The organism is Pandoraea cepalis (assembly GCF_902459665.1).
Lineage (GTDB): Bacteria > Pseudomonadota > Gammaproteobacteria > Burkholderiales > Burkholderiaceae > Pandoraea > Pandoraea cepalis.
Window position 1 is genome coordinate 57,672 of the sequence record NZ_CABPSL010000012.1, and the last position, 57,671, is coordinate 115,342.

Consider the following 57,671-nt stretch of genomic DNA (forward strand, 5'->3'; position numbering starts at 1 on the left):
AGCCGCGCCGCTCCGTATCTTCAGCAACTCGCGGCGGAAACCGAGGAGGCGACGAACCTGACGGTGCGGCTCGACACGGACATTGTGTTCGTGCTGCGTATTGTGAGCCGCAGCGTGTTCAATGCGAACGTCATCGTCGGCTCGCGCCTGCCGGCCTATTGCACGGCACCCGGGCTGGCGTTGCTGGCTACGCTCGACGATGCCGAGGTCGACGACATTCTCGCGCGCACGAATCTCGTGCAGTTCACGCCGGCGACCGTGGCGCAGCCTCGCAAGATCAAGGAACGGCTTGCGCGCATTCGCAAGCAGGGATACGCGCACACCGAAGACGAATTCTTCATGGGCGACATTTCGACGGCGGCGGCCGTGGTGAACCAGGACGGCCGGGCCATCGGGGCGATCAACATTGCCGTGCCGCGCGTGCGGTGGAACGCCGAACGCGACGAACGGCGCTTCGCCGACCTCGTGATCCAGACGGCTGGCGCGTTGTCGGCGCGGCGGCGCCAGGAGAGCTGACGTCGCGTCAGTCGGCCGCCACGTGCACGATCTCGTCGTGCTTGTCGATCTCGCCGGGGGCGCGTTTTTTCAGCCGAATGAAGAGCAGCAGCGGCATGACGGCGATCGTGAGTGCCATCATGAGCCGGAAGTCGTCCAGGTAAGCGATCATCGCCGCCTGTCGCGTGACTTCCGCATTCAGGGCGGCCATCGCCGCGGCACCGTACGTCTGCACGTAAGCCTCCACCCCTTGTGTAAACGGCGTAATGCGCTCCGAGAGCACCGCGTGGTTGACCTGCGTGTTCTGGGTGAGCAGCGTCTGCACGACCGAGATACCGATACTGCTGCCGATGTTGCGCGACAGGCTGTAGATGGCGGCGCCGTCCGCGCGTAGCGTGCCGGCGAGCGTGGCAAACGTGACCGTGGTGAGCGGCACGAAGACGAAGCCGAGACCGAAGCCCTGAATGACCCCCGGCCAGACGATGTCCGACGGCCGCAGCGTGAGCGAGTAACCGGCCATCAGATACAGCGAATAGGCGGTCAGTGCGAAGCCGAAACCCAGCAGGTAGCGAACGTCGACCTTGCCGACCAGGCGTCCGACGATCAGCATGGCGGCCATGGTCCCCGCGCCGGAGGGCGCCGTCACCAGCCCGGTGAGAATCGCAGGGTAGCCGAACAGACTTTGCAGCATCGGCGGGAGCAGGGCGCGCGTGGCGTAAAGAATGATGCCGACGACGAAGATGTAGACGACGCCCGTGTTGAAGTTTCGGTCACGCAGCAACGCGCGGTCGAAGAACGAATGCTCGCCGGCCGTCCACGTGTGGACGACGAAGTACGCAAAGCAGATGATGGCGCCGAGCATCTCCAGCCAGATCTCGGTGGCGTTCAGCCAATCCTGCTGTTCCCCGCGATCGAGCAGCAGTTGCAGCAGGCCGATGGCCAGACTGAGGGTGACGAAACCGAGCACATCGAATTTCCCGGCCTTCTGCTCCGGCGGCTCTCTGAGATAAGCGGCAATACCGAGGAACGCGATCAACCCGATGGGCAGGTTGATGTAGAACACCCAGCGCCAGTTGTAGCTGTCGGTAAGCCAGCCGCCGAGTGACGGGCCGAGAATTGGCCCGACCATCACGCCCATGCCGAACACCGCCATCGCCGAGCCGTGCTTGTGCGGCGGGTTGATGTCGAGCATGGTCGCCTGCGACAGCGGCACGAGCGCCGCGCCGCAAATCCCCTGGAACAGCCGTGCGGCCACGATTTCCGTGAGCGAATGCGCCATGCCGCACAAGGCCGAGGCGATCGTGAAGCCGGCGACGGACCACAGGAAGACGCGCCGGCGACCGAAGCGCGCGCAGAGCGTGCCGGTGAGCGGCGTGGCGATGGCGGCCGCCACGATATAGGACGTCAATACCCAGGTGATGGAGTCCTGCGAGGCGGAAAGACTGCCCTGCATGTGGGGGAGTGCCACGTTGGCGATGGTGCTGTCGAGTGTCTGCAACACCGTCGCGAGCATGACGGACAGGCTGACGAGCGCGCGATGCTTGCCCGGATCGTCAGCTGTTTGGGGGGATGCCACGGTCATTCTTTTATTGGATCGTGAGGGTTATCGCGACGCGCCGGTGACGGGCATTCGGCTTCGGCGCGCGTCAGGTTCGTCAGCACCTTGCCCAGTAAGCGCGACAGTTCGGTCCGTTCAGCCGGGGTGAGGTCGGCCAGCGCTTCGCGTTCGGTCGCGTTGGCGAATGCGACGATCATGTCGATCTTGGCCTCCGAGGCCTCCGTCAGATAGAGCAGGTGCGCGCGTTTGTCGTTCGGATCCCGTTCGCGCCGCACGAGTCCCTTGTCCCTGAGCCGGTCCAGCAGTCTCACCAGCGCCATCGGCGTCAACTCCATGCGTTCGGCCAATTCGGCCTGTGTCTGGACCCCATAGCGATGCAACATGACCAGCACGCGGCATTGCGCGCGCGTGAGGTCGAAGTTGCCGCGGGCACGCCGGTCGAACAGGCGCGAATGAACGCGCGCGACGTCATGTACCAGCGTGCCGAAACGGGAAGACCAATCGATTTTCGGCATATCGGAAGGTGCGCCGGGGTCGCCTTCGGGGAGTCCCGGCAAGGTCAATTAGTAAACAGGTTTATCATTTTGCCAGACACTTTCTTCGGACTGCAACTGTCGCAAATAGGTGACACCCATACTCGACGGCCGAAGGCGCTGAAATGTGGTCGGCCGGTTTCGCCCGGTGTGACGAGGGTTCGCGGGCGGTGGGCACAATCCCCGGACAGACGCTGTTGCGCCGCCCGTGAAAATCTGAAAAAGCCAAGAAAAATAAGCACTTGACACTTCGCCTTGGCGGATCAAGAAAGGATATGTGCGATGTATCGGCGAGCACGCCTGTGCATGGCACTCATCCTCTATTGACCTTAAGGAGTATCAATCATGTTTGACCTCGCCCAAGCCTCGGATGTCCTGTCCATCACCCCGACCGACCTGTCGTCCGGTCAGCGCCGTCCCACGTCGTTGCCGGCTGCGGTGCGCGCCCCGGCGGCCGATCTCGATACGATGCGAGAAGAGCGTCTGCCCTTCATCGTCACCATCGCGAGCGACGACGCAGCGTTGCGCGACGCCGTCGCCATGCGTCAGGCCGCCTACGGCCGCCACCTTCCCGATCTGGCCGCCACGTTGAGCGAGCCGGAGCCCAGCGACCGCGAGCCGGGGGCCATCGTGCTCGTGGCGCGCGCGCGGCTCGACGGCGCGGTTCTTGGCACAATGCGTATCCAGACCAACCGTTACCAGCCGTTGCATCTCGAGGATTCGGCGCCGTTGCCCCAGTGGCTGGACAGCGCCGCGTTGGCCGAGGCGACGCGTCTGGGCGTGGTGGCTGGGCCGGCCGGACGTGTCGTCAAGACGGCGCTGTTCAAGGCCTTCTATCAGTATTGCCTGCTGTCCGCGGTCGACTGGATGGTGATTACGGCGCGTCCGCCGCTGCATCGGCAGTATGAAGCCCTGATGTTTATCGACGTGTTCCCGTCGCAAGCCCTGATCCCGATGGCACACGTCGGCGGCATCGGACACCGCGTGCTGGCGCTGGACGTGGCGCAGGCACGCACGCGTTGGCAGGCGGCGGAGCATCCTTTGTTCGCCTATATGTGCCTCACCCATCATCCCGACCTGCGGCTGGGGGTGCCCGGAATGCAGGACGTTGTGCGGGCGTCATCGGGCGAAGCCAGTGTTGGCGCGCATTTGCGGGATTTATCTTTTGGCGGCGACGCGGTACGATGCGGTGCATCAGGCTTCAGCTTGTCGGTGTAATGCCGTTATTCGAACTAACGTTATCCCGTCGCCTGCCGCATTCGGTCTTTTGGGCGATGGCGATAACGCGCAAGGCGGGCAAAAGAGACCTGCCCGTGTCGGCCTGCATCGGGGTCGCACGGGCCAGGGCCGGCCCGGCCGGCAGGGCGTGCCGAGGGGTACGCCCTGCCCGGCGAAGCTCGCGGGGGCGACCAATAAGATAAGGGCTTAAGATTTCTATGGCGGGGGAACTCGGCAACGAGCGTGACGATTACAGCCGCAATTCGACCGATTTCGCCGACGAGTGGGCGGAACGCTCCGGTTCGCGGCGCCGTTGGCGCGTGAGCGCGCGGCTCGACGAGCTTTTTCGTACGATTTCGCTGTACGCCGTTCCCGCCGCCATCATGCTGCTCTCGGGCCTGGTGCTGATGTTCCAGGAGAGCCAGTACGCCGTGCGGGGTGAAACATCGTTGACCTTTCAGGCGAAAGGCGATGTACCCGCGACGTTCGGCCCGCCGATGGTGCAGGGCGTCCTTGAGCGCGCGCCCGCCGTTCGGCAGTTCAGCACGCATCTGTCCGAGGCGCCCGTGTGGTTCCGGGTCACCGTGCCGCCCGTGGGCGCTGCCCAACATACGGTCATCGAATTTCCCTCGCGCCATGCGCAAACGCTGATCTGCTGGCGCAACCCCGACGCCCCGGCCATCGGACGCGCGGACCGCAGCGCCGTGCGCGGGGCGATCCGAATGTCGAAAGCGGGCTTTGCGATCGATCTCGGGCAACTCGTCGCGCCGGTGACACTCCTGTGCGAGGGCACATTCTCCGGGCCGGCGCATCTCACGCTGGTCGCCTGGCCGGCGTCCGAACTGAATGTCTCCGAACGCGAGTTCCATCGCAGCAACGGCTTGCTCGAAGGCGGTCTGTTGACGCTTTCGGCATTCGTGCTCGTCACCGCCATCATCAACAAGGAATGGCTCTACGTCCTGTTCGCGGCGTGGCTGATCGGCAACTTGCGGCTCGCGGCGAACTCGCTCGGGGCCGACACGCAATGGCTGGAACGCGCCATTCCGACCGACCTTGACGCTCTGGTGCGCAAGGCGACATTCGCCATCTACTACGTGCTGACGTATTCACTGTTCACGCAGCTCTTCAAGCGGGAGTTGCGCCGCATCGGCTGGCGGTGGATGGTGATGGTGCTGCAATGGGCCGGCGTGGTGCTCTGCTGCGCGGCCATCGCATTGCCGTATGCGCATTTCATCCCCGTGCTGTGGGTTGTGGCCGCCCTGGGCATCGCCATCGTCCTGGTGCTGCTGACCCGCATTCTCGTGCTGACGCGCTCGCGGGTCGCGATGTGGTACAGCGCGTCGCTGTCGATCGTCCTGTTTGCCACGTTTTCCGAAGTGATCGCCGCCGCGTTCAATGCGCGCGCGTTGGCGACGGCGTTCAACAGCGTGACCGCGGCGCTGTTCTCGAGCCTCATGGCGGCGCTGGCCATTGCCGAGCAGATGCGGGCCGAGCACCAGGGCAAGCTCGAAGCCCAGACCGAACTGCGCAACGCCTACGACGTGACGCCTGTCGGCCTGTTCACCCTCGACGATCAGGGTGTTTTCGTTCGTGGCAACGCGGCGTTGCACACCATGCTGGGCATTCCCAATACCGAAGGGCGAACGTTCCGCTGGGACCAGTACTTCGGCCAGAGCACCTGGCGCATGCTGCTCGATGTCGCGCAGCACAGCGAGGAATCGGAACTCGAAATTCTCTCGCTGCCCCGCGACGACGGCCGCACCAGCCGCTATCTCGTCAAGGCGATTTTCTCCGCAGGACGCATCGAAGGCTCGTTGCAGGACATCACCGAACGGGCTCGCACGATGGAGCAATTGCGCTATCTGGCGGAGAACGACCCGCTCACCGGCGTCTCGAACCGGCGCGGCATCGAAAAGGCGCTGGCCGAGGCCATCCGTACCTTATCCGACGCCAGGCCGGCGGCATTGGCCTATCTGGATCTGGATCGGTTCAAGCTAGTCAACGATCTCTTCGGCCATGCGGCGGGCGATGAGGTGTTGCGCCAGGCATGCGATCGGATGCGAGCACGCTTGTCGACGGATCAGAGCGTGGGGCGCACCGGCGGCGACGAGTTCATCGTGGTGTTTCGCGATGCGACGATCAAGGAGGCGGCCGCCGTGGCGCGCCGTCTGGTCGACGCGATTTGCGGCGAGCCTTATCAGATTGGGGAGCGCGCCTTTCAGGTGCGCGCGTCGGCCGGGGTCATCGAGCTGACCGCCGATATGCGGGTGCCCGACGCGATTTCATCGGCCGACCGCGCCTGTCGCGAGGCCAAGAAGAGTCGCCGGGAGTTGGTGGTCTATGAGCGCGGGGCGGCGGCATTTCGTGAGCGCCTCGCCGAATTGCGGTTGATCGATGCGCTCGACGCCGGACTCACGCCCAACACGCTGTTTCTCGAAATGCAGCCGATCATGGAGATGGCGTCGCCCGGCGAGTCGCTCAACTTCGAGGTGTTGCTGCGCATGCGCGATTCCGACGGCAACATCGTACCGGCCTCGCGTGTCATCAGCGCGGCCGAGGAGAACGGCAGCATCGGCATGATCGATAAATGGGTACTGACGAACACGCTCGCCTGGATCGACCTGAACCGCGACCGTCTCGCAAAAACACGGTTTGTGTGTGTCAATCTGTCGGGGGCGTCGCTCAACGACGAACATTTCATTCGGGACATCTTCACCACGCTGGCGGCCCATGAGCGTGCCGTCGGGTTGCTGTGCATCGAGATCACGGAAACCGTGGCGCTGCACGATCTCGACAATACGCGTCGCTTTGTCGATCGGATTCACCAACTGGGCGGACGCATCGCGCTGGACGACTTCGGTGCGGGCTTCAGTTCTTTCTCATACCTGAAGGATCTGGCGGTCGACGCCATCAAGATCGACGGCGCGTTCGTGAAAAGCATGGCGGCGCATCCGGCCAATCTGGCGATCGTCGAAGCGATTGTGGCGCTGGCGAAGAATCTCGGGATTCGCAGCGTCGCGGAGTGGGTGGAAGACACCGCAACGCTCGAAGCCTTGTCGGAACTGGGGGTCGACTATGTTCAGGGCTTTCTGATTGCGCGCCCGCAAACGCCCGAGGCTATCCTGGCCGCCGACTCGGCCGTCAGTTTCGTTCGCGATCCCCAACTGGCATCTTTGCTGCTCGAGTTGGGGGATGCGTTCTACCCGCGTCATCGCAGCAACTCGGCATTGCACTGATTCGATTCTCCCGACGCGACGCTTCGACAGTCCGTCGGCGAGGTGCGTCCGTTAGCCGATAAAAGTCGCATCAGTCGACGATTTGTCATGCGAATTATCGGTATTTTTCGCAATACTGTATTGCCCACGCGATTCCCGCCCGGCACTCGATCCGCAGTGCCCAATATGCCGGAAACCCCCATGAATCGGGCGTTTCCGCGTCAAGTCATTTTTTTCGGGGCGTCATCAAAACGTAACCCGAAGTAAGAATTCCAATTGGAATAAATCTTGTCCCCGGTAAAGGCCGGGTGGCAGAATCAACGCATCGACGTGGTGGAGCGCATCCTCCATGCGCCGGTGAACCGTATCCGTGGGTGGGGCATGACGCGGAATGCAATGCGGCGCATCGGCGTCCGGCAAATGACAGGCACGCGATATGCAACGGGGTTAGGAACGCGCACATTCACGAGATGCGCGCGGCGCAACCGTAGGACCTAGCCAGAACAACGACAATGATCTCGACGCTTCTCAAACTCGTCTACCGCTACAGCCATACAGCGAAGTGGCGGCACAACGAACGCCTCTGGCCGCACGCGCGCATCGAGCGCGATGCCATGGGAGCCATCGAGCGCTTTACGTGGCGCTCGCGCCGGGTGCCACTCGTTCGGCGCGCCGAATTGCAGCGCCTGCGCCGCTTGCCATGCCACATTATCGCCAGCGGACCGTCGGTTGCCGAAATCGATTACGAAGCGCTGCCGATGCATCACGTCATGGGCGTGAATGGGGCTATCGCGCTGACCGACCACGCGCCGGTCAAATTCAATTTCTACTGCATTCTCGACGCCGGTTTCGTGCGTCAGCGTCCGGACCTGGCGCGCCGCGTCGTGGCGCGCGATCTGGTGTTGTTCGTCACGCCGGTCGTGCTCGCCCGTTTGCTGGACACGTTCCCGGCGTCGGCGTTCGGGTGCCGTTTCTATCTTGTAGACGATATTTTCAAGCGCGGGATGGAGGCGGCTAGGACGCCCGAAGCGCTGCGCGCGAACCCGCAGGTTGGGGCAAGCGCGGCGTTCCAGGGCGAGCAGGGCCGCCTCGGGTACAGCTTCGATCTCGACCATGGCTTCTTCCACGGTGGCACCGTCGCGTATTTTGCACTCCAGGTGGCGACGTGGCTGGGCTTCACCGAGGTGTACCTGCATGGGGTCGACTTGCGCGACGCCGCGCAGACGCCACGGTTCTACGAGACCCTGCAAACGCGTGCGCCGACGCGGTTGGACGTGGAGTTCTCCAGCCTGATCGAGCCGTCGTTCCGCCACGCGTCGGCGGTCTTGCGCGCACGCGGTGTGCGCGTCGAGAACCTGTCGCAAGCGAGCGCGCTGGGGGACGACATCTTCGCCAAAGTCGACTGGCGCGCGCTGCGTCGCCGGAACCTGAGTCTGGTCGTACCGGACGCGAGCGGCGAGAGCGCCGGTCTCGGCAGCATGCCGACGTGGCGCTCGACCGGCACGCACGGTCGGCCGTAACGTCTGCCACGCGCGGCACCCAGGTCAGCCGATGCGCGAAAGTCCTTGCCGAGAGGGCCTCCGCACGGTGGTCTACCTGCTACAATCGCACTCCGGGTTTTCCTGAAGCACGAGCGATTATGGGGTTTGGCTGGTTCGGACTGTCGACGTTTTGGTTGCTGGCGTTGTGCTGGCCTGGCGTGCGGGGTCTGCTTGGCGGTGAGATACGAATCTTCGGCCCCGGCACGCTGCGCATGCTGCTCGGTATACCGCTCGCGATCGGATCGAGTGCCACGCTCGCCGCGCTGACGGGCGGGGAGGGCAACACCGCGGGGGGCAGCGTCGGCCAATCCCTGTCTCACGGCTTGCACGTCGCGTTGGGCGGTACGCTCGCGATGGGCGTGGCGAGCTTCGTCCTGCTCTTTTCCCTTCCGCTGGTCTTCGGCACCACTTGGTGGGGCATGTTCGCGCGCGGCAAATCGTCCGACGACGATATCGAGGCGCCCGGCTACGAATCGCGCTTCGATGGGGCCGCCCGCGAGCCGGCGCGGGGTCTTTCACACATGTCGTTCGACACGAGTGAGCGTGGTGAGCGCGGCGAGCGATTTACGCCCACGCTCGGACAAGGGCATCACGATGTCGGTAGCCTGAGGGAAGACGCGGTGCCGCGCCGCCGTGGTCTGGCGGCACAGCCGCGCTGGAAGTTGTCCGACGAGGAGCGCGCGCGGCTCGACGCCATGCGACCGCCGCCGTTGAGGGTGCCGGGTGCGCCGCGCACCGAGCCGTCGTTTGCGAATGGCGTGCGACTTCGTCCGACAGGCAAGGGCGCCTCCGTGGGACGTGCAGGGACCGCCGTGGCTGCCACCGTCGCCTCCGCAGCGACCACGAGGGCGAGCGGGGCTTCCGTATCTGCGGCTTCGGTCAGGACCGCGACATCCGTTGCGTCGACCGCTCCCTCTAGTGTTGCTGCGCCGCTCACGGCAACCAAGGCAGGCATGCCCGCGAAGCCGCCTATGCCCGCCGATCCGCTGAATTCGACGTCGATTTCTGGGGCGACGGGATATCGCCGCCCCGTGGGCGTCGCGCCCGCCCATCTGCGCGGCACGATCGTGCATAGCCCGTTCCGCAAGCCGCAGCTCGGGCTTGAAGAAATGCCGCCACGGGGGGCGCCGCGTGTCGCGTCGTCCCCGGCGGATGCCGGGACGCCGGCGATCGCCGACACGTCAGCCAACGTTGCGGCGTCGGGCGCTGTCGCGCCTCGCCCGGCGGCGCCTGCGATGCGGGGGGCCGCGTCCTGGTCCGCGACCGATGCCGCCTCACCGCTTTGCGCGGCCGTCTCCGCATTTTCGCCCGTCGATTTGTCGGCAAAGGACGTTGACGCACCCGTCTTCGAAGCCTTGCCGCCCGCACCCACCTCGGAGGTGCTGGCCCAACAAGCGGCCGCGCGTGCCGCCGAACAGGCGCGCGTGCAGGCCTTGGCCGTGCTGCGCGACGAGGCGCAAGCGTTGCTTCGCGACTTGCGTCAATGGACAGCATCCGACACGGCGCAGGCCGCTGACGCACCCGCGTTGGCATCGGCGTATCCGGCGACCATCGTCGATCGCCGGGAAAGCGTCGCGGTAGACGAGGAACGCTTGGGCATGGAAGTGACGAACGTTATCGAACCCGTCGCCATTGCGAAAGCCATGCCGGTGTCGGCGGCGTCCGACCCATCGCCACCGGCCGCCGGGGGCGTCGACATGACCGCTGCGGCGCCGTTCGCACCCGATTCGCCTTCTGCCTCTGCGTCTTCGATGCCACATCGTCCGTTCGTCTTTGCGGATGTGTTGGCCAGCGTCGAAGCTTTCGATGTACCGAAGGACTTGCCGATCGACGTACCTTTCGATGTGCCACACAACGCCACGCGCGACGAACAGGGCTACCGGGCAGAGGACGCTGCATCCGTAGACGTACCCGACGCGCTGGAGGCCGAAGCGTTAGCGTCGAAGCCGCATTATGTCTTGCGTGCCGACGGCACCTGGGCACGCGCTGAAGCGTCTCCCCATCCCGGCCATCCGGCCTACGCACCGTTGACGCACGACGACGCCATCTCGTCATCGACGCCCACCATGCCGTCGCCCGCGGCCGCCGTGCCTGTCATTCCGGCGTTCGCCGCGTCACCGCCGTTCGGCATGGCGACGACGGCTGAGCCGCGCGCCGCCAGCTTCTCGGGGAACACCCCCTACGAACTTGCGCCGCCCCGCGTCGTCATCGATTACGACTTGCCGTCGCTCGACCTGCTGTCGCCTGTGACGTCGCTGGATGTCGCCAATGTCGTTTCGGACGAAGCGCTCGCGGCCGTGAGCCAGTTGATCGAGCAGCGTCTGGCCGAATTCAAGGTGCCGGTCACGGTGGTGGGCGCGTCGGCCGGCCCGGTCATCACGCGTTTCGAAGTCGAGCCGGCGGTGGGGGTGCGCGGGGCGCAGGTCGTCGGACTCGTACGGGATCTGGCGCGAGCGCTGGGCGTGACGTCGATCCGCGTGGTCGAGACGATTCCCGGCAAGACCTGCATGGGACTGGAACTGCCCAACGCGCAGCGGCAAATGATTCGCCTGTCTGAAATCCTGACCGCCCCCGTGTTCGACACCCATCGCTCGCACCTTGCGCTCGCCATGGGCAAGGACATCACGGGTGAGCCCGTCGTGGCCGATCTGGCGCGTGCACCGCACCTGCTGGTGGCGGGCACGACCGGCTCGGGCAAGTCGGTGGCCGTCAACGCGATGATCCTGTCGTTGCTCTACAAGGCAACCCCGGACGACGTGCGCCTCATCATGATCGATCCGAAGATGTTGGAGCTATCCGTCTACGGTGGCATTCCGCATTTGCTCGCTCCGGTCGTGACCGACATGAAGCAGGCGGCGCACGCCCTGAACTGGTGCGTGGGCGAGATGGAAAAGCGTTACCGGCTGATGTCCGCGCTTGGCGTGCGCAATCTGGCCGGATACAACGAGAAGATCGATGCCGCACGCGCGGCGGGCGACAAGGTGCGCAACCCGTTCTCGCTCACCCCGGACGCACCGGAGCCGCTGGACCGTCTGCCATTCATCGTCGTGGTCATCGACGAGTTGGCGGATCTCATGATGGTGGCGGGCAAGAAGATCGAAGAACTGATCGCACGGCTGGCGCAGAAAGCGCGCGCGGCGGGCATTCACCTGATTCTCGCGACGCAGCGGCCTTCGGTTGACGTCATTACCGGCCTCATCAAGGCGAACATCCCGACGCGGGTGGCCTTTCAGGTGTCGTCGAAGATCGATTCGCGCACGATTCTCGACCAGATGGGCGCGGAATCGTTGCTGGGGCAGGGCGACATGCTGTTCCTGCCGCCGGGCACGGGGTATCCGCAACGCGTGCATGGGGCGTTCGTTGCCGACGACGAGGTGCATCGCGTCGTCCAGCACTGGCAGCAATATGGCGAACCGGACTACGACGAAGCGATCCTCGCGGGCGACCCGAGCGAGGCCGCTTCCGCCGATTTGTTCGGCGAGTCGTCGGGCGATGCCGAGGCCGATCCGCTCTACGACGACGCGGCGGCATTCGTGCTGAATTCCCGTCGCGCCTCGATCTCCGCGGTGCAGCGGCAATTGCGTATCGGCTACAACCGCGCCGCCCGTCTCATCGAGCAGATGGAAACGGCCGGACTCGTCAGCCCGATGGGGCGAAACGGCGCGCGCGAAGTGATTGCAACGGGCGAGTAATCGCCATCCCTTACACCTGCCTTACGACCCGCCCTCCGAGTCGAACTCTTTGGCACTCCGTGCCGATCTCAAGACACGCGCCACCCGTGGCGCGTGCCGTCAAACCCCTTGGAAACCCGCACCAATTGGCGATAGCAGCGCGTATACCCGCGTGAGCGTAGGGGTATTCCCGCCTTTGCGGGCAAAACTCAGCGAACACATAATCGGCGCGCTAGCTTGGTCGTTCAACGCGTGCGGTACGGTATCGCCCTGACACGAATTACAACATCGGGGGGATGCGGCGGGGGGAAGTCGACTCGCGCGTCGCGCATTCTACGGCAGGGCCTGCGACATCAGGAAATCGCAGCAGAAAAGCGTCATATCGAAACGCATCGCACCGAAGGAGACCCTTATGCAATTCCGATTCAAGGTCATGGCTGGCGCCGTGGCATTTGCCCTGTCCGCCTCGATGGCTGTGGCGGCCGATCCGATCAAGATTGGCGTATCCGGCCCGTTCACCGGCGGCTCGTCGTCGATGGGCGTTTCCATGCGCGACGGCGTGCGTCTCGCCGCATCGGAAATCAACAAGTCGGGTGGCGTGCTGGGCCGCCAGATCGTGCTGGTCGAGCGCGACGAAGAAGCGAAGAACGAGCGCGGCGTGCAGGTCGCGCAGGAACTGATCAACAAGGAAAAGGTGGTCGCGACCGTCGGCTTCATCAATACCGGCGTGGCGCTTGCCTCGCAGCGTTTCTATCAAGACGCCAAGATTCCGGTGTTCAACAACGTGGCGACGGGTACGGTCATCACCCAGCAATTCAAACCGCCTCAGTACGCCGATAACTATGTCTTCCGCAACTCGGCCAAGGACAGCATCCAGGCGCCGATGATCGTGGAAGAGGCGATTACGCGCCGTGGCTTCAAGAAGCCGGCGATTCTCGCGGACTCGACCAACTACGGCCAGCTCGGACGCGAGGATCTGGAAAAGGCGCTCGCCGCCAAGGGCATCAAGCCGGTGGCCGAAGAGAAGTTCAACATCAAGGACGTCGACATGACGGCCCAGTTGCTCAAGGCCAAGCAGGCCGGCGCTGACGTCATCCTCACGTACGGCATTGGCCCGGAACTGGCGCAGATCGCCAATGGCATGGCCAAGCTCGGCTGGAAGCTGCCGCTGGTCGGTAGCTGGACGCTCGCGATGTCGAACTACATCGACAACTCGGGTGCGAACGGCGAAGGTGCCCGTATGCCGCAAACGTTCATTCAGGAGCCCAACACGCCCAAGCGCAAGGCCTTCATCGACGCGTACCTGGCCATGTTCAAGCCGAAGAACAACCGCATCGACTCGGCGGTGTCGGCGGCGCAGGGCTACGACTCGGTCTACCTGCTGGCCGCGGCCATCAAGCAAGCCGGCAGCACGGACGGCCCGAAGGTGCGCGCCGCGCTCGAAGACCTGAAGGCGCCGGTCGACGGCGTGGTCACGACCTACGATCACCCGTTCACGCATGACGATCACGACGCCATCACCGCCAATATTCCGGTGATGGGCGAAGTGAAGGGCGGCCGTGTCGTGTATGCCTACGACAGCGATCTGAAGGCGGGCAGCAAGGTCCGCGAGAAGGCTGCGAAGTAACTCGCCCTCCCACTCCCTTGCATTTCGGTTGCGCTCTGCAGCCATGACGGATGAGCAACGGCGCGCGTTGGTTGTGATCCGGGCCCCTGGCAACGGGGTGTCCGGGGGCAGCGCGCGCGCCGTCTGTTCAACCGGGCCATGCACCGGCACTCGGGACCGGCGCGCGGCACACGTCTCGAATACCTCCCGTGCATCGCTCGTAGGCTCGCACTCGCGAGAGAGGACCGCATGACCATCCTGATTCAACTCATCTACAGCGGTATCGCGCTGGGGATGATCTACGCCGTGATCGCCTTCGGTTACCAACTGACGTTCGCGACGTCCGGCACGCTGAACTTCGGCCAGGGCGAATCGCTGATGCTCGGCGCACTGGTCGGCCTGACACTGGTCGATACCCTGGGTCTGAATTACTGGCTGATGATCCCCATCGTCTGCCTGTTCGGTCTCGTGCAAGGGGCGCTGGTCGAGCGCATCGGCGTGAAGCCTGCCTTGCGGATCAAGTCGGAGTTCGGCTGGATCATGTCGACGATCGCGTTGGGCATCATCTTTCGTAACGTCGCGGAAAACGTTTGGGGACGCGACGATCTCAAGTTTCCTTCGCCGCTGCCCGAGTCGCCCATCCACCTGTTCGGCGCAAACGTGTTGCCGATGGAGCTGCTCGTCGTGGTCGGCGCGCTGCTCATGATGGCCGCCGTCGAGTTCTTCAACCGGCGCTCGATTTATGGCAAGGCGGTGGTGGCGACGTCCAACGACCGCGACGCCGCCGGACTCATGGGCATCAACACCAGTCTGGTCATCACCTTCTCGTATGCGCTGTCGTCCATGGCGGCCGCGTTTGCGGGCGTGCTCGTCGCCCCGCTCACGCTCACCGGCGCCACGATGGGGGCGGTGCTCGGGCTCAAGGCGTTCGCCGTGGCGATCATCGGCGGGCTGTCGAGCGGGATGGGCATGCTCGTGGGTGGCGTGATTCTCGGCATCGCGGAGACGACGACCGCGTTCTACATTTCGACCGGCTACAAAGACGTGCCGGGTCTCGTACTGCTGCTGCTCGTGCTGGCCGTGAAGCCGGCGGGCCTGTTCGGCAAGACCGCCATCAAGAAGGTGTAACCATGACCGCTCAGACCTCCACCGCACGCGGGGCCCGCGATCTCGGCGGCCTGCGCGTGACCACGAAGCTGGCTGCCATCGTGGGCATCGTTGCGCTGTTCGGTTTTCCGATGGCCATCGGCAATCCTTATTACATCCACATGATCGAGACGATCATGATCTACGCGATCCTGCTGTTCGGGCTGGATATCGTCGTGGGTTACACCGGGCAGGTGTCGCTGGGCCATGCGGGCCTGTTCGGCATCGGCGCCTACGTGGCGGGGGTGTTCTTCACCAAGCTCGGACTCACGCTCTGGCTCGCGCTTCCGGCCTCGATCCTGATTACGGCCGCGTTCGGCGCCGTGCTCGCTTTGCCCGCGCTACGGGTCATCGGCCCGTATCTGGCGATGGTGACGCTCGCGTTCGGCACCATCATCCAGATTCTCATCAACGAGATGGATTTCCTGACCGACGGGCCCATGGGTATCACGCTCACGAAGCCACTCGTCGGGGGGCATCCGATCAATGAGACCGAGTATTACTGGCTGGTGGCGGCGTTGCTGCTGGCGAGCATGCTTGTGGCGCACCGGATTCTCAAGTCGCATCTCGGGCGCGCCTTCGAGGCGTTGCGGGATTCACCTGTGGCGTCGGACTGCATGGGCGTGTCGGTGTATCGCTACAAGGTGTATGCGTTCGTGATCAGCGCCGGTTTCGCCGGCCTGGCGGGAAGTCTGTACGCCTACTCGGAGCAGTACATCTCGCCCAACACGTATAACTTCGAGCTGACGATCCTGTTCCTGCTCGCCGTCATCATGGGCGGGCGCAAGACGCGCAGCGGCGCGTTGTTAGGCGCGGCGATCGTCGTCTTGTTGCCGCAATTGCTCGACGACATCGGCACCTTCCGGATCGTCGCGACAGCCATCGCCGCGGTGACCGCCGTCGTGGCGGTGACCGCCATCGCCCGCGGGCGCACCTCGCTCGCCAAGGCGGCGGTGCCGATCGTGGGGACGGCGGCCCTGGCCGGCGTAACCTGGTGGCGTGACAGCATCACCGACTGGCGCCTGACGATCTTCGGGCTGATGATTCTGTTTGTCGTGTACTACCTGCCGGACGGCATCATCGGCTTCGTGCGCTCGCGCATTCTGCATCGCCGTCGCACGTTGACCGTCTCGGCCACGCAAATCGACGAGTCGGTCGACGGCGAGCGCGACCCGGTCCTGACAGCGGCGGCGGGCGGTCCCGACGAACTGCTCAACGTGCGCCAGTTGCTCATGCAGTTCGACGGCCTGAAAGCGCTCAATCAAGTGGATCTGAGTGTGAAGCGCGGCACCATTCACGGGTTGATCGGCCCGAACGGCTCGGGCAAGAGCACGATGATGAACGTGCTCACGGGCATTTACGTGCCGACGGCGGGCAGCATCGAGTTCGCGGGTCAGTCACTTGCGGGGCGTTCGTCGTCGGATATTGCGCTCTCGGGCGTGGCCCGTACGTTCCAGAACGTGCAGTTGTTCGGCGAAATGACGGCGCTGGAAAACGTGCTCGTCGGCTTGCATCACACGTTCGGCGCGACGCTGATTGATGTATCGCTGCGTCTGCCGCGTTACAAGCGCGAGGAAGGGGCGGCACGGGCCCGGGCGATGCGACTGCTCGACTTCGTGGGGCTGGCGTCGCTCGCCGACGAGGAGGCGCGCAACCTGCCGTATGGCAAGCAGCGTCTGCTCGAAATCGCGCGCGCATTGGCACTCGATCCGCGTCTGCTGTTGCTTGACGAGCCGGCCGCCGGCCTGACGGCCCCCGACATTCGTGAATTGCTCACGATCATTCGCAAGATTCGCGACCACGGTATTACGGTCATCCTGATCGAGCACCACATGGACGTGGTGATGAGCACGTGCCAGACGGTCTCCGTGCTCGACTTCGGACAGAAGATCGCCGAGGGCCTGCCGGCGCAGATCCAGGCCGATCCGAAGGTGATCGAAGCGTATCTGGGCGGCGCATCGACGGCGCACTGACGACATTCGCGCATGCGGCGCACGGCGGGGACGATGCCCTGTGCCGCAGCCACGACGGACAAACGGAACCACTATGCTTTCCATTCGTAATCTGCAAGCCGGCTACGGCAAGGTGCAGGTGCTGCACGGCATCGACATCAATGTGCCGAGCGGCCAGGTCGTCACACTCATCGGATCGAACGGCGCGGGCAAGACGACGACCATGCGTGCCGTGTCCGGCATGATCAAGCCGACGGCAGGCGAGATCACGCTGGGTGACAAGCGTATCGACGGACTCGACTCGCATCGCATCGCCAAGCTTGGCCTGGCGCACTCCCCCGAAGGCCGACGCGTGTTCTCGACCATGTCGGTGATGGACAACCTGCGCCTGGGTGCCTTTCCGCGTCTGACCGGTAGTCGCCCGCGCGGCGATGTGGCGGCCGATCTGGAGCGCGCGATGGACCTGTTCCCGCGTCTGAAAGAGCGGCGTAATCAGTTATCCGGCACGCTGTCGGGCGGCGAGCAGCAAATGCTCGCCATGGCCCGCGCGGTGATGCTGCGCCCCGATATCGTACTGCTCGACGAGCCGTCGATGGGGCTGGCGCCGATCCTGGTCGACGAGGTCTTCCGCATTATCAGCAACCTGAAGTCGGAGGGCGTGACGATGCTGCTCGTGGAGCAGTTCGCCGCGGCCGCGCTGGCCGTGGCCGACTATGGCTACGTGCTGGAGAACGGCCAGATTTCCGTGCACGGCCCGGCGGAAAACCTGCGCAACGACGACAAGGTGCGCGCCGCCTATCTCGGCGGCAGTCACTGACCTTTGCCGGCGTACCTCGCTCAGTAGGTGGCGGAAAGCTCGCGTAGCGTGTTGAACGTCTCGCGCAGTTCGGTTCGTAGCGCGGCCACGAGGTCGGCGGCGGGCATGGCGCGAGCCAGCGGCGCCGCCTGACCGGCCCACTGGGCCGCGTAGTCGCTGTTGCCCTTGGCCTTGGCGGCTGCGTTGATCGCCTTGCCTGCGTCATACGTCACGGGATAGGCAGGCAGGTCGGGGCGGTCGGCTGCTTGCTCCAGCGCATAGAGGCGGTTCACGAAGCCGCGGGCCGGACGCCCGGAGATCGCACGAATCAAGGCGGTTCGCGGCGCAGCGCCGCCGGTCAGCCGTTCGCGGTAGGCCGCATCGGCCGACGATTCGGGGCATGCGACAAAGGCAGTCCCGAGTTGAGCGGCCTGCGCACCCAGCGCGAGGGCCGCTGCGATGCCCGCGCCGTCCATGATGCCGCCGGCGGCAATCACCGGCACCGACGTGTGCGTGACGATCAGCCGCACCAGCGCCAGCGTGCCCAGTTGCTCGTCATCGCTCGGCACGCGGTCGCCGAGATCTTCAAAGCGGCCACGATGACCGCCTGCCTCATACCCTTGCGCAACGATAGCGTCGACCCCTGCAGCCTCGATCGTCTTGGCTTCCGCCAGGTTCGTCGCCGAGGCGAACAGCACGATGCCCGCGGCGTGCAGTGCATCGATTCTCTCCTGCGACGGCAGTCCGAAATGGAAGCTGACCACGGCCGGGCGTTCTTCCAGAAGCATGGCAAACATGGCGTCGTCGGCCGCAAACGTCTTGTAGATCTCGCCGAGCGTGGTCGGAGGCGCGGCGTCGAAACGCGCGAACTCCGGGGCGAGATACGCCAACCAGGCGGCGTCGCGCGACGCGTCGAGCTTGGCGGGCGCGTGGCAGAACACGTTGACGTTGAACGGCTTGCGCGTCAGGGCGCGCGTGTCGTGAATGGCCTTGCGAGCGGCGTCGGCATTCATCGCGGCGACACCGATCGAGCCGAGCCCGCCTGCGTTGGAGACGGCTGCCGCGAGGGCGGGCGTGGACGTGCCGGCCATCGGGGCCTGAACGATCGGCGTCGACAGGCCAAGTCGTTCGATGAGTGCGCGGTGGCGGGATTGCGAGGCAGTGGAGCTTGACATGACGATCTGCACCTTTGAGTGTTCGGTAGGGGGAAACCGGACCCGTCGCAGCAGGGAGTCGATTCACTATGGCATACGCCCGGTGCGACAAAAGATATCACTAAAATGTATCTTTATGTCGACCACCCGCAGCATCGGCGGGGGCATTGGCTCGCGATATCGGGGTCACGCTTTGGGGCCCGCACGTTCGCCGGGGCCTTCGTGGGTTCCGCCCGTCTCCTCGGCGCCCATCAGATCGGCGGCGCGCGAGCGCTGCATATCGGCCCGCCTGAAGTAGCCGATGACGGTCGCCACGCTCGTATGTCCCGTCATCGACATGGTTTCGGCCAGTGGCACCTGCTGAAGCGCGGCCTCGGTGACGAAGCCGGCGCGCAGCGAGTGGGCGGAGAAGTCGCCCTCGAGACCGGCGAGTGCGCATCGCTCGCGCACGATGTCGCGCACGGCGGCCTCGGAGAGCGGTTCGCCCACGTGACCGCCGCGTCGAACGCGCCGAAAGATCGCCCCCTTCGTGATGTCCGCCGCCGTCAGCCAATCCGTGAGCGCCACGGCCGCCGCACCCGTGACCGGTTTTTCGTTCTCGGGCAGGTCTGCGCCCTGCTGATTCGTCTTCGACCAAGCGAGCGTGTAGACGTAATGGTCGGGTCCGCTGCGCCGCACGTTTTCGCATGTCGCCCGTACGACTTCCGAGCGCCTGCGGCCGCCGCTCGCCCATGCGAACAGCAATAGCGCGCGATCGCGTTTGCCTCGCAGGGTGTCGTCGCAGGTTGCCAATAGCGCACGCAAAGGCTCGCGCGTCAGTGCCTCCTTTTTTGCCGTGCGAACACCACGCTTTGCATAGGCACGACGTGTCTTTGCCAGGAGTTCGCGCACCGCCGGCTCCGCGCACGGGTTCGGCAAGTGGCGCGAGGTGTGCAGCTTGGCGATGACGCTCAATCGGTGGAGCAGTGTGGCGAGCGCCGGTGGTCCCAGACGGGTCTTGAGGCCTTGAGCGACGAGTGCGGCGTCGAGTGCGTCTGGCATCTCGGTTCTGAGACCGTGCTTGCCTTGATGCAGCGCATGATCGACCACGAACTGCACGATCACGGCGACCGGCAGCGGCGCGACGAGCGCCTGCCCGTACCTCAGGCGATACCAGCCCATCCAGTAGCGCATGGCCGATTGATAGCTCTGACGCGTGTTCTGCGAGTCGCCTTCCCGGGCGAGCGATTGTGCCGCATTGAGCGCGTCGTCATGGAGCGTCGCCGGATTTCGCGGTGGGGGCAGACCGAGGGCCGACGCGCCTCCCATTGCTGCGCTGGGCGCCGATTCGGCCGGCCACGGTCGCGTGGGTGTTATTTTTTTACCGGACATATGATTTAATATGTAATATGTACTAAATATAATCAAATCAACAAATAGCTAACGATAATCTTCCATTATCGTGGGTTATTTGGCAATGCCCTCGATATTCAGGAGCGCTACGTGATGACTACGCCTCAAACCCCGACGTCCGCCATGTCCACGCCGTTGCCGCGGCAAGGCGGGCGAGGTATTTCGGCGCACGACGTCTGGACGGCGGCCGATACGTTGTTGATGGCGGGGCAGCGCCCGACCATCGAGCGAATTCGTCAGCAGTTGGGGCGCGGCTCGCCCAATACCGTGAGCCCTTATCTGGATGCGTGGTTCGCCGGACTGGGGGCGCGCTTGCAAGGCGCGACGGCCGCCGCGCCCGGGTTACCGGATGGCGTGACGATGCCGGAATCGGTGGCGCGTGCCGCGCTCGATCTGTGGGCGCTGGCGTTGAACGAGGGGCGTGCTGCCCTGGCGGAAGACGAAGCGGCGCGGCGCGCAGTGTTGGACGCGCGCGAAGCCGAGCTGGCAGCGGATCGCGAGGCGCTGGAGCAGGCGCGGGCCGTGCTCCACGAGCGCATTGCCGCTGCCGAGACGGCGGCGGCGGATGCGCGTCAGGCGAGGGAGGAAGCACAGGCGCAGGCGCGGCGCGCCGAGGCGTTGTTGATTGAGGCGCAAGCCGATGCGGTGGCATCGCGGCAGGCACTGTCGGTGGCGCGTGAGCGTACGCATGCGCTTCAGGAGGAACACGCGGCGCAACGGTCCCATTGGGATGTCGAGCGCACCCGGCTTGGCGAGCGGGCCGAAGCCAATGAACGCCGCTTGATGCTTGAACTGGACGCCGCGCGCGAGTCGATCAAGTCGCTGCAGCAGGAGCGCAAACACGTGCAGCGTCAACTGCAGGATGCCGAAACCGGGCTTGCGGCGATGACCGAGGCACAGCACGCGATGCGGGCCGCGAAGGCACTGCAGGATGCAGTCGTGGCGAGGCTGCGCGAGCAGGTCAGCGCGCAGGAGGCATTGGCGGCAACGTATCAGTCGATGCTGGCCGCGCCGATGACGTTATCGTCCGGGCGCGGCAACCTGTCGGGAAAAAAGCGTCGCGTGAGCCATGCGGGCGTGCCGACAACGTCAGTGTTGCGTCGCGTGCGCCGGCCATGAGACAGGTAGCGCGGGGTGTCTGATATTTGTCGGCATTGGCGAACCGTCGGTCAGCAAGTCAGTCGTCCAGGCATGCGCGCAACGTCTGCGCGAGACGAGTGGCTTCCCCGGCATCGGCGACGTTCGCGAAGCCAAGCACGAGGCCGCGCGGCGTGTGCGATGTATGCCCGTTCGCATACCAGCTCGAGAGGGGCAACACGGCAAGTCCCGCCTCGCTGGCCCGGGCGGCAACGGCAACGTCGTCGACTGGGCCGTGCGGGCCTTCTGGGAATTGCACCGCGAACTGAATGCCACCGTGCGGCAAATCCAGACGCATTCGCTCGCCGAACGCTTGCGTCAGCGCTTGTGTGATCCAGACGCGCCGCTGTCCGTACAACGTGCGCATTCGCTTCACATGTCGCGCAAAATGGCCTTGCGCCATGAAATCTGCCACGGCGGCCTGCAATAGCGCTGGAGAGCCGGTGTTCATGCTGCACGCCACCCGCGCGACGCGCTCCACGGCACGCTCCGGCACCACCGCGTAAGCGAGCCGCAGGCCGGGGAACATCAGCTTGCTGAGCGTGCCGCAATAGATCACGCGATCGTGCCGATCGAGGCTCTTCAGCGCCGGCAACGGCCTGCCCGAATATCGGAATTCACTGTCGTAATCGTCCTCGATGATCCAGCGAGACGCTTTCTCGGCCCAATTCAGCAGTGCCAGGCGTCTTGCGAGCGACAACGTATGACCCAGCGGGCTCTGGTGCGATGGCGTGACCAGGGCGAAGCGCGCTTCCGGGTCCAGTTGTATGCCGCGCTCTACATCGATCCCCTCATCGTCGACCGGCACGGGGACGAACTGCATGCCGGACTCGGACAGAAAATCGCGCGCGAGCAGATAGCCGGGCTCTTCGAACCACACGCGATCGTTCGGTTTCGCGAGACTGCGCAACACGAGTTCAAGCGTCGCGCGGTAGCCGCCGGTCACGAACACTTGCTCGGGCAGACACGTGACACCGCGAGACAGACCCAGATAGGTGGCAATGCGTTCTCGAAGCGGCCGGTAGCCCATCGGATCCGGGCACGAGAGCATCGCGCGATCGCCGCTGCGCACACGAAGCGAAACCAGTCGACTCCATATCTTGCGGGGAAACGCGTCGAGCGCCGGTTGCCCGGCCTGCAACGGTCGTGGCTCGCCGCTCATTGCGACAGTGATGGACACGTGGGGCGGTGCCGGTCGACTCGGTGACGCGGTTGACGATTTCGCTGGGTCGGCGCGTTCCACGTTCGTTCGTTCCGTGTGCGGCACACCTTGCGGTGTTTGGTGACCTGTTCCGTAAGTCGAATGCACGATTGACGGCGGCAGCGACGGGGAAACAAACGTGCCGGCCGCGCCGCGCATCTGCAGATAACCCTCGTCGACAAGGATCGTATAGGCCAGTTCGACGGTGCCGCGGGCGGTATTCAACTGCGCGCAGAGGCTGCGAAGTGCCGGCACGCGATCTCCAGGACGCAGATGCCCCGCGGCAATCGCCGTCCTGAAACGCTCGCAAATCTGCAGATAGATCGGCTGCGGTCGCTGGCGATCTATCTGAATGTCCAGGGAGGGCGTTCGTGCGGGCATGGGTGTCTCGTGGATGAGGGCGGGCCAAGTTGATTTGGACTAGTCGGATCGATGATTTTTGGCCCTTATTGTTACGACATGATTGTTACATACTGCCCTTAAGCAATGCCATGGCGAGGACACTTCCACGCGATGCCACGCTCAGTACGCGTCTCGCGCGTTCAGTTGCCCCTTGGAGAATCTGTCATGAAAATCGTGGTAATCGGTGGTTCGGGCCTGATCGGCTCACGTCTCGTCACCCGGCTCGGCCAGGCAGGCCATCAGGCGCTCGCCGCGTCCCCGCGTACCGGCGTCAACTCCGTGACTGGCGAAGGTCTGGATGCCGCGCTCGTCGGCGCGGATGTCGTGGTGGATGTCACGAACGCACCGTCCTGGGAGCCTCAGGCCGTGCTGGACTTCTTCCGCACCTCGGCTCGCAATCTCGGCAAGGCTGAGGTGGCCGCGGGGGTGCGTCATCATGTTGCGTTGTCGATCGTCGGTACCGACCGCATGCCGGAGAACGCGTATTTCACGGCCAAGGTCGCGCAGGAGGCTGCGATCGAAGCCGCTGGCGTGCCATACACGATTGTGCGCGCCACGCAGTTCATGGAGTTCATCGGCGGCATCGCGGATTTCAGCACGGATGGCGACAGTGTGCGCGTCGGCGACGGGCTGTTCCAGCCGATCGCTGTGGACGACATCGTCGAGATCCTCGCACAGGTGGCGCTCGCGGCGCCGCGTAACGCCACGATGGACATTGCCGGCCCGGACCGCGCGTCGCTGGCGCAGATCATTGCGCGCTATCTGAGCGCGAAGGGCGATGCGCGCCCGGTCGTGACGGATCGTAACGCGCGGTACTACGGCGGCATCGTCGAGGAACTGTCGCTTGTTCCGCTCGGCGACGCGACGATCGGCCGTATCGGTCTCGACCAGTGGCTCGCCCAAACGCGCGAAGGCTGATTTTTCGGGCCGACGAAGGCCCCCGATGGAGTGAAGTCATGAAACGAATGGTTTTGTTCGGCGCAACGCTGATGTGCCTGTGCCTGATGGGGGTGCGCCCGGTCACGGCCGCGCCCGAGGCGCAGGTGGTGCCGCTGCGTTCGACGCCGTTGCCGGAGTACCCGGGCAAGGAAGTCAAGATGATCGTTGTGGAGTATCCGCCGGGCGCAGTCGACCCCGTGCACCGTCAGGACGCGCAAGCGTTTGTGTATGTGCTCGAGGGAAGCATTGTCATGGGCGTCAAGGGGGGCAAAACGGTGACGCTGAAGGCGGGGGATACGTTCCACGAAGGCCCCAACGACATTCATACGGTGGGGCGGAATGCGAGTACCACGCGGCCGGCCAAGTTTGTCGTGTTCCTGATCAAGAAACAGGGCGCGCCGATCCTGACCCCGGTGAAGTAACACGGTCGTTCCAGCCGGTGCCGGCAACCCCGGCGCCACCCCTGCGGGGCATTTTGCCGCCCCCGACCGGGCGAGCCCGGATGGCCGATGCTCAGGCCATCGCCGGCGCACCGGGGGCGCCCGGCAGCGCCGATAAGATCCGGGCGAAGGCGTCGCCGGTGACGGGTTTGCCGAGCAGGAAGCCTTGCAGTTCGTCGCAATCGAGGGTCTTGAGCGCCTCGCGCTGCGACGGCGTCTCGACGCCCTCGGCCACCACATCCATATCGAGCGAGTGCGCCAGCGCAATGATGGCGGAGACCACGGCGCTGCCCTCGCGGCCGCAGGTGTCCAGCCCGCTCGTGAAGAAGCGGTCCATCTTCAATTGCTTGACGCGGAAGCGCTGCAAGTACGCCAGACTCGAATAGCCCGTGCCGAAATCGTCGATGGCCACTTCAAAACCCTGCTCGTGGAAGGCTTGGATCACGTCGATCGTGTGCTGGGCATCGAACATGGCCACCGTCTCGGTGATTTCGAACATGAGCCGGTCGGCGGCGATGCCCGCCTCGCGCACGATCTCCACGATGTTTTCCACCAGTTGCGACTGGGCCATCTGGCGCGGCGAGAGGTTGATCGCGACCTTGACGGGCGGCAGACCCGCGGCGTCCCATTCCTTGATCTGTCGGCAGGTGGCCCGCACGACCCAATAGCCGATCGGCACGATCTGTCCGGTGCGCTCGGCGACGGGGATGAAGTCGGCCGGCTGCAGTTCGCCGAAGGTGGGATGCGACAACCGCAGCAATGCCTCGGCACCCGCCAGCGCCTCGGTGTCGCCCCGGTACTTCGGCTGGAAGTGAAGCGAAAAATACTGCTCGTGTTCCGCGTCGTGCAGCGCCTGCTGGATCTCCCACGTGCGTTGGGCGGCGGCATTCATGCGCGGCTCGAAGTAGCGGAAGATGCCGCGCCCGGCGCGCTTGGCTTCGTACATGGCCGTGTCGGCGTGCTTGAGCAGCATGTCGATGGTATCGCCATCGTCCGGAAACACGGCGATGCCGATGCTGGGCATGACGTGCAGCGATTGATTGCCCACGCGAAGTCCGTCGCGCATATCGTCGAGCAGGCGTTGCGCCACGCGCCCCGCGACCGCCGGTGACGACAGGGAGCCCAGCAGTACCACGAACTCGTCGCCGCCGAGTCGGGCGACCACATCGTCGCCATTGACGTTTTTGCGAAGCCGTTTGGCGAACGCGCGCAATACGTCGTCGCCCACGTTGTGGCCGAGCGAGTCGTTGATGGTCTTGAAGCCGTCCAGATCCATGAACAGCACCGCGAAACGGCGCTCGTCGCGACGCGAGTTCACGAGCATGCGCGCAGCGGAGTCGTGCAAGGCGCGACGATTGGGCAGATCGGTCAGCGCATCGTAGGTCGCCATTCTCGCGATCTGCGAGTTCAGCTGCAGAACGGAGTTGGCCAGGAAACTCGTGCGGGCGTCCAGGCGCGAGACGAGCAGGGTGGTGACGAGCATCAGGAAGGTGAACAGGCTGACGGTCGTGACCAGCCACGGGGAGCTCACCCCGCCCGCCGCGCCACAGATGGCGCCCGGCACAAAGTTGGCCGCCGACATGCCGGTGTAGTGCATGGCGGTGATCGCCAGTCCCATGACCCCAGCGGCGCCGATGCGTTTGGCCATGACGTAACGCAGACTGCCGTCGCGCAGCGTGCGCGCAATCCACAGTGCCGCCGTGGCCGCCGCCATCGCGATCAGGATCGAGGCGGCAAAGCGTGCTGGATCGTACTCGATGCTCGGATTCATCTTCATGGCGGCCATGCCGGTGTAGTGCATGGCCGCGATCCCGAGGCCGAGCGTGACACCTGCGGTCACCAGCCGTCGCTTGGTGAAGTGCTCGCGGGCGACCAGCCAGAGCGCCGCCCACGAGATAACGACGGCAATGCCGAGCGAGGCCGAGGTAATAAGGGGGTCGTATCCTAGCGCGAGGTTGGCGTGCGAACCCAGCGGCGCCCCGAACGGCGCGAGCGACAGCGCGAGCATGCCGATGAAATGCATCGACCAGATACCGATGCCCATCGCGGCCGCACCCACGGCAAGCCACGCGTGACGCATGCCGCGGTGTGTCAGGAGATAGATGCGACCCGAAAGGTCGAGTGCGGTGTACGACGCAAGCACGGCAACCGCGAGCGATAGTGCGACGAGCCAACCACTGTACGAACTGGACATATGAGAACCGACCGAAAAGTCCTGCTTAACTGGTTATCGGCAAGGACGGCCGATAGTTGAGGGGCACGTAGGAATGTTTCCGACAGCGCTCGGCCGATTGGGTCGGGTGGCGCGTGAGCGGGGGACTTCGCCGACGTCCGGGCGCGTCGTGCCGACGCTCGACACTGCCGATATCATGGGGAATAATCCGTCCATGCCCGTCTTGAGCCGTGTCGTGGGTGGAGACCCGGCACGCGGCGTCGCGTGCATCAGCTGCATCACCTGCGCCCCTCTTGGGCGGCCAACCGCCAGAATCACGAAGTCTCGGACATGACACGCGTATGACGTCGGGTGCCGGCGGGCGGTAGATTACGGCAGCCCTCAATTTTGCCTGATTTCCGCGGGATTTCCTCGCGCCACGTCAATTTTGATAGTTAAATGCCCCGCTGGCGCCGTGAAAAGTGCCGTCTTGCGGTGCGCTCACCCGTGCCGGTGGCGTGTGTGGAGTGGCTGCGGCATTGCACGAACAGGGAGCCAGTCATGCCCGCTAAATTGTCGTCTGCCTCGCGCTCGGCCACGGCCAGCCCCGCCGCATCTTCCGCCGCGTTTCCGGTCGCAACGTCGCCCACCGTTCCCGTCGTGCCGTTCGAAGCCCGCATCGCTGCCGGGCGCAAGCTGCGCGACACCACACCGCGTGGTAGCCACGCGCATGTCGGCAACGTCGACCGAGACGTTGTGGAACTGCTGCGCACCAGCAGCGAGGGACGCGTCGATGCGCTCGTGCCGCTGCGCTACGGACGCATGCTCGCGTCGCCCTTCGCTTTCTATCGGGGCAGCGCCATTGTCCAGGCCCACGATCTGGCGGGTACCCCGCACACCGGTCTCACGCTCCAGATCTGCGGCGATTGCCATCTGGCCAACTTCGGCGGCTTTGCCACACCGGAGCGCACCCTGATCTTCGATCTGAACGATTTCGACGAGACCGCGCTCGGGCCTTGGGAGTGGGATCTAAAGCGCTTGTGCGCCAGCCTGGTACTGGCCGCCCGCCAATTCGGCTTTGGCGATACGCTGGGCGTCGAGATGGTGCGCACGGCGGTACAGACGTACGCGCGGCGCCTGAATGAATACGCCCACATGCCGACGATTGCGTTATGGCATGAGCAGGTGACGTTCGAGCGCATGCTCGACCTCGCTCAAAGCGAGCGCGTGCGCGAGGGCGTGAAACGCGGCATTGCGCGCGCCACCGGGCGCACGCATGAAAACGTGCTTCCCAAGTTTGCCCAGCAGGTGGGCGATCATTGGCAGATTCGTGATGCACCACCGAGCATTTTCCATGTGCACGGCGCCACCACGTTGTTCGGCACGGAAGACGACTGGCTCGGCCTGGGCGATTGGCGCACGCTGTTCGCCCCCGTCTACAAGAGCTATCTGAACTCGCTCTCGCCCGATCGTGCGCTCATGTTGTCGAGCTACACGCAGGAGGATCTGGCGTTCAAGGTCGTGGGTGTCGGTAGCGTCGGCACCCGGTGTCTGGTGTTGCTGATGATGGATACCCACGAGCAACCGCTCTTCCTGCAGTTCAAGGAGGCGTCGAAGTCGGTCGTCTCGCGCTTCTTCAAAAGCGCCTCGTCGAAGCACGACGGGCGTCGCGTCGTGGAGGGGCAGCGACTGATGCAGGCGGCCTCCGACGCCTTTCTGGGCTGGGGCAGCGGCCCGTTCGGGCGCAGCGTGTATGGACGTCAACTGCGCGACATGAAGGTGTCGGCGCAATTCGAGCTGTTCCGCGCCGACGGCTTCCGTGAGTACGCCGGGCTCTGCGGATGGGTACTGGCGCGCGCGCACGCCAAAGCGGGCGGTTGTGCGGCTGAGCTGGTTGGGTATGTGGGCAAAGGCAACCGGCTCGCGCAAGCGTTGGTCCATTACGCGACCGATTACGCCGACCAGGTCGAACGCGACTACGAGGTGTTCAGAAAGGCATGTCGTGACGGTCAGCTAGAGGCGCGCACCGATGCCGACATGGCCGCTGATTTCATTGCGTGAGCCGAACGGGGGGCGATGCAGGCTTCCCCCAATGCATCGGCGATCGGGCGTGACTAAACTACTATTGACAAGCGCGAATTCACAAGCGCGACACTAGGTACGCTGGACGTCCACCGCCACGCATGCTTGCATGCGGGCGTCCTCCGGAACTGACATGAACCGCCCGCCCGCCAATTCGACGTTGCGCGCAGTAGCGACAAAGCCGTTTGGCATACGTCTGAAATGGCTTCTCTTGATTGCGGCCGCGTCACTGTGCGCCATTGGGGTCTATTTCGTGGCACGCGAGCTGCAGACTTCGCGCCTCCAGGCGAAGTACTTTGCGGCACTTGACCGCCAAGTCTCCTTCAGGGTTGCGCAAGGCCCGAGCGACACCATCCGCTTCCCTTCCCACGGCGGTCCCTACGACCTGCGCATGGGCTATGAGCGACTACCCGAGTTTGCCGCTCGCCTCACCGCACGTGGCTTCGTCGTCACGGCACAGGCGCGCGACTCAGCCACGATGGCCCGCATCGCAGACCAGGGACTCTTCGTTCCCTACGAGGAAAAGGCGCAAGCCGGTCTTCAGCTCTTCGACGAGAGCGGCGCGCCGCTTTACAGGGCGCGCTACCCGTTGCGCACCTACGCCAATTTCGACGCTGTACCACCGGTTGTTGCCGATGCGCTGACCTTCATCGAAGACCGATCACTGCTCGATGCCGCTGAACCGTACCTCAATCCCGCGATCAACTGGAAGCGCTTCTCGCTCGCCGTCATTGATCTGGCACTCAAACACGTGCTCCATCACCATGCAATGCCCGGCGGCAGCACGCTCGCAACCCAGATCGAGAAATATCGTCACTCGCCGGGGGGGCGTACCGTCAACCCGTCCGAGAAGCTCCGGCAGATGGTCTCGGCGGCGTTGCGCGCCTATCTCGGCGGTGAACGGACGCTCCCGGCACGCCGCGGGATCATCGTCGCCTACCTGAATACAGAGCCGCTTGGTGCGCAGCCGGGCATCGGCGAGATCGAAGGCATTGGCGATGGGCTCGTGGCCTGGTACGGCCGCGACTTCGACGAGGCGAACCATTTGCTCGCAGCGCTCGACACCGACGCTCGAGGTCAAACCGGGGCGCCTGTCAACGGCGGACTCACCAACGAAGCGCTCGCATTCAAGCAGGTGCTCTCACTCCTGATCGCGCAACGCGCACCGTCGTATTTCCTTACACGGAACAATGCAGCGCTCGAGACGCTGACGAACAGTTACCTGCGGCTGCTTGCCGACAACCACATTATCTCGGCGCGGCTTCGCGACGCCGCGCTCGGTCAGCCCCTGCAGGTACGGCACGGCCTGGCAACCGCGCCGGCAATCCCATTTGCCAAACGTAAGGCGATTTCGGTATTGCGCGCGCATTTGCTCGAGGCACTCGGCCTCAAAAATACCTACGCGCTCGATCACCTCGACCTCACTGCCAGCTCGACACTCGCCGATGCGCTCGAGCAAGCCGTCAGCAAGCAGCTTGCGCGTGCACAAACGGTGGCTGGCGCGCAGCAGGCCGGCCTCTACGGCTTCGAGATGCTTCGCCCCGGCGACGATCCTGCGAAGATCGCCTTCAGCTTCTCGCTCTATGAGCGCCGCCGCGGTGAGAATGTGCTGCGCGTGCAAACCGACACTGTGAACGAGCCGTTCGATATCAACCAGGGGGCGCGCCTCAATCTCGGGTCAACCGCGAAGCTGCGCACCCTTATCCTGTATCTGCAGATCGTCTCCGATCTCCACGCACACTATGCTTCGCTCACACCCCCCGAACTCGCGCGCGTGAAGCCCGATGCGCTCGACGCACTGACATCCTGGGCGGTCAACTATGTTGAGCACACGACTGACCGCTCGCTGCCGGCGATGCTGGCGGCCGCCGTCGAACGCAAGTACTCGGCCAATCCCGGCGAAGTTTTTCACACCGGCAGCGGCGAACAGGCGTTCTCGAACTTCGAGCCCGTCGACAACGGCCGCATCCTGACCGTGCACGAAGCGTTCCAGCGCTCGGTCAACCTCGTATTCGTGAGGCTCATGCGCGACATTGTCCACTACGAGATGGTCAGGCAGGCGGGGTCGTCGGCGCACTGGCTCACGGATCCGGTGCTGCGGCAGCAGTATCTGACACGCTTTGCCGACGAAGAGAGCCTGACCTTTCTCGACCGCTTCAATAAAAGGTATGCGGGGCTTGCGGCTGACCAGGCGGTGGCGAAGCTTGTCGCGGGGATGCCAAAGTCGCCCGTCAGGCTCGCGGCAGCCCTGCGTAGCGTGGCGCCTGACGGCTCGCCGGCCTGGTTCGAGGGCCAGATGCGCGCGGCGCTGAAGGGCACGCCGGCGGCCTCAATGAGCGCCGAAGAGATGGCGGGGCTATATGCAAAGTACGGACCAGACAAGTTCGACCTGAACGACCGCGCTTATCTTGCGCGCGTGCATCCGGTCGAGCTTTGGCTGCTCGCCTACCTTCGTGCCCATCCGCAAGCCACCGAGAGCGACTTGCGCGATGCGAGCCGCGACGCGCGTCTCGAATCGTACTCGTGGCTCTTCAAGACGCGTTTTCACGCCACCCAAGACCGCCGAATCCGGGAAACGATCGAGCTTCAGGCCTACGCCCCCATCGTGCGCGCGTGGCGCTCGCTCGGCTATCCATTCAATCGCATCACGCCGTCCTATGGGTGCGCCATCGGCGCCGCGGGTGACCGGCCAGCCGCGCTTGCGACACTAATGGGCATCATCGCCAATGACGGCCGAAAGGTGCAACAGGAAAGCCTGAGTTCGCTCACGTTCGCGGCCGCCACGCCATATGAGACGCATTTTTCCCACGCATTTGACGTGGGGCAGGTCGTGATTTCACCCGCCATCGTCGACGTCGTCCGGGGTCTGCTGCGTGACGTCGTGACGGGCGGCACGGGCAAGCGCCTCGCGGACGGCCTGCCGCTAGGCTCGGGCCGCACGCTCGAGGTTTACGGCAAGACCGGCACCGGCGACCAGCGTTTCAACGTCTATGCACGCGGCGCCAAGCTCATCGAATCGCGCAAGGTCAACCGCACGGCGACATTCGTGTTCATGATCGGAAACCGCTTCTACGGCGTGTTGAGCGCCTATGTGCACGAGCCCTACGCGACGCACTATACCTACACTAGCGCGATGGCCGTCCAGCTCCTGAAGGCCCTCGGACCGACACTCGCGCCGCTCGTCGGCAAGACAATCGTCGCTCAACCGCTGCCATGACGAACGAACGCATCGCTACGTTTCAACAATGCCCCACTTGATACGCGCCCAAAGACGCTCGTGAGCCAGGTAACCGACGGACGTGTAGATGTTGCTGATGATCATGAAACCGACCGCGGTGTGAATGGTGCCGGTAAGCAGGTAGAGCGTCCCGAAGTCGAGGCACGCCGTCGGTCGACGTAGGGTCCGGTGGAGGACTGCTTCGCAGGAATCGTCCGATGGAGTGAGGGAATTGGGACGCGACATTGTCCGAATGTCGCCACTTTTTTCTCCAAATTACATGAAATGTGAATTTCAAGTAATTGATTTTAATTGAAATTAATTTCAATGCGACCTCGGCGCTGCATCGTTTGACGGTGTCCGCCTACACATCTTTCGGACTCCGCCGATTCGCCAAACGAGACGGGCTCTCTACAATCGGTTTCAACAGGTCGGGTGCCATTCACCAAAGCACGGACGGCCGTATAGGAGGTTGTCATGGCGAAGCGCATTCCCCCATCACCGATTGCGTCCGTACCGCATGGGACATCCCGCCCAAGGACGGCGGACGAGGAGCACGCGTTGACGCACGAGGACGGTGACGCCGAGACAACCGGCGCGTCGGCGCCCGCGGGCGAGCGTCCGACACCCGCGCAACCGCATGAGGCGCAGCAGTCGGGCGATGCGGCTATACGAGACGACATTCATCGGCGGCTAGCCGTCGTGGCCGACCTCGATATTTCGCACATCGATGTCACGGTGACCTCGGGGCTGGCGCTGCTTACCGGCAATGTACCGGAGCGCTGGATGCAGCATGAGGTACAGGCGATCGTCTCGAAAGTGCCCGGCGTGAGCGGCGTCGACAACCGATTGCACGAGCGGCGCACGCAGCCGATGAGCCGTCCCGGAGAAAGTCAGGAGGGTCACAAGATCTGACTCGGGCGACATCGCTTTACAGAACAAGCGGACATTCGGGCAAACCCTTCACGCAAAAGGTTGCCGGGTGCCGAAGGCAGGGAAAGACTCCCCGCATTTCAATGCCAGGGAAGGGATCACCTAAGACTCGGTCGCCGCAGGGGTGCGGCACGTCAAACGTGCCGGAGGTGACGCCCGAGGCAGCGATGCCATGGGTGCGACGACTCAATTTCGGGAGGTTAATCATGAAACAAGCCAATCTACTCAAACTCGTCATGGCCGGTGCACTTGCTACGACTGGTATCGCCGCGCATGCCCTCGACCAGGGCGGCATCATCAAGATTGCCGATCAGTCGGGCGCCAGCGGCGTGATGAGCGATGCCGGCCGCAAGATTGACGATTCGGCACTCACTGCCAAGGTCAAGGCCGAATTGCTCGCCAAGAAGGACGTGCCTTCGACCAAGGTGCATGTCACGACGCGTCATGGCGTGGTGCACCTGACCGGTTCAGTGCCGCAATCCGCTCAGAAGACCCTCGTCGTCGACACGGTCAAGGGCGTTGAAGGCGTCGTCGATGTGAAGGACGACATCAAGGTAATGGGCAAGTAACCGCAACGGAAATCGCAACAGTAACCGCATTCTCTCCCCGTCGGCGGCGCGTGCCGCGCGCCTCGACATTACTGGAAGAAGGAGAAGATCATGACCCTGCAAACCGGTCGGGGCGAAACGCCCCAGTCAGGCGCCCGCATCGTAGGCGATTCGCACAAGTTGCCCGAGGGGCCAGGCCCGTCGGTGATGGCCGCCGACACGCTCGATGCTGAAGACGTTGTGAACCGCGCGGGCGAAAGCCTCGGGAAGGTCAAGCACATCATGCTCGACGTGCAACGCGGCACAGTCGCCTACGCGGTGCTGTCGTTCGGCGGGTTTCTCGGCATGGGCGACAAGCTGTTTGCCATTCCTTGGCATGCCTTGCAGCTCGACGTCGGAAACAAGCGTTTCATTCTGGATATCGACAAGGAAGCGCTCAAGAAGGCGCCAGGCTTCGACAAGGATCATTGGCCAAGCATGGCTGACATGCAATGGGCCGAACAGGTGCATACGTATTACACCGTCGACCCCTATTGGCATTAAGCTCGGTGAGGTCTTGCTCATGTCGAGTCAATCCGAGATTTGCTGGATGACGAAAGCGCCACGACGGTACGCACATCTGCCTGAGCCGTACGACCCAGGCAAGCCGCCCGGGACACCGCCGCCGAAAACGCCGCCCGACGAGGACGAGCCGTCGCCGACGCCTCCACCCGACAGACCGCTGGATCCCCCGGTTGAGGAGCCGCCGCTGCGGCCGCCGGGCAAATATGTCCGCTTTGGGCGATCCACTTGACGGGCAGCGGCGGCACACGGAGCGACTCCTGTCCGTCAGGGCCGGATCGCCAACGGAGGAAAGTCATGCCTTATCGTCAGACCGCGGAGCTGCCGGCAAGCGTCAAGGATCACTTGCCCGCGCACGCGAAGGAGATTTACCTCAAGGCGTTCAATGCCGCCTGGGAAGAATACCGGGATCCCGGCGAGCGGCGCGGTCATGAATCGCGTGAAGCAACGGCACACAAAGTGGCTTGGGCCGCAGTGAAGAAGACCTACGAAAAGGACGAAGTATCCGGTCAGTGGCGCGCGAAAACACGTCACCAGTGATCGCCTGCTCCGGGCAGCGGCGTCGCGGCGTGCTGTCTGCAGAATTTGTCGCGTTGGCGTAGAATCGGCCTCCTTTATGGGTCGGCGGCGACGCGCGCCAGGTTGGACATCCACCGCCTGCCGCGCCCGATATCGTTCGCTTGTCGTTGCCGACAACCTCGCCAGTCCCGGACTGGCTGTCATGACCCAATCCCAATGAGTGCCTCCCAAATCCTGCCCGCCCAGGCGGCCGAAGCGTTGCCTCCGTCGTCCATTCCCGTCTGGCTCTCGTTCGTGGCGCTTGCCATGGGCGGCTTCGGCATCGGTACCGGCGAATTCGTCATCATGGGGCTGTTGCCCGACGTCGCCCAAGGCCTGAACATCACCATTCCACAAGCCGGCCATGCGATCAGCACGTATGCACTGGGCGTCGTGATCGGCGCACCGCTGCTCGCCGTGCTGGGAGTGCGCCTGCCGCGCCGTGCGTTCCTCATCGCGCTCATGGCGATGTTCGCCATCGGCAATCTGGCCAGCGCTCTCGCGCCGAGTTACCTCGCGCTGATCGTGTTGCGTTTTCTCAGCGGCCTGCCGCACGGCACTTACTTCGGTGTCGCCGCGTTGGTGGGGGCATCGCTCGTTCCGCCACATCGTCGTGTGCACGCGGTGGGGCAGATCATGCTGGGGCTGACGCTCGCCACGCTCTTTGGTGTGCCCCTGGCCGCCGGTCTCGGGCAGTGGCTCGGCTGGCGTGCTGCGTTCGTCCTTGTCGGCCTCATCGGCGCGTTGACAGCGGTGATGGTCTGGCGCTGGGTACCGAATGTGCCGGCCCCTCACGGCGCGAGTCCGATGCGCGAGCTGAGCGCGTTGCGTAACGCCCAGGTGTGGCTCACGTTGGGCATCGGCGCGATCGGCTTCGGGGGCATGTTCGCGGTGTTCAGCTACATCAAGCCGACGCTCATGCAAGTCGCCGGCGTTCCGGAAGCGTGGGTGCCGTTCTACCTGGCATTGTTCGGTGTCGGCATGGTCGCGGGTACAGTCGTCGGGCCGCGCCTGGTCGCGGCCGCGTCGCTCATGCGCGCCATCGGCGGCACGCTGATCTGGTCGGCGCTTCTCCTGGGTGCCTTCACCTTCACGGCATCGAGTCCCTGGCTGGCCGGTGTCAACGTGCTCGCCATCGGCACGATCATCATCATCGGCCCGGCGTTGCAGATTCCCCTGATGGATGTGGCTGGTGAGGCGCAGACACTTGCGGCGGCGCTCAACCATTCGGCGTTCAACATGGCCAACGCCGCCGGTGCATGGCTCGGTGGTGTGGCAATTTCCGCAGGTTACGGCTGGACGTCGACCGGGTGGGTCGGTGTCCTGCTGTCGTGCGCCGGCATGTTGATGTTCCTCTGGGCGCGCCACGACGCCCGTCGAAAGGCGCGGTAAGCCGACGGGTGCCCGCTAAGGTCGCTGCGGTCTCAGGTCGTGAGCGCCACGCCGCCGTTCAGGCGTTCGAGCACGGTGGCGCGCACGGCGGCCGGGGCGTCCGCGAGCAGTGCCGGCCATTGGGCCTGAGCGTCTCGGACGGTCTCCCGCGCGATGGCGCTCAGGCGGCTCACGCGAAGCAGCCCAGCGCCCTTGAGCAGCGCGTCGAGGGCAGCCCAGTCGAATGCCCGCAACGTCTTGTCGATCGCCCGGTTCACGCCGTAATGCGATGCCGGCACGTCGTGAAAAAAGGCGGCGACGCACACCGGGTCATACACCGGCGCCAACTGCGGCGTATGGGCGTCGGGGTAGATCAATGCCCAGTTCTTGAGGTGGGCGTCGGTATTGCCTAGCAGGATAAAGGCGATCAGACGACGCAAGAACTCGCGTACGTCGCGCACCGGTTGCGCGGATAGCTGATCCAGCACCCGCAGCATCATCGTGTAGTCGATATCGAGCCCGCGCCCGTACTTGCTGCGCGGTGGATATTGCAGCACCTGCGCGAATTCCTCCATATGCACGCGCCGTCCGTCGGGCAGCCGGTCGAAGCGCGGCACGGCGAGGATATGTTCGAACGGTACCTGCTCGGGCAAGTCGGCATCGCGTCGCGAGATGATTTCGGCTTTCGCGCAATCGAGGCCGAGGGCCTCGCACAGTCGGTAGCCGGTGAATTCGTTCTCCACGAGATCCGGGTGGCGCGTCGTCGGCAACTTCAGAATGACCGAGCCCGCACGCCCCTGGCGCTTGACGACGTAGCGCCGTCCATCGCGAACGGCCGAGAACTTGGTCACCACGCCGGGTAGCGATGCGGCGTCTTCCACCGGCGTATCGACGAAACCGGGTTCCACCATCTCGAGACCCAGCGCCGTGTGCCAGCGATGCACGATGTCGGGCACGCCCTCGCGCAAGGGCACGGGCTCGACCTCGAGTGCCCCCATCAGGTCGTGTCCGGCGGCGGCGAGCAGTTCGAACTCGTCGTCGGGGCTGCAGCGGCGCTCGGCGGCGAGCCGTTCGCGGTTATGGCCCTCGGGCAGCAGGTTCTCGAAATACATCGGCCAACGGCCGTCGGTGCGCACGAGACGCGCATCGTGGGGCGACGCGAGAATGGCTCGCGTCGCCGTCTCGTTGGCGCCGCGGTAGGCCAGGGAGAGCGCCGGCCGCTGGGCGTCGGCGATGTAGTCTTCATCGAACGACATGCGCAGGATGTCACCGTACTGCGACAGATAGCCGATGGGGCGGCGTGTTCCATCGGGCATGTGCAGGTACGCGCGCAGGTATTTGATGTTCATGAGCAGTGGCGTGATCCCATGGCTGGTTAGCCGGCAAGCGTCTCGACGATGGAGGGCGGGGCGGCGATGCCGCTGGGTTGCGCGAGGTATTTGCCGCCGGAGCGAAGAAAGGCCTCGACCTCCTGTCGCAGACCCGCCGGTACCAGCATCGGTTCGAGGCCGAGGGCGCGCGCGGCCTCGAGCACGGTCGACAGGCGCGGATCGAACGCGCCAGACTCCACTTTTTGTACGGTCATGCGTGACAACCCCGCCTGATCGGCGAGTTCCGCCTGCGTCAGGCCGGCTGCCTTGCGTGCCGCGATCAGCGGTGCAATGAAGCTCATCATGATGTGCTTTTGCATGGAAAAGATGCTTTATCTTAGCATTTTCTCAAGAGAATTTCCATGAAAGCTAATAATGATGATCTTTTATTGTTAAAAGATCGTTATTGTTATCATCAATCCTCGCGACCCGCATGCACCTTGCCACGCGTTGCCTTGACGCGGGCGCGACCTTGTTTGGCGTCTCGTCGGCGGACTTGACTGCCGAGCGTGGGCCGGGTCGGAACCCGCCGACGCGGCGCCACGGCGGCCGCATCGACCAGCGCCTGCAGACGCGCAAGGGCATCGGCCCGGTTGAGTTCCTGCGAGCGATGCTGCTGTGCCTTGATGACGATCACGCCGTCCTGAGTGATGCGCTGGTCGAGCCGGGAGAGCAAACGCGATTTGACATCGTCGGGCAACGACGAACGCATCACGTCGAAGCGCAGATGGATGGCGCTGGAGACTTTATTGACGTTTTGGCCGCCGGCGCCCTGGGCGCGCATGGCAGTGAGTTCGACGTCTTCGGGAGCAATGAGAATGCGACGGTTCATGGGGCAAGGATACCGTTCTCACCGTCTCGCTCACAAGCGCGCCGAACGACGGCGCCGTGCCAAGGTGAGCGTGGGGTGAGCGTGGGGCGAGACTAGGGCAGCGCGCCGGAGGCGCCGATCAAACGGTGCCTTGACCGGCAGGCTGGAGGTTTCGGCCGTGACCGCGCTTCGATGCCTCCGCGTCTGTATCCCCGCCGGTCGCCGCGTCGGCGCGCACCGAGAACCCGAACGTATTGAGACCGTTGGCGCTATGGGCCCAGACCGTGCCGCCATGCATGTCGGCAATCGCCTTGACGATGGCCAGCCCCAGGCCATGATTCTCGCGGCTGTTGGTGCGCGACGCCTCCGCCCGGTAGAAGCGGTCGAACAGGTGCCGCAGCACATCGGGCGAAATCGACGGGCCGGGATTCACGACATCGATGCACACGGTGCGGGCGTCATCGGCCTGGATACGCAGGTGAACATCGATGTTCGCGCCCGGGGCGCAATGCTCGATGGCGTTCATCACCAAGTTGGCCAACGCCCGACCGAACAGCGCCTTGTTCACTTGAGCGACGGCGCTCCCTTGCAAGCGGGCCGTGACCTGCGCCTCTTCCAGCAAAATCTCCAGAAACTCCAGGGTGTGCGCCGCCTCGCTCGCGAGCGACGCCGCGCTCAGCCCCGTGGCCCGTTCGCCCTGATCGGCACGCGAGAGGAACAGCATGTCGTTGATGATCGTGCGCATGCGCCCCAGCTCTTCCAGATTCGATTGCAGCAACGCTCGCAAATCCTCGACCGGTCGCTCTCGCGTGAGCGCCACTTCCGTCTGCCCGATCAGAATCGTCACTGGCGTACGCAGTTCATGCGCAACGTCGGCATTGAACGATTCCAGGCGTTCGTACGCGCTATCGAGTCGCGCCAGGGCGCCGTTGAAAGAATGTGCCAGATCGTCGAGTTCGACGGGCAATGAACGCGTGTCGAGCCGTTGCGAACGGTTGTCAGGGCGGATCTCGGACGCTTCGCGCGTCAGGCGTGTGAGCGGCGCCAGGCCCAGTCGTGTCGCGCAATAGCTGAGCAGCAGCACGCTCAGGCAGCCTAGCGCGGAGAGCACCGCGAGTCCCAGGCCGAAGGCGCGCAACGTGCGCTCGTTGCGCGAGTAGCTGGCGGCCACCTGCAGGGTGACGGCCGGACGCGTGCCATAGGGCGGCAGGATCTCGCGCGTGCTCAGCATGTCGTCGCCCCCGCCATCGGGGCGTAACCGAACGTAGCCGTTGGCCAGGCGTTTGACGAACATGCCGGTCAAGGGCTTGCCGAACGTGTAATTCGGGTCGTCGCTCGTCACCGCATAGGTCGTGGCACCGTCGCGCGGCGTCATGTCGCTGAGCTTTTCGCGCACGATCTGCCACTTCTGCGGCGTGGCGCCGTGATAGACGATGATGTGGGCGATCTGGGCCCGATCGTCGAGCGATTCGCGCAGATGCCGCTCCAACTGGATGCGCAGCATCAGGAAGAGGCCGGCCCCGACCATGGCGAACACCGACAGTGCCACGATCGCGAACATGGCGGCGAGGCGGCGGGAGATCGAATGGCTCACGATGACAATGACATGGCAACGACGCGCGGCACTCAGGCCTCGCGGACCTCCAGCACGTAGCCCATGCCACGCACGGTGTGCAGCAACTTGGACTGGAACGGCCCGTCGAGCTTGGCACGCAATCGCTTGATCGCGGTCTCGACCACGTTCGTGTGGCTGTCGAAATTGACGTCCCAGACGAGTTCGGTGATGGCCGTCTTCGACAGGATGTCGCCTTGCCGGCGCGCGAGCACCGACAGCAACTGGAATTCCTTGGCCGTCAGATCGAGCCGCTGGCCATCGCGCGTGGCGCGGCGACCGATCAGGTCGACGTAGAGGTCGCCGACCGAGACCAGCGTTGATTCCTGCACTCGCGTGCGACGGGCGAGGGCGTGCAGGCGCTCCACCAGCTCGATGAACGAGAAGGGCTTGGTCAGATAGTCGTCCGCACCTTCGCGAAGGCCGCGCACGCGGTCGTTTACGTGATCGCGGGCCGTGAGCATGATGACGGGCGTGGACTTGCGCTCGCGCAGCGCGCCGAGCACGGCAAAGCCGTCGCGCTTGGGCAGCATGACGTCGAGCACGATCACGTCGTAGTCGAATTCCAGCGCAAGATGCATGCCTTCCTCGCCATCGAGCGCAATATCGACTACCCAGCCTTGCTCGGTCAGCCCGGCGCGCAGATAGTCCACGACCTTGTGTTCGTCTTCAACGATCAATACTTTCATCTCGCCACCTCATCTTTGCGCATTATACGAGTCGGCGCCGGGCTCCGACGGTTGCCAGCCGCCGCCCAGCGCCTTGACCAGCGCCACCGACAGGACCCATTGCTGAGCGCGGATCTGAACATCCTGGCGCTCGCTCGCCAGGCGCCCCTGCTGCGCCGTGATCACACTCAGATAGGCCGTGAGCCCGCCCGAGTAGCGGTCGTTGGCCAGACTCAGGAGTCGTTGCGCGTCGACGACGGCCGCGTGCGATTCGCGCGCGGCGGCGTCGAGCACCGACAGGCCGGTCACGCCGTCCTGCACCTGCTGGAACGCGGAGAGCACGGTCTGTCGGTAATTCGCCTCGACGGCGCGGTATCCCGCGCTCGCAAAGTCCACATTCGCCTGACGCCGACCGCCGTCGAAGACCGCTTGCGTGGCGAGCGTGCCCAGCGTCCAGAGCAGACTCGGCGCCGAGAGCAGATTGGCGAATTCCGTGCTCTGCCAACCGATGCCTGGGTTGAGCGTGAGGCTGGGGAAGAACGCCGCCTTCGCCACGCCGATCTGGGCGTTTGCCGCCGCCATGGCGCGCTCGGCCGATGCCACATCCGGGCGACGCTGCAGAATGTCGCTTGGCACCCCGACCGGAATCACCGGCAGCGTGGCGGGCAGCGTCCCCGCCGGCACCGAAAACGCCGGGGCGGGCACGCCGACGAGCGCGGCGATCGCATGCTCGTATTGGTCGCGTTGCTGGTGCAGCAGACGCGCTTGTACCCGCGTGGTGTCGAGTTCCGATTGTTGTTGAAGGACATCCAGACCCGACACGGCGCCAAGATCGTGCTGCGCGCTCACGTAGTCGAGCGCCTTGCGTTGCAGCGCGACGGATTCGTCGAGCACCTTGATTTCGTCGTCGGCGGCCCGTAGCTGGACGTAGGCGGTGGCCAGCTGTGTCGTGAGCACCAGACGCGCGTTGGCCAGATCGTCCCCCGCCTGTTCGGCGGAGGCGCGCGCCCCTTCGACCTGACGACGGAGGCGGCCGAACAGATCGGTGTCGTAGCTCACACCCAGACCCGCCTGCGCATTGTTCTGAACAGTCGACATGCTGGTCGACGTATAGCTCGTGACCGGCCGGTTTGCCGAGACGCGCTGGCGGGCCAGACCGACCGACGCGTCGACTTCCGGCAGCCGTTGTGCCGAGGTGCCGGAGAGCGTCGCCTGGGCCTGGTCGTAATGCGCCACGGCGGCGGCGAGCGTCTGGTTCTGCGCGAGCGCCTGCATTTCGAGCGCTTCCAGCACCGGGTCGCGGAAGGCCTTCCACCAATCCGGCTGCAGCGCCGCGTGCGACGGCTGGGCGAGCTGCCACCCGGTGTCCGTCTTCCAGTCGGGCGGCACCGCGACGTCAGGCCGACGATAATCGGGGCCGACCGCACACCCACCGAGCCATGTGGCGACGGCGAGCAGCGCCATGCCAGAGCGCGCGCCGCGCATTGGGGCGTTCACGACTGGCCCCCTGGCGCCTTGCCGTCGGGTTTGGCCGCCGGGGCGGACTTGACCGCCAGCGCTTTGGCTTGCACCTGATCGCCGTCGTCGATCGAATCGCTCGGATTGACGATGACACGGTCGGTCGGGGACACCCCGGCAGACAATTCCAGCGACTGTCCCAGATCGCGCGCGATTGCAATCTTGTGGAGATGCACGACACCCTGGTCGTCCGCGACCGCCACGCGCGGCCCCTCGGCGCGGAACAGCAGGGCGTTGGCCGGCACGCTCAGATGGGCTTGCACGGCGCTTGGCAGCGCAAGCTGCACATAAGCGCCTGGGCGCAGCCTTCCGTCGGGATTGGGGAGGGCGGCGTCGATTTGCAGCGAGCGAGTCGCCACGTCGATGGCGCCGGACACATGCGTGATCTTGCCTAGAAAGTGCATGCCGGGCAGTTCGGCTTGCGTCACGACCACGGGCTGACCGACGCTCACGCTCTGCGCATAGGCCTGCGGCACCTGCACGGTGACGCGCAGCGGATCCGTCTGCGCCAGCGAAAACAGTGCGCGGCTGTTGCCGCTGCCCGCATCGATGAGATCGCCGATGTCGACGTTGCGCTGGGTGATCACGCCGTCGAACGGCGCGACGATGCGCTTGAAAGACTCGAGTTGCTGAAGCCGTTTGACATTGGCGTCGGCCGCCGCCAGGTTGGCGATACCCTGCGTGTACGTGCTCTGGCGCTCGTCGAGTTCCTGCTGCGAGACGGCGTCGCGCTGGCGTAGTTGCTGCCAGCGCGCGAGCGACGATTTCGCAAGTCCAAGGCTGGCATCGATCTGGTTGCGCTGGGCGATGGCCTGGGCAAGTTCCTGATCGATTTCAGGGGTGTCGAGTTCGGCCAGCAACTGACCCTGCTTGACGCGGGCACCGATGTCCACGTATCGCCGCCGCAAATAACCGGTCGCTCGGGCATAGATGGGCGACTCGACCGCGCCGCGCAACGTGGCGGGCAACAGCGTTTCGCTTGCCGGCGTCGGTTGTGGCGTGACGACGCTGACATATTGCAATGCGTTCTCGGCTGTGGCCTTGGCGACGTCGCGACGTTGCAGCGCATTGGAGATTGTCGTGCGTGCCGCGCCGGCCGCGAGCAACACGGCCACGACGATCAACACGCGCCTGGCGCGCCGGAATTCGCCCTGTCGCGGGGGCAACTGCCGGCCGTCGGCGGGATTGTGTTCGGGAATGGCCAGTTCGGCGTGATGTTTTTCGGTCATGGGGGGCCCCCGTCAGGATGGGGTATTGGGTTCGGCACGGCGTGCTTTGCGTCGCGCGAGTCGCGTATGCACGCCGGCGAAGACCAGCGGCACGAAGAAGAGCGTCGAGACCGTGGCAAACAGCAGGCCGCCGATCACCGCGCGGCCCAACGGCGCGTTCTGCTCGGCACCTTCGCCGAGACCGAGGGCCATCGGCACCATGCCGATCATCATGGCGAGCGCCGTCATCAACACCGGACGGATTCGGCTCGCCCCGGCTTCGAGCGCCGCTTTGAGTGGCGCCATGCCCGCTTCCATGCGCTGGCGTGCGAAGGCGACCACGAGAATGCTGTTGGCCGTGGCCACGCCCATCGTCATGATGGCCCCCGTGAGCGCAGGCACCGAGAGCCGTGTGCCGGTCAGGAACAGCATCCAGACGATGCCCGCGAGGGCGGCGGGCAGGGCACTCACGATGATGAGCGGATCGACCCATGACTGGAAATTCACCACGATCAGCAAATAGACGAGCACGATGGCCATCGCCACGCCCAGGCCCAGCCCAAGGTATGAGCTTTGCATCGTGCTGACCTGGCCGCGCACTGTGATCTGGCTGCCGCGCGGCAAGTCCGTGCGCGCCTGGGCCACGAGCCGGTCGATATCGCGCGCGACGCTTCCCAGGTCCCGGCCTTCCACGCTCACGAAGATGTCGATCACCGGCCGGATGTTGTAGTGGCTGACCACCGCGAAGCGCTGCGTCGGCTCGACCGTCACGAAGTTGGCGAGCAGTTGCGGCTGGCCGTTGTTGGTCGTGCCCGCCACCGGCAGACGCAGCAAGTCGTCGAGGGAGCTGATACGGTACTGCGGCGATTGCACCGACAGGCTGTACTCCACGCCGTTCTGCGGATTGAACCAGAAGCCCGGCGACGTCTGCGAGCTGCCGGAGAGCGAGATCAGCACGTTCTGGGCGACGGCGTTGGCGTTCAGGTTCAGCTGCTGCAAGCGAGTGCGGTCCATGTTCAGGTGGATCGTCGGCGCGTTGATCCGTTGCTGGATATGCGTGTCGACGGTGCCGGGCACCTGTCGCACCTGCTTGAGGAGCTTCGTCGCGGCGTCGAAATTCGCCAGTTGTCGAGCGCCGCTGATCTGAATGTCGATGGCCGCGGGCAGCCCGAAGTTGAGAATCTGCGTGACGATGTCGGCCGGTTGAAAAAAGAACTCGACGCCGGGGAAGCGCTGCGGCAGCACCGCACGAAGCTTGTCGATATAGCCTGTGCTCGGGTGATGGTCGGGGGTGAGCGCGATCTGAATTTCGCCGTCGAGCGTGCCAATGGTGCCCGCGTTGCTGTACGAGAGATTGATACCGCTGTAGGGCAGGCCCAGGTTGTCGAGAATCGTTTCGAGTTCGTTGGCGGGCACGATCTCGCGCACGACCTTTTCGACTTCATCGGCCAGACGCGCCGTCTCCTCGATGCGCGTGCCGGTGGGCGCGCGCATGTGCAACCGGATGTTGCCCGCGTCCACGCTCGGGAAGAAATCCGCCCCCAACGCGAACACCAGCCCCATCGACAGCACGCAGAACGCCAGGAAACCCGTGGCGAATACGCGCCGGCGTACCAGCAGCATCGAGAGCACGGCGATGTAGGCGGCGCGCATGCGCTCGAAGGCGGCGTCGAAGCGCAGATAGACGCGCCGGAACGCCCCGGGCGCCGCGTTCGGATCGGCCGCGCGGGCGTGTCCCATGAGCAGCATCGCGAGCGTGGGCACCAGCGTGCGCGACAATAGGTATGAGGCCAGCATCGCAAACACGACCGCCTCGGCGAGCGGCACGAACAGGTAGCGCGCCACCCCCGTCAGGAAGAACATCGGCACGAACACGATACAGATGCATAGCGTCGAGACCAGGGCAGGCACGGCAATTTCGCCCGCACCGTCGAGAATCGCCTGGTGCAGCGGCGTGCCCATATGCAGATGGCGCTCGATGTTCTCGATGGTCACCGTCGCGTCGTCGACCAGGATCCCCACGGCCAGCGCCAATCCGCCCAGCGTCATGATGTTGATCGTTTGACCGAGCGCATGCAGCGCGAGCAGCGACGACAGAATCGAGAGCGGGATCGAGATGGCAATGATGCAGGTGCTGCGCCAGTTGCCGAGGAACAGCAGGATCATGGCGGCCGTGAGCGCGGCGGCGATCAGCGCTTCGCGAATCACCCCTTGCACCGCTGCCTTCACGAACACCGACTGATCGAACAGCGCGGAGATGTGCAGATCCGGCGGCAGCGCGGCGCGGGCTTCGGGCAGCAGGGCCTTGAGCGAGTCGACCACCGACAGCGTGGAGGCATCGCCCGTCTTCATGACCGACATCAGCACGCCGCGCTGGCCGTTCTGGCGCACGATGTTCGTCTGCGGCGAGAAGCCGGTGCGCACGTGCGCGACTTCGCGCAGATAGGTCGTGGCGCCGTTTACCGTACGCACCGGGATGTTGTTCAGGCCCTCGACCGTGGCCGGCGACCCGTTCATGTCGACGCTGTACTCACGCGGGCCGATCTTCGTTGTGCCGGTCGGCAGGATCAGGTTCTGGGCGTTGACGGCAGCCACCACGTCCTGCGCCGTCAATCCCTTGGCGAGCAAGGCGCGCGTGTCGATGTCCACGGAGATCAGCCGCGTCTTGCCCCCGTACGGATAGGGCACGGCGGCCCCCGGGATCGTCACCAACTGCGGCCGCAGGAAATTGAGCGCCGTGTCGTTGAGCGCGGGTTCCGACAGGCTAGGGCTCGACAAGCCGAGCTGCATTACCGGAATCGACGAGGCCGAGTAGCTGATGATGAGCGGCGGCGTGGCGCCCGGCGGCATCTGCTTGACCTGCGCCTGCTCGATCGCCACGACCTGGGCGATGGCCGTCTGGAGGTTCGCCGTCGGCTGGAGGAAGATCTTGATGATACCGATGCCGGGCAGCGATTGCGACTCGATGTGCTCGATGTTGTTGACGGTGGTCGTCAGTCCGCGTTCGTTGCCGGAGATGATCCGGTTGGCGACATCCTGTGCTGCCAGGCCGTTATAGGTCCAGATGACGCTGATGACGGGAATGTTGATCTCCGGCAGCACGTCGACCGGTGTGCGCATGAGCGCGAGCGGCGTAGCGAGCAGGATCAGGATGGCCATCACGATGAACGTGTAGGGCCGCTTGAGCGCAACGTTGACAATCCACATGGTTCAGACGCGCTCGGGCGCAGTCGCAGACTTACGGGGCAAGGGCCGTCCGGCGCGCGTGCGCCATGGCGCGGCACCGGTCCCGGAAGGAATGTCGCCATGGTAGGGGCGCACCCCCAACGCCAAAATGGCGCGAAAGTGGCGAAATTGACAGAAATCTCGGCGCCGGCCGCACAGCCTTGTCCAACAAGGCGCTGTGCGCGGTCACGACGAGGGGCGTGGCATATTACGGTGTGTTGCGCGTTGAACGAGACGCGCAAAAAAAATGGCTGGGGGCAACGCGTCCCCCAGCCATTCCTGCCTCGGCGCGGCCGCGCTCAGTTGGCGGTCGGCGGTGTGTCGGTCGTCGGCTTCTCGATGATCACGCGACGGTTGTCGCGCGCGATGACCTTCATCGGCAGACCGAGCGTCTCGAGCACGGTGAACTTTTGCGGGTCGACCAGCGCAAGCGCCTTGGGCGCCGCCATCCAGACGTCGGCAAACTTGTTGAGCGTCGGGATCCAGCTATCCGGCGCTTGCGAGATGCCGAATTCGAGTTCGTCCTGCACCGCCACCATGATCATGGTGTGACGCAGGTAGAACGGCATCGTGTGGTCGAGCGTGCCGACGGAGTAGAACGGCGTGTCCGGTCCCAGGCGATCCATTTCCGCACGCACGGCCGGCACCAGATCGATCCCGGAGCTGCTGCGCCCGAAGGCTTCATGCCCGGAACCGCCGATCATCGCAAACGCCAGCCACGCGCCGGCAAAGGCGACGAGCGCCTGCTTCGTGCTGCGCGTGCTCAGCCAGCGCGCGATGGCGAGGCCGATCAGTCCGGCGACGCTGGCGGCGTAAAGGTAGTACGAGAAGGTGCGGTAGGCTTCGACCGGATTGCGACTATCGGAGTGATGGGAGAGAAAGACCAGGCACGTCACGATCGTCGCCACGAACAGCACGGCGGACACGACGAGGTGCTTGCGCAGCGACTCGCGCGAGATGCCCGCGAGCCCCAGCCCAATCAGCAGTGCCAGGGCCGGCGCGACCGGCAGCACGTACGACAGCAGTTTCGAGTGCGACACCGAGAAGAAGCAGAAGATGAACACGGCCCAGACCGTGAGCATCAGTACCGGACGGAACCCATTGGCCTGACGCGGTGCAGCGCGCGACGCCGAGACGACGCGCGGAATCATCGACAGCCATGGCAGGAAGCCGATGATCAGCACCGGCACGAAGTACCACAGCGCGCCGGGACGATGGTGATCGGGCTTCAGGAAGCGGTTGAAGTGCTCGTTGATGAAGAAGAATTCGAAGAACGACGGGTTGCGCGCCATGACCGCGGCGAACCACGGCACGGTGACGGCGAACATCACGATCAGGCCGCTCGCAAGGTGCAGACGCTTCCACAGGGCCCAGTCGCGTGAAATCAGCGTGTAGATGATGAGGACCGCACCGGGCAACACCACGCCGATCAGCCCCTTGCTCAGGATCGACAGGCCCATCGCCGCCCAGCACAGCCACATCCAGTTGCGGACCTGCGTGTCGGTGAGCCCGGGGCGTTGCGCCAGCAGCAGCGAGCACAGCGCCAGCCCCATCATGAACGACACGCCCATATCGAGCACGTTGAAGTGGCCGAGCAGGCTCCACAGCGGGGCACTTGCCAGCGCCAGCGCGGCAAAGAAGCCCGCGCGCGCGCCGAACACCCGACGGCCGGTATAACCGACGAGCAGCACGCCGCCGAAACCGGTCAATGCGGTCCACAGACGGGCCTGCCAGTCGCCCAGTCCGAAGATCATGAACGTCAGCGCGTTCATCCAAGTCTGGAGCGGCGGTTTCTCGAAGTATAGATAGCCGTTGTAGCGCGGGGTGACCCAATCGCCGGTCACCAGCATTTCGCGCGCCATCTCGGCGTAGCGGCCTTCGTCGCTAGGCACCAGATGGCGCAGGTTCAATACGCCGAACCAGACCAGCGCGAATGTGGCCAGCAGCCAGAGCAGGGCGGCGGGAGAGATCGGCCAGGGTTCCAGCCCGGCGTCACGTTGAGGGCGTATGGACATGAATGGGAGGTTTCCGGTCTTGTTGAATGAGGTAAGTGTCGTGAATAAGGCGCATGACGTTCAGGCGCCGGTGTTGTCGGCGGCATCGGGGTTAGGCAGCGTCACACGCACATGCAAGCCGCGCGGCGGAGTCGGACTGGCATCCGCCAGCGTCACCCGACCGCCGAGGCGGTCGACGATCGCGCGCACGATGGCGAGGCCCAGGCCCGTGCCTTCGCCGCCGTGATCGCGGGCCTCGCGTTGGTCGCTCGCGCGGTAGAACGCGTCGAACACGCGCTCGCGCTTGTCGGCGTCGATGCCTGGCCCCGAGTCGATCACGTCGATGACCACCTCGGCCGCCGTGGCCGACAGGCGCACGCCGACACTGCCGCCCGCCGGCGTATAGCGCACGGCATTGCCGACAAGATTGCTCAGCAGCGTGACAATATCGCGTTTCGATCCCGTCACGCGAAGATTGGGGCGCCCGGGCGCCGCCTGAGACGTATCGACCAGGTCGAGCACGATCTGCTTGCGGTCCGCCAGCACGAAGACGTCTTCGAGCGCTTCGTGCACGGCGGGCAGCAGCGTGAGCGGCGTGGCGGCAACCGTCGGGGCGCTCTGGGCGCGCGCGAGGGTCAGCAATTGTTCGAGCAGCGCGCGTGTGCGGCGCAGCCCGCTCTTGAGCTTGGTCAGGCGATTGCGCGTCTCGGTATCGAGGGGCACCGGGTCGAGTGCCCGGTCGAGGTTCTCGGACTGAATCACCAAAGCGGTCACCGGCGAGCGCAATTCGTGCGCGGCGTCGGCCACAAACCGGCGCTGCTCGTCGAGCGCCTTGGCGAGTCGCGCCAGCAGACGATTGATCGACACGATGAACGGCTCGATTTCCGTGGGCGCGTCTTGCGCGTCGAGGCCGCGCAGATCGGTATCGCGCCGGGTGTCGACATCGTCGGCCAAGCGCTGCACCGGTCGCCACGCGCGGCGCACCGTCACGACGATGGCGCCGATGAGCAACGGCACGAACCCCACGAAGGGCAGCGCAGTGCGCAGGCCGCTGTTACGCGCAATCTCGTTGCGCCCTTCCGTTGGCTGGGCGACAACGATACGCAGCTCCGGCTCGATAGTGCGCACGAAGGCGCGCCAGGTGTGGTCGCCCGTATTGACCGTGTGAAAACCGTCGGCCAGCGTGACCGGGAAGCTGCCGCCGAGCCGCTGTACCGTGAGACGGTAGTCGTGGTCCTCGACCGGCAGGCCATGCATGGCGCTGTCGGCCTCGGCGAGATTGCGGGTGTCGACGAGCGCGGCGAGTTGCAGCAGTTGATCGTCCTGGAAACGGTAGGCCTCGCGAAAGGCCGCCGCGTAGGAGACGAAGCCCGCGACGATGGCCAGTCCCAGCGCACAGGCCGAGAGCGTGACCACCAGTCGCGACTGCAGCGAACGCATCATGATCATGGCTTGGGCACCAGCCAGCCCGCACCACGGATATTGCGGATGACGTCCGCCCCGAGCTTCTTGCGAATGGAATGGATCAGGAAGTCGATCATGTTGCTTTCGATCTCTTCGCCCCACCCGTAGAGGCGGTGCTCCAGCGCGTCGCGCGAGAGGATCGTGCCCGGGCGCAGCATCAGCGCGTGCAGCAGGGCGTATTCGCGTGCCGAGAGCACACAATGGTTCTCGCCGTAACTGGCCTGGTGGGTGGCGGGGTCGAGGACCAGCGCGCCGTTCGTGAGCACCGGTGCGGCAACGCCCGCCTGCCGGCGGATCACGGCGCGCATGCGCGCAAGCAACTCGCCCACTTCGAACGGCTTCACAACGAAGTCGTCGGCGCCCAGATCAAGCCCGTGGATGATGTCGTCGGCACCGTCGCGGGCCGTCACCACGATGATGGGCGTGCGTCCTCCCGCCGTGCGGTGCGCCCGCAGCACCTCCCAGCCGTCTCGCCCGGGCAGCCCGAGGTCGAGCAGCATGAGGTCGTAGCTGTGCGCGGCCAGCGCCGCCAGGGCGGCGTCGCCGTCACGACACCAGTCGGCCGCATAAGAGGCGTCCTTGAGCGCCTGCATCATGGCCTCACCGATCATGGTGTCGTCTTCTACGAGCAATATCCGCATGGTTTTCCGAACGCTTCCCGACGTCGCCACGCAGACGAACGCCTGATACCCCGCTCGTCACGCAGGACGGCACGGGCGCACGATAGCGCGCGAGAATTAGGAGAAACTTAGTCCGCGGCGAGGTGCGTCCGCGCGACTATGCCATGCAAACCAATAGCTAATCAATGACTTAGCAAGGTTTTTTCACGTAACCTCGCCGCGGTGGGACCGCGTCGGCTTAGTTGTGAGGCATCGCTGAGGCCGGTTGGCGTCGTTTCACAGCGGATCGGGAGACAAATACGGCGACCCAACGCCAGCGGGCCGGCTAGTGCCGGCCCATGCGTTTGAAATGATTGTCTGGCGCCAGACCGGACCCTCTCGAACCCTTTCGCCGGGAGGCCGCTTACTGAGCGCGCAGTGTCTTTGCGGCCGCCACCATGTTTTGCAGTGCCGGAATCACTTCCGCCCACTGGCGCGTCTTCAGGCCGCAGTCCGGGTTGACCCACAGACGCGAGGCCGGAATGCGCTCGGCCGCCTTGCGCATGAGCGACACGATGTGCGCTTGCGTCGGGATATTCGGCGAGTGGATGTCGTAGACGCCCGGTCCGATTTCGTTCGGGTATTGGAACGAATCGAAGGCGTCCAGCAGTTCCATGTCGGAGCGCGATGTCTCGATGGTGATGACATCGGCGTCCATGTCGGCGATGGCGGCGATGATGTCGTTGAACTCCGAATAGCACATATGCGTGTGGATCTGGGTGTCGTCCTGCACGCCGTTCGCGGTGATGCGGAACGACTCGACGGCCCAGTCCAGATACGTTTGCCATTGCGCACGGCGCAGCGGCAGGCCTTCGCGCAGTGCCGCTTCGTCGATCTGGATCACGCGCACGCCAGCCCGCTCCAGATCGAGCACTTCTTCACGAATGGCCAGCGCCAGTTGGTAGCACGACACCGAGCGGGGCTGATCGTCGCGCACGAACGACCAGTTCAGGATCGTGACCGGCCCGGTCAGCATGCCCTTCATCGGTTTGCGGGTTAGCGATTGCGCGTACCGGATCCACTCGACGGTCATGGCCTTCGGGCGGCGGATATCCCCGAACATGATGGGCGGCTTCACGCAACGCGACCCGTATGACTGCACCCAGCCGAACTGGCTGAAGGCGTAGCCGTCGAGCTGCTCGCCGAAGTACTCGACCATGTCGTTACGCTCCGCTTCCCCGTGCACGAGCACGTCGAGACCAAGGGCCTCCTGTTCGCGCACGCTGCGGGCGATTTCGGCCTGCATCGCGGCGACATAACCGGACTGATCCAGTTCGCCGGCCTTGAACTGGCGGCGCGCAGTACGGATTTCGGACGTTTGCGGGAACGAGCCGATCGTCGTGGTCGGATAACTCGGCAGGTTCAGCGCGGCGGCTTGCTTCTCGGCGCGCACGGCGTACGGGTGCTGACGACGGCCCAGCGATGCTTCGATCTTCGCCACCGCAGCCTTGACGGCCGGATTGTGGACGCGCGGCGAGGCGCGACGGCTGGCGATGGCGGCGGCATTGGCGGCGAGCTCGGCGCGCAAGGCGTCGCGGCCTTCGTTGATGGCGCGCGCCACGACCGTCACTTCGGCGAGCTTCTGCTTGGCGAACGCCAGCCATGATCGGATTTCGGCATCGAGGGTCTGCTCGCTGTCCAAATCCACCGGCACATGCAGTAGCGAGCACGACGGTGCGACCCACAGGCGATCGCCTAATGCCTGGGCGACGGGCTCCAGCCAGTCGAGCACGGCGGTCAGGTCGGTCTTCCAGATGTTGCGGCCGTTGACCACACCAAGCGACACGACTGCATCCGAGGGCAAGGCGTCGATGACCTTGGCGACTTCGCTTTGGGCATTCACGGCATCCAGATGCAGGCCGTCGACGGGCAATCCGCAAGCCAGCGGCAGGTTCTCCTGCAGCTCGCCGAAGTACGTGGCGAGCAGGCGCTTGACCGGCGCGGCGGCGAGCGCGGCGTAGGCCGTCTCGAAGGCCTGCTGCCATTCGGCGCTCAGTTCGGTGACCAGGATCGGCTCGTCGATCTGCACCCATGCCACGCCCTGCGCGGCGAGCGTCTCGAGCAGCTTCACGTAGACCGGCAGCAGGCGCGGGAGCAGGGCCAGCTTGTCGCTGTCGTCCTTGGCTTTGCCGAGCCACAGGTACGTGACCGGGCCGAGAAGGACGGGCTTGGTCTTCACCCCGGCCGAGCGGGCCTGCGTGAGTTGTTCGACCAGACGCGATGCGTCGAGCGCAAAGGTTGTGGCCGCGGAGAATTCCGGGACGATGTAGTGATAGTTCGTGTCGAACCACTTGGTCATTTCACCGGCGGCGACGCCGCCGCAGCAGGCGTCGTGCGCCTCGGCGCTGTGGGCGGATCGTCCACGGGCGACGCGGAAGTAGTTGTCGAGCGCGTCGCCGTGGAAGCCTTGGACACGCTCAGGCAGGTTGCCCAGCGTGAAGCTCATGTCGAGGACTTGATCGTAGAAAGAGAAATCCCCGACGGGGGCCAGATCCAGGGCGGCCTGGTCCTGCCAGTGACGCCGGCGCAGCGACGCGCCGAGCGCGGTCAGGTCGTCGCGCGTCGATTGCCCCTTCCAATACGCTTCCAGACCGAACTTCAGTTCACGCTTCGCGCCGATGCGCGGAAATCCCAGGTTGTGTGTCGTTGCCATGTTCTCTTATGACGCTAGCCGCCAGATGAAGGAAATCGTGACGACGATCATAGAGGTTTCGTTTCATGAATGAAAATGGTCTTATTTGAGATTAACGTTAATTTTATTCATGTTGATCGGACGGGGCCTGATGTTGCGTGCGTCGTCCCGCACGTCGCACCTCACTTCGCGTGTGATTGATTCGCATCAATGCCCCCCCCGACGATACCGATACGCTTTTAGGGGGATGGAAGCGCGCGAACGAGGCGACACCGCTGCGACGGCTGCCAAGGCCTGGGGCAACGTCACGATCTGGCGCGTGGGTGGCGCATGCCCTGGACTGTCCGAATTCACTGCGCTGCGCGCTGGAGACATGCTTATGAACACCGCGACCAAGCCACATGTGCTTGTCCTCGGCGGCAATTTCGCCGGGCTTTCCAGCGCGCAGAAAATCCGTGAATACGCGGGTGAGAGCGTGGACATCACGGTGATCGACCGCAAGGACTATCTCCTATTCGTGCCCAATATCCCCACCGACGTGTTCGAAAATCGCGATCCGTCGTTGCACCAGCGCATGCAATTGCGGCCAGCGCTGGCGGGAGACGACATCCACTTCATCCAGGCGCTGGTGCAACGCGTGGATATCGACGCCAGAACGGTCCACTTTCTTCCGTTCGAGCGCCCGGGCGAAGCCTCCGAGTCGTTGCACTACGACTACCTCGTGGTTGCCTTGGGTGCCCATCTGGCCTATGACCGCCTGCCCGGCTTTGCCGAGCACGGACATACCGTCTCGGACCTGTTTCACGGTGAGCGCCTTCGTCGGTATCTGTTCGAGGGCGGCTACCGCGGTGGGCCCATCGTGATTGGTGCGGCGCACTTTCACCAGGGCGATGGCGCCGAGGGCCTGCAACCCTATCCGGGCGGCAGCATTCCCTATCTGAAGGCGGCGTGCGAGGGACCTATCCTGGAGATGACGACAGCGATGGCGAGTTGGCTCACGCGCACCGGCAGGGGAACCCCGGAAAAGATCACCGTCTTCACGCCTGATGAGGTGATCGCGGCGGACGCAGGTGTCAAGAACGTCGAGGCCTTCCTGCGGATGACCCACGCGATGGGCATCCACTACCGCAACAACATGCCCGACATTGCCCGGCTTACCGCTGAGGGCATCGAGTTCAGCACAGGGGAGACGCTTGCGGCGGAAATCAAGTTAATCCTGCCCGACTGGGTGTCGCATGAGTGTCTGCGGGACCTGCCGATCTGCGACAGTCGGGGTTTCGTGCGGACTAATCTGCTGATGCGCAATCCAGAACACCCCGAAATTCTTGCCGCTGGCGACTGCGCATCGGTAACCGTGCCCAAGATCGGCGGCATCGGTCACCAGCAAGCCGAAATCGTCGGACGACAGATCGCGCTCGACATGGGCCGCATGGACGCCGAGGAGGCCAACCAGGCACTTCGTCCGGTCACCTTTTGCATTGGCGACATGGGCGAGGGCCGGGCGTTCTACGTGCGCTCTAACAGCTGGTTTGGTGGCCACGACGATGTGCTGAAAATGGGGCGAGTTCCGTATCGGCTGAAGATGAGCTACCGGGACTTGTTTTTTCTGACGCACGGGAAGATGCCGGGGTTTGGTCTGAACATCGCGCAGTTCGCAGCCGAAAGGGTATTTTGACGAGCGGCGCGAAGGGCTGCCGACAGTTTGACAGTTGCAGCACACATTGCGGAGACAAATGGATGGTCGATTCCACCGCGTTCCCACAGGCACAAGAATTCCACGTGAGCCTGCGCGTCGCCGATCTGGCTGCGAGCACGGCCTTTTACACTGCGTTATTCACTGCTTCGCCCAAAGACACCACACCGCGATACAGCACATTCCTTTTGCCGCATTTGCATCTGAACCTGGTACTACTGGTCAACGATGGCCAGAACCCGTTGGATACCTATAGCCTCTATCACCTGGGGCTCGGGGTGGCGGGGAAGGCGCAAGTGATCGCCGCGTATCATGCCGCGCTGGCCGCTGGGGCGCCCATTGTCAAGCCTCCGCGCACGACGTGGCGCGGCACCCCGCTGCACGAATTGTGGCTGCGCGATCCCAGTGGCTATCTGATCGAGGTCTATGCGCGGCTCACTGTCGAAGAGCTGGCGCAGATGCCGACCGATCAGGAGCCGACCCTTCTCGTACCGAGCACCGAGACGTCACAGAGCGCACCGTAATTGAAGACGATCATGTCGCTCCCAGCGAGGGTGCTTGCGTCTTTATCGTGACGGGCGATGGAAGTTCATGATCGAGTGCACGAAGAAGCAGGCGACGTGCCACCGGGCTGTTCGCTCGTGATACGCTCATGCAATGCTTCGGCGCACCTGCCGGCATTCGCCATCGCTTTCGTCAACGTCCATGAAGAAAAGAGAGTTTCTTGCCGGTGCCGCGGCAGTCGGCGCGTCGGCGCCGTTGTTCGCCAAGACGGCTGCAATGCCGGAATCAGCGGCTACGACACCGCTGGTCACCATCAGCGGCGCTATCGGGCATCACAACCGTGGGCCTGTCGATCCAGCGCTCGATCAGCTCTTTCACAAGCAACTGGTGAAATTCGACGCCGCGTATGCGTTCGACTTCGGCATGTTGACGCGCCTGCCCGTGCAGGCCATTCGTCCGACGCTGGAATACGATGCCCGGCCGCACACCCTGCGCGGACCACGTCTGATCGACGTCCTGGCGCAGGCGGGCGTGCCCGCCAATCCGGCGACGCAGGTCTTGTTGCGCGCCATCGACGGGTACATTGTCGCGACCACGCTGGCGCAGTTGCGCGAGTATCGCTTCCTGCTCGCCACGCATCTTGACGACAAGCCGCTTGCGCTGGGTGGCTTGGGGCCGCTGTGGGCCGTCTACGACCCGGCCGCGATCCCCATGCTGGCGAGCAAACCCCTCAGGGAGCAGTTCGCGCTTTGCCCGTGGGGCATTTATCACATCCAGATCAACGCTGTCCCCTGAACCGTGCCGGCGCTGAGGCGGGCGCGTCCGGTCAGGAAGCGTCGGCGCGCAAGGCGGGGCGACGCAGGGTAAGGCGTCTCGCGATACGTCCGAAGGCGCGCAGTTGTTGCGCTATCACGCCCATCCCATACCGGCGCGAACGGCCTTCGGGGGCGGGGAGTTGGTCGCGAATGCCGGTCGGCTCCACGGCGCGCTCCCAGGAGGCGGTACGGAATACCACGTCCCACCACGGGACCAGCACGCCGAAGTTGCAGCCGTACCGAGTGCCTTCGTGCCCGTAGCCGATGGCGTGATGACGACGGTGAAACGTCGGGCTCACGATGAGACGTTCGAGCACCGGACCGTACGGTAGCCGTGCATTCACGTGCTGAACACTCTGCAAGAAATTCCCCACTGCCACGAGCACGACGTATTGCGCGGGTTGCACGCCGATGAACAGTGCGATCGACGCAAAGAAGGCGGCTTGCAGCATGTTGTCGAGGAAGTGGTTGCGGTCGTCCGTCCACATCGACATCTGTTGCTGGCTGTGGTGCACCGCGTGCAGTTCCCACCAGACGCCGAAGCGATGCTGCCAGCGGTGGTACCAGTAGCCCGCGAAGTCGAGCACGATCAGGTAGAGCAGGAACGTCACGAGCGGTTGATCCGTCACGCCCGGGTACAAGCCGTCCAACTGGATGTTCGGCAGCCCGTGGATCACCATCTGGCTCTGCAGCGCGTTAAAGACCGGTTGCAGCACCATGAAGAAGAGCAGATTGAGAATGCCGAGCTTGGCGATCCACGTGTAGATCACGTCGGCGCGCACCTGGCGGCGATCCTGCCACTGCTCGACCGGACGCAACGCCTCGAGCGGACGCAGCAGGGCATACGTTACGCCGATCTGGAAGACTCCGACGAGCACCCAATACAAGGCGTCATAGACATCGTCGGCGTAGCCCATCAGGTTGAAGTGGAACAGCAGCGGCTGCACCCCATCGACGTAGACGAGCGTCTGCGCAGCGGCGATGCCGCTGTCTACGAAGTTGATGGCTTCCTGAATCATCTGGGGTCTCGTCAGTCCGGATTCGGCGAAAGTACGGGCGCGCGATCAGCAAAGAAAATACCATGCGGCGACCGATTGACGGCAATTCGGTCGATGAGTTTGCGTGTCGTCAGGTCGATCACCCCCACATGACGCGCAAACCGGAATGTCACCCAAAGATAACGCTTGTCGGCGGACAATTCCATATCGTCCGGCCCTGGCATCAGGCCGGTGATATCGCCCACCTTGGTCAGCGACTCGTAATCGAGAATGCTGATCGTGCTCTCGACACGGTTGCTCACGGCGATGTGACGGCCATCGGCGAGCGAGCGGAAGTTGTGGGCGCCGCGTCCCGTCGGAATGCGTTTGACGATCTTCTGCGTGCGCCAGTCGACCACGGCCACATCGTCTTCCCCCGTCATGCCGACGAGCAGGTACCTGTCGCCCGGTGTCATCCAGAGCCCCGCAGGCGTCTTGCCAAGCGCCATGCGCCACTTCACCGTTTGCGTCGCAAGGTCGATGGCGGCCAGCTCGCCCGTGTCCTGCACCGTCACGAACACGGTCTTGCTGTCCGATGTGAAGGTCATATGGCTGGGTGTCTTGGCCAGCGGAATGCGCTTGGCGATCGAGAAGTTCTGGCCGTCATAGTGATACACGTCGAGACGGTCAAGGCGCAGTGCCG

The 57,671-nt window shown here is 64.5% G+C and carries 43 protein-coding genes (2 of these 43 cut by a window edge); 22 read left to right on the forward strand and 21 right to left on the reverse strand.

Annotation, left to right across the window (positions count from 1 at the left end; all coding sequences use genetic code 11):
* Positions 1-516, forward strand: partial view of an IclR family transcriptional regulator gene (locus PCE31106_RS15370; RefSeq protein ID WP_254441087.1) — the 3' portion only. It extends 291 nt beyond the left edge of the window; 516 of the gene's 807 nt are visible here — the last part of the coding sequence; the start codon falls outside the window, past its left edge; the stop codon is at positions 514-516.
* A gap of 7 nt (positions 517-523) precedes the next feature.
* Here PCE31106_RS15370 and PCE31106_RS15375 read toward each other — a convergent pair whose 3' ends face one another.
* Positions 524-2,077, reverse strand: a complete 1,554-nt coding sequence (locus PCE31106_RS15375) for an MDR family MFS transporter (protein ID WP_017234331.1) — start codon at positions 2,075-2,077, stop codon at positions 524-526.
* Complete coding sequence (locus PCE31106_RS15380; RefSeq protein WP_017234332.1) at positions 2,074-2,568, reverse strand: MarR family winged helix-turn-helix transcriptional regulator; 495 nt, start codon at positions 2,566-2,568, stop codon at positions 2,074-2,076. Before PCE31106_RS15380 ends, PCE31106_RS15375 begins: the two co-directional genes overlap by 4 nt.
* A 363-nt stretch (positions 2,569-2,931) precedes the next feature.
* Here PCE31106_RS15380 and PCE31106_RS15385 point away from each other — a divergent pair, with 363 nt between their 5' ends.
* The 8 genes from PCE31106_RS15385 to PCE31106_RS15420 all read left to right on the forward strand — a co-directional run bounded on the left by PCE31106_RS15385 (position 2,932) and on the right by PCE31106_RS15420 (position 17,752).
* On the forward strand, positions 2,932-3,804 hold the full coding sequence (locus tag PCE31106_RS15385; protein ID WP_150563866.1) for an N-acyl amino acid synthase FeeM domain-containing protein: 873 nt from the start codon (positions 2,932-2,934) through the stop codon (positions 3,802-3,804).
* Positions 3,805-4,022: 218 nt separating this feature from the next.
* Complete coding sequence (locus PCE31106_RS15390; RefSeq protein ID WP_017234333.1) at positions 4,023-7,040, forward strand: putative bifunctional diguanylate cyclase/phosphodiesterase; 3,018 nt, start codon at positions 4,023-4,025, stop codon at positions 7,038-7,040.
* A gap of 491 nt (positions 7,041-7,531) precedes the next feature.
* A complete protein-coding gene (locus tag PCE31106_RS15395; protein ID WP_150563867.1) occupies positions 7,532-8,539 on the forward strand; it encodes a hypothetical protein in 1,008 nt (335 codons plus the stop codon).
* Positions 8,540-8,658: 119 nt separating this feature from the next.
* The gene (locus tag PCE31106_RS15400) at positions 8,659-12,252 is read left to right on the forward strand and encodes a DNA translocase FtsK (protein WP_150563868.1); all 3,594 of its coding nucleotides are present in this window, start codon (positions 8,659-8,661) and stop codon (positions 12,250-12,252) included.
* A 391-nt stretch (positions 12,253-12,643) separates the two neighbouring features.
* Positions 12,644-13,858, forward strand: coding sequence for an ABC transporter substrate-binding protein (locus tag PCE31106_RS15405; protein WP_150549775.1), 1,215 nt, complete (start codon positions 12,644-12,646; stop codon positions 13,856-13,858).
* A gap of 228 nt (positions 13,859-14,086) precedes the next feature.
* Positions 14,087-14,965, forward strand: coding sequence for a branched-chain amino acid ABC transporter permease (locus tag PCE31106_RS15410; protein ID WP_017234336.1), 879 nt, complete (start codon positions 14,087-14,089; stop codon positions 14,963-14,965).
* A gap of 110 nt (positions 14,966-15,075) precedes the next feature.
* Entirely contained in the window at positions 15,076-16,956 is a 1,881-nt protein-coding gene (locus PCE31106_RS15415) for a branched-chain amino acid ABC transporter ATP-binding protein/permease (RefSeq protein WP_051060217.1), read from the forward strand.
* A 73-nt stretch (positions 16,957-17,029) separates the two neighbouring features.
* Positions 17,030-17,752 carry an ABC transporter ATP-binding protein gene (locus PCE31106_RS15420; RefSeq protein WP_017234338.1) on the forward strand — a complete coding sequence of 241 codons (723 nt, stop codon included), beginning with the start codon at positions 17,030-17,032 and terminating at the stop codon, positions 17,750-17,752.
* Between the two features lie 20 nt (positions 17,753-17,772).
* Here PCE31106_RS15420 and PCE31106_RS15425 read toward each other — a convergent pair whose 3' ends face one another.
* Both PCE31106_RS15425 and PCE31106_RS15430 read right to left on the reverse strand, forming a co-directional pair.
* On the reverse strand, positions 17,773-18,906 hold the full coding sequence (locus PCE31106_RS15425; RefSeq protein WP_150563869.1) for an NAD(P)H-dependent flavin oxidoreductase: 1,134 nt from the start codon (positions 18,904-18,906) through the stop codon (positions 17,773-17,775).
* 165 nt (positions 18,907-19,071) lie between these two features.
* On the reverse strand, positions 19,072-20,193 hold the full coding sequence (locus tag PCE31106_RS15430; protein WP_150563870.1) for a site-specific integrase: 1,122 nt from the start codon (positions 20,191-20,193) through the stop codon (positions 19,072-19,074).
* A 177-nt stretch (positions 20,194-20,370) separates the two neighbouring features.
* Between PCE31106_RS15430 and PCE31106_RS15435 the strand changes: the two genes are divergently transcribed.
* On the forward strand, positions 20,371-21,396 hold the full coding sequence (locus PCE31106_RS15435; RefSeq protein WP_017234341.1) for a DNA-binding protein: 1,026 nt from the start codon (positions 20,371-20,373) through the stop codon (positions 21,394-21,396).
* Between the two features lie 58 nt (positions 21,397-21,454).
* On the opposite strand, the gene pdxR is transcribed toward PCE31106_RS15435, so the two are convergent.
* A complete protein-coding gene (gene pdxR, locus PCE31106_RS15440; RefSeq protein ID WP_017234342.1) occupies positions 21,455-22,996 on the reverse strand; it encodes a MocR-like pyridoxine biosynthesis transcription factor PdxR in 1,542 nt (513 codons plus the stop codon).
* 186 nt (positions 22,997-23,182) lie between these two features.
* Between pdxR and PCE31106_RS15445 the strand changes: the two genes are divergently transcribed.
* Both PCE31106_RS15445 and PCE31106_RS15450 read left to right on the forward strand, forming a co-directional pair.
* Positions 23,183-23,935, forward strand: coding sequence for an SDR family oxidoreductase (locus PCE31106_RS15445; RefSeq protein ID WP_017234343.1), 753 nt, complete (start codon positions 23,183-23,185; stop codon positions 23,933-23,935).
* Between the two features lie 38 nt (positions 23,936-23,973).
* Positions 23,974-24,378: a cupin domain-containing protein gene (locus PCE31106_RS15450; RefSeq protein ID WP_150563871.1), complete on the forward strand. Its 405-nt coding sequence runs from the start codon at positions 23,974-23,976 to the stop codon at positions 24,376-24,378.
* A gap of 91 nt (positions 24,379-24,469) precedes the next feature.
* Here PCE31106_RS15450 and PCE31106_RS15455 read toward each other — a convergent pair whose 3' ends face one another.
* Positions 24,470-26,590, reverse strand: a complete 2,121-nt coding sequence (locus tag PCE31106_RS15455) for a putative bifunctional diguanylate cyclase/phosphodiesterase (protein WP_150563872.1) — start codon at positions 26,588-26,590, stop codon at positions 24,470-24,472.
* Positions 26,591-27,109: 519 nt separating this feature from the next.
* On the opposite strand from PCE31106_RS15455, the gene PCE31106_RS15460 reads away from it, so the two are divergent.
* Positions 27,110-28,609: a DUF2252 domain-containing protein gene (locus PCE31106_RS15460; RefSeq protein ID WP_174975214.1), complete on the forward strand. Its 1,500-nt coding sequence runs from the start codon at positions 27,110-27,112 to the stop codon at positions 28,607-28,609.
* Between the two features lie 154 nt (positions 28,610-28,763).
* Entirely contained in the window at positions 28,764-31,847 is a 3,084-nt protein-coding gene (locus PCE31106_RS15465; protein ID WP_150563873.1) for a transglycosylase domain-containing protein, read from the forward strand.
* Between the two features lie 15 nt (positions 31,848-31,862).
* On the opposite strand, the gene PCE31106_RS24550 is transcribed toward PCE31106_RS15465, so the two are convergent.
* Complete coding sequence (locus PCE31106_RS24550; protein WP_150563874.1) at positions 31,863-32,093, reverse strand: DUF2061 domain-containing protein; 231 nt, start codon at positions 32,091-32,093, stop codon at positions 31,863-31,865.
* Between the two features lie 231 nt (positions 32,094-32,324).
* Between PCE31106_RS24550 and PCE31106_RS15475 the strand changes: the two genes are divergently transcribed.
* From PCE31106_RS15475 to PCE31106_RS15495, 5 genes are all read left to right on the forward strand, one after another.
* On the forward strand, positions 32,325-32,762 hold the full coding sequence (locus PCE31106_RS15475; RefSeq protein ID WP_150563875.1) for a BON domain-containing protein: 438 nt from the start codon (positions 32,325-32,327) through the stop codon (positions 32,760-32,762).
* A 224-nt stretch (positions 32,763-32,986) separates the two neighbouring features.
* Positions 32,987-33,349: a BON domain-containing protein gene (locus tag PCE31106_RS15480; RefSeq protein WP_174975216.1), complete on the forward strand. Its 363-nt coding sequence runs from the start codon at positions 32,987-32,989 to the stop codon at positions 33,347-33,349.
* 90 nt (positions 33,350-33,439) lie between these two features.
* On the forward strand, positions 33,440-33,871 hold the full coding sequence (locus PCE31106_RS15485) for a PRC-barrel domain-containing protein (protein WP_017234352.1): 432 nt from the start codon (positions 33,440-33,442) through the stop codon (positions 33,869-33,871).
* A gap of 315 nt (positions 33,872-34,186) precedes the next feature.
* Positions 34,187-34,429 carry a ChaB family protein gene (locus PCE31106_RS15490; protein ID WP_150563877.1) on the forward strand — a complete coding sequence of 81 codons (243 nt, stop codon included), beginning with the start codon at positions 34,187-34,189 and terminating at the stop codon, positions 34,427-34,429.
* Between the two features lie 195 nt (positions 34,430-34,624).
* Positions 34,625-35,839 carry an MFS transporter gene (locus PCE31106_RS15495; protein ID WP_150563878.1) on the forward strand — a complete coding sequence of 405 codons (1,215 nt, stop codon included), beginning with the start codon at positions 34,625-34,627 and terminating at the stop codon, positions 35,837-35,839.
* A 32-nt stretch (positions 35,840-35,871) separates the two neighbouring features.
* On the opposite strand, the gene PCE31106_RS15500 is transcribed toward PCE31106_RS15495, so the two are convergent.
* From PCE31106_RS15500 to metE, 12 genes are all read right to left on the reverse strand, one after another.
* Positions 35,872-37,167, reverse strand: a complete 1,296-nt coding sequence (locus PCE31106_RS15500) for a type II toxin-antitoxin system HipA family toxin (protein ID WP_437343822.1) — start codon at positions 37,165-37,167, stop codon at positions 35,872-35,874.
* A gap of 26 nt (positions 37,168-37,193) precedes the next feature.
* Entirely contained in the window at positions 37,194-37,508 is a 315-nt protein-coding gene (locus PCE31106_RS15505) for a helix-turn-helix transcriptional regulator (RefSeq protein WP_017234356.1), read from the reverse strand.
* A gap of 95 nt (positions 37,509-37,603) precedes the next feature.
* Entirely contained in the window at positions 37,604-38,020 is a 417-nt protein-coding gene (gene arfB, locus PCE31106_RS15510) for an alternative ribosome rescue aminoacyl-tRNA hydrolase ArfB (RefSeq protein WP_017234357.1), read from the reverse strand.
* A gap of 118 nt (positions 38,021-38,138) precedes the next feature.
* A complete protein-coding gene (locus PCE31106_RS15515; protein WP_150563880.1) occupies positions 38,139-39,593 on the reverse strand; it encodes a heavy metal sensor histidine kinase in 1,455 nt (484 codons plus the stop codon).
* 32 nt (positions 39,594-39,625) lie between these two features.
* Entirely contained in the window at positions 39,626-40,300 is a 675-nt protein-coding gene (locus PCE31106_RS15520; protein WP_150563881.1) for a heavy metal response regulator transcription factor, read from the reverse strand.
* A 9-nt stretch (positions 40,301-40,309) separates the two neighbouring features.
* Positions 40,310-41,764: an efflux transporter outer membrane subunit gene (locus PCE31106_RS15525; RefSeq protein WP_150563918.1), complete on the reverse strand. Its 1,455-nt coding sequence runs from the start codon at positions 41,762-41,764 to the stop codon at positions 40,310-40,312.
* Positions 41,765-41,772: 8 nt separating this feature from the next.
* Complete coding sequence (locus PCE31106_RS15530; RefSeq protein WP_150563882.1) at positions 41,773-43,026, reverse strand: efflux RND transporter periplasmic adaptor subunit; 1,254 nt, start codon at positions 43,024-43,026, stop codon at positions 41,773-41,775.
* A 12-nt stretch (positions 43,027-43,038) separates the two neighbouring features.
* Entirely contained in the window at positions 43,039-46,212 is a 3,174-nt protein-coding gene (locus PCE31106_RS15535; protein ID WP_150563883.1) for an efflux RND transporter permease subunit, read from the reverse strand.
* 317 nt (positions 46,213-46,529) lie between these two features.
* On the reverse strand, positions 46,530-48,245 hold the full coding sequence (locus PCE31106_RS15540; protein WP_150563884.1) for a glycosyltransferase family 39 protein: 1,716 nt from the start codon (positions 48,243-48,245) through the stop codon (positions 46,530-46,532).
* A 60-nt stretch (positions 48,246-48,305) separates the two neighbouring features.
* Entirely contained in the window at positions 48,306-49,673 is a 1,368-nt protein-coding gene (locus PCE31106_RS15545) for a sensor histidine kinase (RefSeq protein WP_150563885.1), read from the reverse strand.
* Positions 49,670-50,329 (reverse strand): response regulator transcription factor, encoded by a 660-nt coding sequence (locus PCE31106_RS15550; RefSeq protein ID WP_150563886.1) that lies wholly within the window; start codon positions 50,327-50,329, stop codon positions 49,670-49,672. The genes PCE31106_RS15545 and PCE31106_RS15550 overlap by 4 nt, the downstream gene beginning before the upstream one ends.
* Positions 50,330-50,711: 382 nt before the next feature.
* Complete coding sequence (gene metE, locus PCE31106_RS15555; RefSeq protein WP_150563887.1) at positions 50,712-53,000, reverse strand: 5-methyltetrahydropteroyltriglutamate--homocysteine S-methyltransferase; 2,289 nt, start codon at positions 52,998-53,000, stop codon at positions 50,712-50,714.
* Between the two features lie 358 nt (positions 53,001-53,358).
* Here metE and PCE31106_RS15560 point away from each other — a divergent pair, with 358 nt between their 5' ends.
* From PCE31106_RS15560 to PCE31106_RS15570, 3 genes are all read left to right on the forward strand, one after another.
* Positions 53,359-54,654 carry an NAD(P)/FAD-dependent oxidoreductase gene (locus PCE31106_RS15560; protein ID WP_150563888.1) on the forward strand — a complete coding sequence of 432 codons (1,296 nt, stop codon included), beginning with the start codon at positions 53,359-53,361 and terminating at the stop codon, positions 54,652-54,654.
* Between the two features lie 62 nt (positions 54,655-54,716).
* The gene (locus tag PCE31106_RS15565) at positions 54,717-55,196 is read left to right on the forward strand and encodes a VOC family protein (protein WP_150563889.1); all 480 of its coding nucleotides are present in this window, start codon (positions 54,717-54,719) and stop codon (positions 55,194-55,196) included.
* Between the two features lie 181 nt (positions 55,197-55,377).
* Positions 55,378-55,971, forward strand: a complete 594-nt coding sequence (locus tag PCE31106_RS15570; protein WP_150563890.1) for a putative pterin-binding protein — start codon at positions 55,378-55,380, stop codon at positions 55,969-55,971.
* Between the two features lie 31 nt (positions 55,972-56,002).
* On the opposite strand, the gene PCE31106_RS15575 is transcribed toward PCE31106_RS15570, so the two are convergent.
* Together PCE31106_RS15575 and PCE31106_RS15580 are read right to left on the reverse strand one after the other, a co-directional pair.
* Positions 56,003-57,010 carry a sterol desaturase family protein gene (locus PCE31106_RS15575; protein WP_150563891.1) on the reverse strand — a complete coding sequence of 336 codons (1,008 nt, stop codon included), beginning with the start codon at positions 57,008-57,010 and terminating at the stop codon, positions 56,003-56,005.
* A gap of 11 nt (positions 57,011-57,021) precedes the next feature.
* A protein-coding gene (locus tag PCE31106_RS15580; protein ID WP_254441091.1) for a YVTN family beta-propeller repeat protein crosses the window boundary here: on the reverse strand, positions 57,022-57,671 show its 3' portion. Its footprint extends 307 nt past the window's final position; the window shows 650 of its 957 coding nt (coding positions 308-957); its start codon lies off the right edge, out of view; the stop codon is at positions 57,022-57,024.

What these genes read in the sequence shown, in the direction of transcription:
- PCE31106_RS15375 (WP_017234331.1), bottom strand. Translation starts at nt 2,077, where the DNA reads ATGACCGTGGCATCCCCCCAAACAGCTGACGATCCGGGCAAGCATCGC.
- PCE31106_RS15380 (WP_017234332.1), bottom strand. Translation starts at nt 2,568, where the DNA reads ATGCCGAAAATCGATTGGTCTTCCCGTTTCGGCACGCTGGTACATGAC.
- PCE31106_RS15385 (WP_150563866.1), top strand. Translation starts at nt 2,932, where the DNA reads ATGTTTGACCTCGCCCAAGCCTCGGATGTCCTGTCCATCACCCCGACC.
- PCE31106_RS15390 (WP_017234333.1), top strand. Translation starts at nt 4,023, where the DNA reads ATGGCGGGGGAACTCGGCAACGAGCGTGACGATTACAGCCGCAATTCG.
- PCE31106_RS15395 (WP_150563867.1), top strand. Translation starts at nt 7,532, where the DNA reads ATGATCTCGACGCTTCTCAAACTCGTCTACCGCTACAGCCATACAGCG.
- PCE31106_RS15400 (WP_150563868.1), top strand. Translation starts at nt 8,659, where the DNA reads ATGGGGTTTGGCTGGTTCGGACTGTCGACGTTTTGGTTGCTGGCGTTG.
- PCE31106_RS15405 (WP_150549775.1), top strand. Translation starts at nt 12,644, where the DNA reads ATGCAATTCCGATTCAAGGTCATGGCTGGCGCCGTGGCATTTGCCCTG.
- PCE31106_RS15410 (WP_017234336.1), top strand. Translation starts at nt 14,087, where the DNA reads ATGACCATCCTGATTCAACTCATCTACAGCGGTATCGCGCTGGGGATG.
- PCE31106_RS15415 (WP_051060217.1), top strand. Translation starts at nt 15,076, where the DNA reads ATGGCCATCGGCAATCCTTATTACATCCACATGATCGAGACGATCATG.
- PCE31106_RS15420 (WP_017234338.1), top strand. Translation starts at nt 17,030, where the DNA reads ATGCTTTCCATTCGTAATCTGCAAGCCGGCTACGGCAAGGTGCAGGTG.
- PCE31106_RS15425 (WP_150563869.1), bottom strand. Translation starts at nt 18,906, where the DNA reads ATGTCAAGCTCCACTGCCTCGCAATCCCGCCACCGCGCACTCATCGAA.
- PCE31106_RS15430 (WP_150563870.1), bottom strand. Translation starts at nt 20,193, where the DNA reads ATGGGAGGCGCGTCGGCCCTCGGTCTGCCCCCACCGCGAAATCCGGCG.
- PCE31106_RS15435 (WP_017234341.1), top strand. Translation starts at nt 20,371, where the DNA reads ATGACTACGCCTCAAACCCCGACGTCCGCCATGTCCACGCCGTTGCCG.
- pdxR (WP_017234342.1), bottom strand. Translation starts at nt 22,996, where the DNA reads ATGCCCGCACGAACGCCCTCCCTGGACATTCAGATAGATCGCCAGCGA.
- PCE31106_RS15445 (WP_017234343.1), top strand. Translation starts at nt 23,183, where the DNA reads ATGAAAATCGTGGTAATCGGTGGTTCGGGCCTGATCGGCTCACGTCTC.
- PCE31106_RS15450 (WP_150563871.1), top strand. Translation starts at nt 23,974, where the DNA reads ATGAAACGAATGGTTTTGTTCGGCGCAACGCTGATGTGCCTGTGCCTG.
- PCE31106_RS15455 (WP_150563872.1), bottom strand. Translation starts at nt 26,590, where the DNA reads ATGTCCAGTTCGTACAGTGGTTGGCTCGTCGCACTATCGCTCGCGGTT.
- PCE31106_RS15460 (WP_174975214.1), top strand. Translation starts at nt 27,110, where the DNA reads ATGCCCGCTAAATTGTCGTCTGCCTCGCGCTCGGCCACGGCCAGCCCC.
- PCE31106_RS15465 (WP_150563873.1), top strand. Translation starts at nt 28,764, where the DNA reads ATGAACCGCCCGCCCGCCAATTCGACGTTGCGCGCAGTAGCGACAAAG.
- PCE31106_RS24550 (WP_150563874.1), bottom strand. Translation starts at nt 32,093, where the DNA reads ATGTCGCGTCCCAATTCCCTCACTCCATCGGACGATTCCTGCGAAGCA.
- PCE31106_RS15475 (WP_150563875.1), top strand. Translation starts at nt 32,325, where the DNA reads ATGGCGAAGCGCATTCCCCCATCACCGATTGCGTCCGTACCGCATGGG.
- PCE31106_RS15480 (WP_174975216.1), top strand. Translation starts at nt 32,987, where the DNA reads ATGAAACAAGCCAATCTACTCAAACTCGTCATGGCCGGTGCACTTGCT.
- PCE31106_RS15485 (WP_017234352.1), top strand. Translation starts at nt 33,440, where the DNA reads ATGACCCTGCAAACCGGTCGGGGCGAAACGCCCCAGTCAGGCGCCCGC.
- PCE31106_RS15490 (WP_150563877.1), top strand. Translation starts at nt 34,187, where the DNA reads ATGCCTTATCGTCAGACCGCGGAGCTGCCGGCAAGCGTCAAGGATCAC.
- PCE31106_RS15495 (WP_150563878.1), top strand. Translation starts at nt 34,625, where the DNA reads ATGAGTGCCTCCCAAATCCTGCCCGCCCAGGCGGCCGAAGCGTTGCCT.
- PCE31106_RS15500 (WP_437343822.1), bottom strand. Translation starts at nt 37,167, where the DNA reads ATGAACATCAAATACCTGCGCGCGTACCTGCACATGCCCGATGGAACA.
- PCE31106_RS15505 (WP_017234356.1), bottom strand. Translation starts at nt 37,508, where the DNA reads ATGCAAAAGCACATCATGATGAGCTTCATTGCACCGCTGATCGCGGCA.
- arfB (WP_017234357.1), bottom strand. Translation starts at nt 38,020, where the DNA reads ATGAACCGTCGCATTCTCATTGCTCCCGAAGACGTCGAACTCACTGCC.
- PCE31106_RS15520 (WP_150563881.1), bottom strand. Translation starts at nt 40,300, where the DNA reads ATGAAAGTATTGATCGTTGAAGACGAACACAAGGTCGTGGACTATCTG.
- PCE31106_RS15525 (WP_150563918.1), bottom strand. Translation starts at nt 41,764, where the DNA reads ATGCGCGGCGCGCGCTCTGGCATGGCGCTGCTCGCCGTCGCCACATGG.
- PCE31106_RS15530 (WP_150563882.1), bottom strand. Translation starts at nt 43,026, where the DNA reads ATGACCGAAAAACATCACGCCGAACTGGCCATTCCCGAACACAATCCC.
- PCE31106_RS15535 (WP_150563883.1), bottom strand. Translation starts at nt 46,212, where the DNA reads ATGTGGATTGTCAACGTTGCGCTCAAGCGGCCCTACACGTTCATCGTG.
- PCE31106_RS15540 (WP_150563884.1), bottom strand. Translation starts at nt 48,245, where the DNA reads ATGTCCATACGCCCTCAACGTGACGCCGGGCTGGAACCCTGGCCGATC.
- PCE31106_RS15545 (WP_150563885.1), bottom strand. Translation starts at nt 49,673, where the DNA reads ATGATCATGATGCGTTCGCTGCAGTCGCGACTGGTGGTCACGCTCTCG.
- PCE31106_RS15550 (WP_150563886.1), bottom strand. Translation starts at nt 50,329, where the DNA reads ATGCGGATATTGCTCGTAGAAGACGACACCATGATCGGTGAGGCCATG.
- metE (WP_150563887.1), bottom strand. Translation starts at nt 53,000, where the DNA reads ATGGCAACGACACACAACCTGGGATTTCCGCGCATCGGCGCGAAGCGT.
- PCE31106_RS15560 (WP_150563888.1), top strand. Translation starts at nt 53,359, where the DNA reads ATGAACACCGCGACCAAGCCACATGTGCTTGTCCTCGGCGGCAATTTC.
- PCE31106_RS15565 (WP_150563889.1), top strand. Translation starts at nt 54,717, where the DNA reads ATGGTCGATTCCACCGCGTTCCCACAGGCACAAGAATTCCACGTGAGC.
- PCE31106_RS15570 (WP_150563890.1), top strand. Translation starts at nt 55,378, where the DNA reads ATGAAGAAAAGAGAGTTTCTTGCCGGTGCCGCGGCAGTCGGCGCGTCG.
- PCE31106_RS15575 (WP_150563891.1), bottom strand. Translation starts at nt 57,010, where the DNA reads ATGATTCAGGAAGCCATCAACTTCGTAGACAGCGGCATCGCCGCTGCG.